The following is a 56545-nucleotide window of genomic DNA, read 5'->3' on the forward strand; positions in this document are numbered from 1 at the left end:
AAATATTTGGATTAGAAGGTGCTACCGCGATGGCTAAACGACCTAGTTTCCCTTTTGGAAAACCATTGTGGATCTTGTTCCAGGTTTTCCCTGCATCTGTCGATTTATAAAGTGCACTAGACTCTCCTCCCGATTCGAAAGACCAAGCGGTACGTCTAAATTCCCACATAGAAGCATAAAGCACATTTGGATTTGTTGGATCCATAGCCATATCGGCACAACCTGTTTTTTCATCTACATAAAGTACTTTTTTCCAAGAAACACCACCATCAGTAGTTTTATATACGCCACGGTCTTTGCTATCCGACCAAAGCGCGCCTAAAACAGCAACATATATTTCCTTAGAATTTTCAGGATTAACAATAATATTAGCTATACGCTCTGAGTTCTCAAAGCCTAATTTTGTCCAATTTGAGCCGCCATCATTAGATTTGTAAAGTCCATTGCCAACCGAAACACTATTACGCGGCCAAGTTTCGCCAGTTCCAACATAAATAACATTATCAGGATCATTTGGATCGAGTGCAATAGCACCTATGGATTGACAATAGTCATCAAAAATGGGATTAAAAGTAGTGCCGGCATCATTAGATTTCCAAACACCACCTCCGGATGTACCAGTATAAATAATACGTGGATTTGTTGGATGAACTTCCATATCATTAATACGGCCACTCATTAGTGCCGGACCAATATGTCGTGCACTTAGATCGCCAAACAGACCTTTTGCACTAATAGTTCCAGTCGTTTGTGCATTCGAGTTAAAAGGCAACAAACCGATACTCAAAATAATTGCAAAAAATAATTTCTTTATCATGGTTTTTATGATTTTGTTAATTAAAAAAAGACGTGAAAAGCCTCTCTAAATAATCATATTGAGCGCAGCCAAAATATCTAATTTCAAAGCGTAAAGATTCCTCAGCTTCGCTCGGTACGACTCTATTATCGAATTTTTACAGCCTATTTTATTTCCTCTACAGCAGTTTCAATAGCTTCTTCTTCAGGAAATTCAAAGTCTGCATCATCAATTTCAGGATTTAACTCTATACTATCAAAAGCAATAGTTGAACCTGGCTGACCTTTTAAGCCCTGAGTCATTGAAAATGGCAAATAAATATCACCCACTTCTTGATAATCACTCAACTTAGATTCAGACATTTGACCTTTCATTGGACCGGCTTTAATTTCAGTCTGAACAACAATAGGAACAAAGTTTTCAGTATCGAAGAAATAATAAGAAATATTTTCTTCTTCTTTTCCATCTATAATTACTGGAGTTTTAGTAAGCTTAAGCTTGAATGTTTCCGTACCATCAACTTCTTCTTTTCCTAATAATTCTACTGAGTATCCTTTTTCTTTATAGTTTAAGAATGGATCAGGAAAATCTTTCACCTGACGTTTCATATTATCAGTAGTTTCTTGATCCATTTTTTCAGCTTTCTGAGTCATAAAATTCATGCCCCAAAGTATTTCTCCATTAAAAACACCTTGTTTCATAACTTTACCCTGAAAGTTAATGATAGTCATTTGTTTACCACTTTTCAACCGAATAATTTCTATGGGAATCTCCATTCCTTGCTGATTCATTTTAGCAGTCATTTTCATTCCATCAATACTATTCCAAGCATCAATACCTCCGGTATTTTCAAAATAGTTAGCAATAATTTCATCAGCAGTTTGTGCATTTAATTGAGTGGAGAAACTAACAATCAAAGCAAGAAATAATAATTTTAATGTCTTCATAAGTAAATAATTTTTTTGTGATATTTTTTATTCGCAAGTATTTTACTTGCCCAATATAGTAATTACGATTTGAGAATTACTACTATACGACACACAAATGTGATAAATGTTACAGAATATTACACCTTTTTTAGATTTATTTAACAATAAAAATCTACTCGATTAGACATCTAGGTATTCTGATATGAAAATAATAAAAAATGCTAATATTTATATAGATAGCTGTTTAAATGTAAACAATTTTACTAAATTGCGTTAATTTTCCTGAAAAACGCAATGATATAGATTGATAAACAATCTGTTTTTTATAAACTAAACCCACTTAAAATGAGAAAAAATTATCTGCTTTTTATCTTGATTTTTATCACCTCTTTTGGTTTCTCTCAAAGCATTACTTGGAATGGTTATGAGATATCTTATATTGCTGAAACTAGTTTTGACACTGGCTTAGACGGTAAAGATGTAAACTCCAAATTACAAATTACAAATATCAGTAACACATCACCCCTGCCCCTTTATTTTCAGTTGTATATTGAGGGTCTATCATCTGAAGATCCTATTAGAGATACCCATGGTGATGGTGGCTTTGCTGTATTTCCTAATGGAGGCGGACTTCTTATAGAACAAGGTCAGACGGCATATACTCAAAGCTGGTTGAGTGGAATTTACGAAGGCCGATTTGGAAATATTCCACCTATAGTTGGTGAAACAAAACCTTATAATTTCCATTTTCTTTTTAGCGAATCTAGCGATGCATTAAATGCTGCGGGCTTTCCAAAAAATGAAACTACAGTTGCTGATTTACCCGTAGTTTTAGAGTTTACTAATCACGAGAATTCTGTAGATGTAAGCAATGGCGATCTAAGCATCACTGTTGAAGTTACAACCGATGATACTTTTCCTTTTAGGGTTGAAGTAGTTACGGAATTAAGAGGCTTTATAGGCACTGACCTATTCAATACCATTCGTGTACAAAATGGCAATGGAGGAACAACACCTTATATTTTCAAAGCGAATGTTGCAAACAGAGACGATTGGGTAGTTAGAATCGACAAACCAGATAAGAAAATAGAAATAATAAACGTTGATCCTAACGATCCTAATATTAGCATTACACTAACTCCGTCTATGCAAGGGATTTCTCCTTACGATTTCACTTTACTTAAATCAATAAATACGGCTACAGGTTTTTGGCGCGGTGCAGTATCGGAAAGTGAAGGCACATTCTTAGCTGTTCCTGGTCAAGAAAATTGGAGTTCATCAGGACCTTCTAAAGCAGATTCGAAAATTTACAAATATAGTTTTGATGGAACATTAATTTGGGATTTCGACTTTGAATGGGAAGCTTGGGGTGGAGATATGAGCGAAGACGGTAAAATAGTTATTGTAGCTAGCAACCGTCCTGAAAGCTCAGGAACTTACAACCCTTCCGGCGATGAATATATGCTTGTTATCGATGGCGAGACAGGAAATGTAATGGCTAATATTCCAGGTCTGGAAACCAAAAGTTTAAAAATATCGCGAGATGCTAAATACGTAGCTATTGGATCACAACACGGAACTTTCCATATTTACGATATTGTGAACCACTTAATGCATATGAATGTTGGCGGCTCTAATATTCACGGACAAGTACGAGAAATGTTATGGAGTAGCGACAATACTTCTCTTTACGTGAGTACAGGCGATGGTTATCTAAGAAAATACAGTCTAAACCTATCAGAAACAGTAAGTTCAATAAATACTTGGACAGCATATGCTGGTGGCTGGGCTTTTATAAACGGATTAAATCTAAGCGAAGACTTCAACTATATTACTGTTGGTTCAAAAGACAAAGGACAAACCGTTATAAGCACTACAGATGGAACTGTTCTTTGGGCTAAGCATACGGGGAATTTCGATTCGAAGATTTCTAAAGACGGTAGAAGGTTAGTTACTTTTGGAGGCAAAATATTTGATCTGCTTACAGGAGAATTAACAGGATTTTTAAACCGTACTGCCACAGCTCATTTCTTTAATACAAGCGACTTTATACTAGCTGCAGATAGAGTAACGATAAACGGAGATAATATCCAAAATGGTATTACTGTGCATTCGCTGGAAGGAATTCAGTTAAACAATACGCTTGGAAAAGACCGATTTTATGATACAAATGATTTAAGTTATACTGGAGGCGAGCAAGTGCAATGGTCTTACCTTTCTGATGATGATAGCCGACTTATTGTTTTAAGTCGAGATATGAATACCCTAAACGAAGTAGGCATTTCTATTTATTCTATTGCGAATAATGGAGAAGGACCTTTATCTGTTGAGGATAAACCTACGTTTTCTGATATGATTATGCTCTACCCTAACCCAGCAAATGAAAGACTCAACTTTTTACTTAGCAATAGTTTTATCGATGATATCACTTCTATCCAAATATTAGATATTAGTGGTCGGATAGTAAAAAATATTGAATCTATTCTTCCGCATTTAAGTGTTGATATTAACGATTTAGATACTGGAATTTACCTTGTTAGAGTTCAAACTCTAAACGGAAAATATTCTACTAAACTTGTGAAGAGATAAAATCCTTTAAAAACAATACTGTTGTTTTTTAAAACAAGCGAAATCTATCAAAAAAATATGATGAGTTTCGCTTGTTTAATTTTACACTATACTCCTTAAGGTATATTTAATAAACATAAAATTTATTACTTATTCTTATAAACTATCTTACCTCCAATTACCGTATAATTAATAAGTGTATTAGGAATAGCCGAATCTTCACATTCCATAATATCCTGATTTAAAACCACAAAGTCGGCAAATTTCCCCTTTTCAATACTACCTTTAAGCTGCTCTTCAAATGCTACCTTGGCAGCCCAAATAGTCATTCCTTTTAGAGTTTCTTCACGACTTAAAGCATTTTCTATCTGAAAACCATCGGCAGGATAGCCACTTATATCTTTTCTTACAACAGCTGCGTAAAAAGTTAAAAGAGGATCTATTTTCTCAATTGGGAAATCAGTTCCAAGAGGAATCCAATTATTTTGATTTAACAATTGTTTGTAAGCATATCCACCCTTTATCCTTTCCGAACCTACTCTCTCATCTGCCCAATACATATCTGATGTGGCATGAGTTGGTTGAACGGAAGGGATTATCGAGTACTTTCCAAAAAGATCAAAATCTTTCGGTGCGATTATCTGAGAATGTTCAATTCTCCAACGTTTATCGTTTTTAGACTGTAAAGCTTCGCCATAAATGCGCAATATAACTCTAACTCCTGAGTCTCCAATAGCGTGGGTTGCAAGCTGATAATTACTTTCTAAAGCTATTTTACTTATTTTGCGATAATAATCCTCTTTCTCTATCATTAAACCATAATTTCGGGGATCATCGGAATAAGGCTCTAACATACAAGCACCACGCGATCCAAGTGCTCCGTCGGCATATATTTTAATAGAACGTACCGTAAGCTTATCAGTAACATATGGACCTTTTGGTAAGAAATAATCAAAATTTTCTTGACTTGGATCTAACATTGCATTAACACGAATACTTAAATCGTTTGATTTTTGCAGACTATCAATTAGCTGTACAGCCTGTAGACTAAGCCCCGCATCTGTTACTCCGGTTAAACCCACAGCAAAACAATTTTCCTCTGCTGTTTTCAATGCTTTTATTTTTGCTGATAGACTAGGTTCCGGAATTAAAGAACGTACTAAATTCATAGCATTATCGATTAAAATCCCACTTGGTTCTCCATTTTTTAATACTACTTCTCCCCCATCAACAAATGTTTCTGAAGTTATTTTTGCCATTTCAAGTGCCTTGCTGTTAACCCAAGCGGCATGTCCGTCAATACGAACTAAATATACCGGAATTTCAGGAAATAGCTTATCCAATCCTTCTTTAGATGGGAATTTAAGTGTCGTCCAATCGTTTTGATCCCAGCCACGACCTAAAACCCAAGTGTTTTGTCGCTCTTTTTGAAAACTATCCAACAAGTTTAAGATTTCTTCTTCCGATTGAGTTTCAAATAGCTGCGCTTCGGTTTGAATTCCTTGTCCATAACCGGAGAAATGAGAATGAGCGTCAATAAATCCCGGATAAACATATTGTCCATCAAGATTAATAATTTCTTCTGCTTGATATTGAGAACATATTTCATCAGTCGTTCCAACAGCTACAAATTTTCCGTTTTTAACAGCAAATGCTTCAGCAATGTTAAAGTCTTGGTTTACAGTATAAACTTTAGCATTTTTTACAATTAAGTCTACTTCTTCCTTAGTGCTGCAAGCGGTTGTCATAGTTATTACGATAATTAATAAATAAAGATGTGTCTTTTTCATAATTATTAAATTTAGTGTTTTCTATAACGGTTAATATTTTGTCGATGGAAGCAAAAGCAGCAAATATTTCATTTTCTTTTTCTATAATAAATTCTCTTCTTTTACTGTCATAATAGGCTTTTAACGGCATAGATTGCTTTGTATTAGCACTAATACCTTTTCGGATTAAAGCTCTTTTTAGCCATTCAATTTCTATGGAGTTACCTTCAATATTTAAAACATCTACTGATTTTATATTCTGGATAAAATGCGCTGTCTTTAAATCAAAAGATAGTATATCGTTTGAAAAAGCCTTAGAAATAGCACCCTTTAAAACTAAATCTTCGGGGATTCCAGTTTGGACTTTATTCTTTTCGGGAAGAAGCCATATTAAATCGGCCATTTTCAATGCCAATTCTAAATCGTGAGTAGACAAAATAATACCAACATTTTTCTGATGAGCAATTTTACGAAGCTCCGCCAATATAGCCATCTTTGAAGGGAAATCAAGAAAAGCCGTTGGTTCATCTAATAAAATTAATGGAGTATCCTGAGCAAGAGCTTTAGCAATTAATACTTTTTGTTTTTCGCCATCACTCAACTCAATAAAATTACGATTAGCCAAACTCTGTAATGATAGTAGATTTATTGCTTCATCAACCTTCTCCCTATCCTTATTATTTATTTTTCCCCAAAAATTAGTATAAGGAAATCGTCCCATAGCTATCAACTCCTTAACGGTCATATTTGGAATATAAACACTCTCTGTTAAAACAATACTTAAGTTTTTTGATAGTTGTTGACTATCATAATTTTTAATAGAAGTCCCATCTAGTAGAATGTCTCCGCTCAAGCTGTTAAGCTCCGCACTAAAGCTTCGTAAAAGAGTAGATTTACCAACACCATTGGGTCCAATTAAACAGCAAAGCTCCCCTTTCTTTAGCTGTAAATTAAGGGATGACTGTATTTCTACCTGCTTATTTTTTTGGGTATAACCAATAGATAAATCCTTAGTTTCTAAAATATTTTTATCTGAGCTTATCAAAATCCTATTTGTTTTCGTTTAATAATTAAATAGATTACCAAAGGAGCTCCAAATAGCGAAGTGATTACATTTATTGGTAATACATCTTGGAAAAAAGGCATTCTTGCCAAAAGATTACAAGCAAGGGATGTTATAGTACCGAGCAATAAAACTGCCGGTATTAATTGCTTATGATCTGAAGATTTAAAAAGTAATCGAGCTAAATGAGGTGTAGCTAATCCAATAAAAGCGATGGGACCTGTAAAAGCGGTAATTATCGCTGTTAGATAACCCGAAAGAAGAATTAACTGCCACCGAACTCGCTTTAGATTTACACCTAAATTTTGTGCGTAAGACTCTCCCAAAAGCATTGCATTCATTGGTTTTATAAGTAATGATGATAAAAATAAAGCAGGAAAAACTAAGATAATAAATAGTACTAACTGACTATTCTGAACATTGGCAAAACTACCCAATCCCCAAATAACAAATGCGTGAACTTCTCCTTGCTGACCAACAAAATTTAATAGTCCGATTATAGATGAGACAGCATATCCTACCATTATTCCAATAATAAGCAGAGATGCATTATTTTTTACTTTTTTTGCTGCCAACAAAACAATAAACAAAACCAAGAAAGCTCCAATAAAAGCGGCTAAATGAACTCCAAGTTCATTCAATATATTTGAGCCTATAAAACCTGTTCCTATTCCGGAACCCAATGTTAACAAAGCTACACCAAGACTAGCACCAGAACTAATTCCTAAAATAGATGGTCCGGCTAAAGGATTACGAAAAAGTGTTTGCATTTGTAATCCGGCTAATCCCAAAGATGAACCTGCTAAAATAGCTGTAACAGCTTGCGGCATTCGTGATTCTAAAATTATGTGTCGCCAAACAATCTCATTTTCGGGGGTATTTGTATCAAAAAAATGAAGAAATACAGCAGAAGGAACCGATACTGAGCCAATAGCTAAGTTTAAGAATATCAACCCAAGCAAAAATATGCTTAGGATAATGTAAATAAAACGTATGCTTTGATTTCTATCACTCACTGTACAAAAGTGCAATTTTTTATCTGTTTTTCAAATGCTAGTTTTTTTTAATTTAGCCAAAAGACTTTATTATGATATTAATTGCCGATAGCGGTTCTACAAAAACAGATTGGATTTTAATAGATTTAAAATCCGGACGGCGTACTTATTTTGAAGGAATAGGACTAAATCCCTATCATTCAAATAGTAATAGCATTAATAAAGAGGTTCTGCAATTATTCAAATCTATAGATACATTAAAAGTTTCTCATATATATTTTTATGGTGCCGGTTGCTCAACAAAATCAACTAAACAAGTTATTATAGATGGTTTGATGAACCTTTTTTCTAATTCTAAAATTGAAGTGTACCATGATTTAGAAGGAGCAGCACGATCTTTATGCAAAAATACAGAAGGAATTGCCTGTATTTTAGGAACCGGATCAAACGCAACACATTTCGACGGTAAAAAAATAATAGATAGTGCGGTATCCTTAGGTTATCTTTTAGGTGATGAAGGATCAGGCAATGCTATGGGAAAAAAACTCATTCACTCTATTTACCTTAAAACAGCACCTGATTTAATTATTCAAGATTTCGAAAAAACATTTAATCTGACACTTGAAAAATTACTTATAGAAATTTATCAGAAGCCCTACCCTAACAGATTCTTAGCTTCGTTTACAAAATATATAAATCAAAATAAAAATAATCCGTTTATCTTAGAACTGATACATAAAACTTTTGAGGAATTTACTCAGTTGGTTATTCTTCCATTAAATCCCGATAAAAAGTTAACTGTTCATTTTACGGGTTCTATTGCTTGGTTCTTTAAAGATGAATTGGAATTTATTATTAATAAATCAGGATTTATTTTAGGCCGTATTACTCAAAAACCCATTGACGATTTAGCAGAATATCATTTACTCAATATTTAAAACAATATTTTTTATAAAAAAACATTATTAAGAAACAGCTGATATGACTCCACTTATGCAAACCACCTCTGAGCAAAATTTAAATTATAACAGATGAAACTATCGGTAATCATAGTTAATTATAATGTGGAGTTTTATCTTGAGCAATGCCTTTTATCTGTTCAAAAAGCTTTAAAAAATATTGAAAGCGAAATTTGGGTAGTTGACAATAATTCTGTTGATTATTCTATTAGAATGTTAAAAAGTAAATTTCCCGATGTTCATATAATAGAGAATAAAATAAATGCAGGCTTTTCTGTTGCCAATAATCAAGCCATACAGCAAGCTAATGGCGAATATATCGTTTTACTTAATCCCGATACTATTGTTGAAGAAGACACCTTTAGCAAAGCTTTAGATTATATGTGTAAAAACCCTAATGTAGGTGGCTTAGGTGTTAAAATGTTAGATGGGAAAGGTAATTTTTTAGCAGAGTCTAAACGTGGTTTACCAACCCCGCAAGTAGCTTTTTATAAGATATTTGGCTTATCAAAACTATTTCCTAAATCAAAAATTTTCGGACGTTATCATTTAGGTTTTCTCGACAAAGAAAAAATACACGAAGTTGATATTCTTGCAGGAGCATTTATGTTAATACCAAAAAAAGTTTTAGAAGAAATTGGTTTACTCGACGAGCGTTTTTTTATGTACGGTGAGGATATTGACCTATCCTACAGGATAACAAGCGCAGGATATAAAAATATTTATTTTCCTAAAACGAGTATTATTCATTTTAAAGGAGAAAGCACAAAAAAAGGTAGTATTAACTACGTATTTGTTTTTTACCGCGCCATGATTTTATTCGCTCAAAAGCATTTCTCCACTAGCCATGCCAAGCTTTTTAGTTTTCTTATCAATATCGCTATTTATGCTCGCGCATCTATTGCTCTTTTATTTCGCTTCTTTAGACGTATATATCTTCCTATTTTAGATATTATACTGCTTTTTGGGGGGATCTATTTTATTCAGGATTATTGGGAAAAAACCTACTTAACTGAAAATGCCTACCCTTGGTATTATATAACTTATGTTCTACCTGTATATATTATCATATGGACAATATCATCTTGGTTTAGTGGAGCTTACGACCGCCCATATAATACTTGGAAAAGCATTAAAGGTATGGGCTTTGGAACTATAATAATTTTAGTTTTTTATGCTCTTCTTCCGGAATCTCTTCGTTTTAGCAGAGCAATAATTTTATTTAGTACTATTTGGGGAATGTTTTCTTTTGCTTTATTACGTGGAGTTTTAAACTTATTAAAACTCAGCGATTTTACTCAAAATATTTCTAATGAAAAACGAGTTGCTATTTTGGGCGAGATAAGCGAAGCAAAACGTGTTGCAGAACTTCTAAGAACATCACCATATCCTCCGGGATTTATTGGTGTAGTAAATTCCAAAATATCAAACACATTTCACGAGGGAGTAATTGGCAATTTAAAGCAATTAGAAGATTTAATAACCATATACAGAATAAACGAATTAGTATTTTGCTCCGACAGTCTTAATGCTTCAGAAATTATAGAGCATATGACACACTTAGATTCAGCTAAGATTGCGTTTAAAATAGCACCTCACAAAAGCTCGGCAGTAATTGGGAGTAAGAGCATCTCTCAAGCTGAGAATCTGTATATGATTGACATTGACGGCATTCTGAAGCCAAACAATAAAAGAGCCAAAAGATTATTCGATATTATATCAGCTTTAAGCTTATTAATAATTAGTCCTGTTTGTGTCTGGTTTGTAAATCAAAAAGCTTCCTTTTTTTCAAATATATTAAAAGTACTGTTTGGGTTTAAAAGTTGGGTCGGTTACGACCTGTCGGCTTACTCTTCGCAAAAAGACCTTCCTCTAATAAAAAAGGGTATTTTGTTTCCAAAAGATGCATTTCCCGACAAGAAAATTTCTAATGATATTTCGGCAAAACTAAATTTGATGTATGCGCAAGATTATAAACTAAAAAATGATTTCCAAATTTTACGAAAAGCTTGTAAATATTTAGGACGTAAAATTTAATTATGTCTATGTTTGCTTGCCTCAAACATTAAAATACCACCCGCAACACTAACATTTAAAGATGCAATGCTTCCTGTCATAGGTATTCTCACAAACTCATCTAAAAGAGGAAGATAAATATCTGAAATTCCATCTTCTTCAGATCCCAACATCAAAGCTAAGGGCTCATTGTAAGTTTCTTCATAATAAGCTTTTTTGGCTTTTTCCGAAACCCCAACTATTTTTAAACCGCTTTCTTTTAAAAATTTCAAGTCGTCTTGAAGAAAACGTGCTCTACAGACAGGAATTTTATGTAATGCTCCGGCAGATGTTTTAATAGCATCAGCATTTATTGCTGCTGCTCCCCTAGCGGGAATTAAAATAGCATCTACTCCTGCACATTCGGCTGTACGCGCCAAAGCACCAAAATTACGAACATCAGTTATTCTATCTAAAACCAGTATAAAAGGAGTTTTTCCTTGCTCATAGAGCATAGGGATTAGCTGTTCAATATCTTGATACTGAATAGAGGAAATAAAAGCAACTACACCTTGATGATTCTTGCGAGTTAAACGATTAATTTTTTCAATCGGAACAAGAGAAAAAGGAATCCCTCGCTTTTTTACCAATTGATAAAGCTCATTATAAAGATCACCCTTTAAACCTTTCTGAATAAATACCTTATCAATTTCTTTTCCTTCATGAATTGCTTCTATAAGGCTTCTAATACCAAAAATCATAAGTTGTTTGTCCATGCGCTGCTTTTTTGGCAAAAATACGCTTTGTATTCAGCTTAAACAAGTGAAATAATATTACCGAAATTGAATAGTTTTCATCTTAACTCTTAACTAAATATCTGTTCTCCAATTTTCAACTATTCCCTGCCAGCTGGGCTCATAATGAGCTTGGCGAAATAGGCGAAAATCGTTATGAGTAAAAGGGTTATCCTCTCTAGTAAATTGAAAACGTAAACCGTTATAAAATGCATCCAAACCGTATTCCCAGACTTCTCTATCTTTAAATTTATAAACCTTATCAGGAGCACCATAAATCATAAAAATCATTCCCCTATCTGTTTTCCAACCTTCTTTATAGGAAGTAAAAAGCTCGTTAGCACGTTGTACACGACTATAATAAGTACGCATCATATCTTCACTCCTATCTTGCTTACGCGATTTAAAATACCAAAACTTTTCCACAGCCTTTTCCGGCTCCATACTCATCATATCCTCAAATTCCCATCGTGGATTTAAATAACGCAAAGTAAATAAACGCTGTGCATCAGTAGCAACATACGGAAACTCCTTAAAGAATTTGAATACAGCAAAACCTCTTTTTTCTTCAGCTTTTAAATGAAAAAGATAAATACCTAAATCTTTAAATGTCAATGGAGCTGATTTTCCATTAATAATTTCAATTTTGAAAGGATTAACATTTTCTAAGTTTTTTAATTCGTTAGGCTTTACCGGAGCAAAAGGAACTACTGCCGGCGAAAATTTTGGAGCATACCAACTGATATATAATTCTTTTATAGAAAGATCGTTGACTTTAATTTGTAGTTTTTCATTCTCTCTCACAAAATTATCCCAATGAATGCTACCGTCTTCATTTAAAAGCATAAAATTTTGCTCTGAATAAGGCACTCCTTTTTGAATATTACTTCTCGATGTAAAAGCTTTAGTCCCAGATTTATTTTCTATACCGGAGAACAAAACATACTCACCACTAGCTTGTGTGTGAAGTTTTATTTTAAAAGACTTATAATTTTCACTTTTATCAGGACTATCAGTTAAACTAATACGTCCTTGCTGAAGAACCTCTTTTTCTTTGTTTGCATCGATTAAACTATAATCAAAAATATAGTTTTTTAGCACCTCTGTCTTTGATTCACCACTTGCAACAGCTAAAGCATTTAGGTTTACCTGAACAAATAACTCCGAAATACTATCGTTTGCATTAAATACCTTTGATTGAAAAATATTTCCCGGATAATCCTGTTGATAAAGTTTAGCATAATTAAGTTGCGAATATTTATTGGTAGCACAGGAAGAAAAAATGGCTACCAAGCTTAATATAAAGAAAGTCTTTTTAAACATAGCTTGAAATTTTTAAAAGAAAATTCAATAATTATGCCAGATTACGATTTTATGTAAAGTAATTGAATTTTTTTTGAACTGCTTTTAATTTAGCTTTGCATTTAAAACCCAATAATGAAATTTATAGGACTACTTTCTGACACTCATTCCTATTATCATCCTAAGATAGAAAGCTTTTTTAAAGATGTTGATGAAATATGGCATGTTGGTGATATTGGTGACCCCGAAATTTACACTCGATTGAGCCAATTTAAGCCTATTAGAGCCGTTTATGGAAATATTGATGGTATTGAAATACGCTCAAAATTAAAAGAGATTGAGATTTTTTATTGTGAAAACGTAAAAATCTTTATGACTCATATTGGAGGCTACCCCGGTAGATATCAAGCAGGAATAAAAAAGAAACTTCAAAAAGAGCAAGTTCAGCTATTTATCAGCGGTCATTCGCACATCTTAAAAGTTATGAATGATAAATCTTTAAACCTTCTTCATATGAATCCTGGAGCTGCCGGTATGCAAGGAATACATAAACGCATAACATTTTTACGTTTTAAAATTGAAGGTGATAGAATTGAAGATTTAGAAGTCTTTGATGCCCCACGAAAATTAAGCTAACGTATTCTATCCATCGATTTTACAAGCTTATCGTCTTTCTTAACACCTCTGAATGCCAATACCAAAAACATTAAAATAAGGGCAGGAATAAAACTATTAAAATTATAAATCGCTCGGGTCATTAATTTATCTTCAAGTGTAGGAATATATCCAAAGAAAAATCCTCCTAAAACAAAAAGCGATATAAAAATATTTACCTTTATCCATAGCAGTTGAGTTTTTCGATTCTTATAAAGAAAAATAGATACCACAGCAAAAATTGTAATTAATACTAATCCTGCTACCAATGGCCAAGTAAAATAATCATCAAACGGACTTTTCTCCCCGGGAATAAGATTTTCTATATAAAGGCTATGGAAATGCAATGTAACAGTATCGCCATAAAATTTAGCCAAAGGCATTTTGTTAAATGGTATAAGCATAATGGTACTTACCAAAGCCGCTAATGCTAAATATACCGATTGAATTCTTTGAATCATTTTGTAATATTTTTTATAAAGCAAAGATAAGGGCAATTATTTTTATAGAAAATATCTTTTTTTACATTTTGTGTTTTATTTTTTGTACTTTCGCATTTCAATTATCCCAACTTATTTCGAGAAAAATTCAATTTACCAATTTCTGTAAATTATTTCAAAATACAATTAAAGAACATTTAAACAATTATCATGTACGATATTATCGAACTCAACGGGAAACTTGTTTCCGAGTTGAAAGAAATAGCAAAACAACTTAACGTCGCTAAATACGAAAAGTTTACTAAACAAGATTTGATATACAAAATCTTAGACCAACAAGCACTTAATCCTAGTACCGAGATTCTAGAAAAAGAAAAAAGCGAGGCAAAAAAGAATGTAAGAACAAAACGCCAACGTATTCAGAAAAAACCTGAAGGTTCTTCTATTCCTTCTAAAGTCCCTACAAAAAAGCCTAGAGATTTAAAAGAAAACAAGAATAACTCCGAATCAAAAGACACTAAACAATCTGAGCCGAAAGAACATACGAAAAATACTGTTAACAAAGAAGTTAAGCAAAAACAAGAGGCTGAGAAAAAAGAAGTAAAAGAAGACGTTTCAGAAACTAAGGTTAAAACAAAAGAAAATACGCCTTCAAAAATTAACAAGCCTAATCCACGACCAAGAGCACGTAAAAAGGTTGAACCCATTAATAAAGCATCAGAAGATACAAAGCCTAAAACGGAAGTAAAAGAAACTGCAAAAGAGACTTCTACTCCCGAAAAAGTAACTGATGAAAGCTATAGCGAAATCCAACAAGCTATTAGTATTTCTACGGATAAAAAAGAAACTGTTGAAAAAGCAGAAAATAATATTAAGCCTAAAGCTGAACGCCCTGAACGTAATTCTAAGCCTCAGGTTGAAAAACCAAAGTTTGCCCACGAATTTGACGGCATCATAAATAGCGAAGGTGTTTTAGAAATTATGCCCGATGGTTATGGTTTTTTAAGGTCTTCGGATTATAATTATCTTAATTCTCCCGACGACATCTACGTATCACAATCGCAAATCAAACTTTTCGGTCTAAAAACAGGAGATACTATTGAAGGAACTATCCGACCTCCAAAAGAAGGAGAAAAATATTTTCCCCTAATAAAAGTACAATATATCAATGGTAAACTGCCGGAAGATGCTCGCGATAGAATTCCTTTTGATTACCTCACTCCGCTTTTTCCATTTAAGAGATTTAATTTAACCGGACATGAAGAGGAAAATATTTCGACACGTTTAATTGATTTATTTTCTCCAATCGGAAAGGGTCAACGTGGTTTAATTGTAGCTCAGCCAAAAACCGGTAAAACAGTTCTTTTAAAAGATGTAGCTAATGCAATAGCAGCAAATCATCCGGAGGCATATTTAATGATCTTACTTATTGACGAACGCCCCGAAGAAGTTACCGATATGAAACGTAATGTTAATGCAGAGGTAATCGCATCTACTTTTGATGAACCGGCTGACAGGCATGTTAAAATTGCTAATATCGTTTTAGAGAAAGCCAAAAGAATGGTAGAATGTGGACACGATGTGGTTATTTTATTAGATTCTATCACTCGTTTAGCAAGAGCTTATAATACCGTTAGTCCTTCTTCCGGAAAAGTATTATCCGGTGGTGTTGAAGCTAATGCCTTACAAAAACCTAAGCGTTTCTTTGGTGCTGCACGACAAATTGAAAATGGAGGATCTTTAACTATTATTGCAACTGCTCTTACAGAAACAGGATCAAAAATGGACGAAGTAATTTTTGAAGAGTTTAAAGGAACAGGAAATATGGAACTTCAATTAGATAGAAAATTATCTAATAAACGAATCTATCCTGCTATTGACATTGTTGCCTCCAGTACTCGCCGCGACGATTTACTTGTTGAAAAAGAATTACTTCAACGTTTATGGATTTTAAGAAATCATTTAGCCGATATGAACCCTATAGAAGCTATGGAATTTATTAAAGAGAAAATCAAATTTACAAATAGTAATGAAGAATTTTTGATTTCTATGAATGGATAACTTGCTATAAATCAAGATATAACCGCTTTTCAATTAGATTAGCGGTTTTTTTTATTTAAAATAATTTATAATTCATTTCTTCTATAAAGTTGTATTATGAGATAAAGTCATAAATAACTTCAACTTAATCAGTTTTTTTATACTTTTATTAAAAAAATATATCGATGAAAATCAAATTGTTTCTTGTTCTTTTAATAAGTGTACTTCTATTCTCCTGTAATTCAATTCCCAAAACGGGACCTTTTGAAACCGAAAAAATTATTGTTGGTTTTGGACCCGAAGACATTGTTTTAGATAGTATTAGTTCGTTTAAGAATAATCGGTTATTGGTGAGCTGTAATACTAGAAGAAACAGTGATTCCATAACTACCGGTATATATTGGATTGATTTAAAAACAGATTCGGTATTTGAGTTTGAAAGACTATATGAGCCACCTAATTTGGTATTTCATCCGCATGGTTTTGATTTGGTTATGATTGATTCCGTTCCTCGTTTATTTATAATTTCTCATGATGACGAAAATAATGTACATCCAATAATTCGTTATAAAGTTTTAGACAAATCTTTAATCTTTGAAGCTGCCTATCAAAACCCTCTATTTATTTCGCCCAATGATATTTTTGCTTTAAATGATGGTTCTTTTTTCATTACCAACGATGCCGGAAAACGACATAGTTTAATGGAGCAAGTTTTCAAATTAAAACGCTCATCGGTAGTTTATTTTCCTAAAAATTTAAAGCCTTATTATATCGATAAGGAACTAAGCTATGCAAATGGAATTTATTTTGATAAGCCTAATTTATACGTAAGCACAGTTCTTCAGAACTCAATTTTTAAATTTACAATCAAAAATAACCAATCTACTGATAAAAAGAAACTTACAGAGATTATCGGAGGTGATAATATAACTAAATACAAAGATAAATTTATTGTTGCAGCTCACCTGAATTCGATAGCGTTTTTGCGTCATGCTAAAAATACAAAAAACCTCTCTCCTTCGGTAATTTATCAATTCGATCCAATAAATGGAGATAAGAAAGTATTATTTTCTGATGATGGAGAATTAATTAGCGCAGCCTCAACAGCTATCCGATACGGAGACTATCTTTATATTTCACAGGTCTTTGATAATTTTGTTTTGAAAGTGAAAATGAAATAACAGATAGACTTTTCTTAAGTACTGCTGATCAATATAATAGCAAGTGGGTGATGTTGCCTCACTCCCTACTCTGTACTGTTCAAAATATCTTCAGCTAAAGCTTTATAATTCATACCTCCAAAATTTCCCGAACTCATCAAAAGCAAGTTCATTTTAGACCATTCTTGGGTTAATAAAAATTCTTGAAGCTGAGAAGCATCTGTAAATACCATTAAATTGTCATTATCAAAAGCTTGCTTTACTTCATCTGCAGAAATTGAAGGTAGCTTTTTATGTTCCAAAGTATGTGGATTAAAATAAACTATAGGGATATCGGCTTTATCCATAGTGCCGGCATATTGCGAAAGAAAAGCTTTATTTAAACTGCTAAAAGTGTGCAATTCCATACAAGCCAATAATTTACAATCACCAAACTGTTCTTTTACAGCAGATGTAGTTGCCTTTAATTTAGATGGAGAATGAGCAAAATCTTTATAAATAACCGTATTCTTATTCTTTCCAATAAGCTCTAAGCGATTAGATGTGCCGGCAAAAGAAGTTATTGCATTAAAAAAATCAGTAGGATCTACTCCCAAAGCCTGACAAACATAACGTGCACCATTAATATTCTGTAAATTATGCTTTCCAAAGACCTGTAATTCATATCGCTTAGCCTCATAAATAATAAATGTTTTGCCTTCTTTTATAATTGAATCACATTCGTGATAAGCAAACGCATTTATATCTTTCCTCCTATTTTTTGCAAGTTCAACCACATTTTTATCGCTCGAAGAGAATACTAATGTTCCATCTTTTTCTATTAAACTTATAAATATTGCAAACTGTTCTTTATAATTCTCAAAAGTTGGAAAAACATTCATATGATCCCAAGCAATTCCACTCAACAATGCAATATTAGGCTTATAGAGATGAAATTTGGGCCTACGATCAATAGGCGAACTCAAATACTCATCTCCTTCTAACACCATTATCTTAGATTCATCAGACAACTTAACCATAACTTCAAAACCATCTAATTTAGAGCCAACCATATAATCGGGCGAATAGCCCAATTCTTCTAACACATGCAATACCATAGCAGTAATGGTAGTTTTTCCGTGACTGCCACCTATAACCACTCTAATTTTATTTTTTGATTGCTCATACAAATATTCAGGATAAGAATAAATAGGTAAGCTTAATTCTTTAGCCCTTAAAAGTTCAGGGTTATCTGCCCTTGCGTGCATCCCTAGAATTACGGCGTCTGTATTTACAGATAGTTTTTCAGGAAACCATCCAAATGATTTTGGCAATAAACCATATTTATCCAAACGAGATTTTGAAGGTTCAAAAATCTCATCATCGGAACCGGTAACTATATTTCCCTTTAAATGCAGAGCTATAGCTAAATTATGCATTGCCGCTCCACCTATGGCAATAAAATGAATTTGCATCAGACTTTGATTTTGTTTTAAGCGAAGTTATATAGATATAAAACCGTAAATTAGTAAAAAACCTAATTTTGTTAACAGGGAATTTTTAATTAAATCAAGCTTTAAAAAATTACAAAAAAAGTCCCATCTCGCAAATGCAAGATGGGACCCGTAGAATATTAATCGGAAAAAAGAATTACTTCTTCTTTTCTGATTTTTCCATTGCTGTTTTTAATGCACTTAATTCTCCTGCAATATCTCCAAGAGTTGTGCTCTCGTTGCTTTCGTTAACTTTTTTAACAGCTGAGCGCTTAGACTTGGTAGAAGATTTTCTGGAAGGAGTATCGGTTTTCTCAGTTTTTTCATCTTTCCAAGTGAAAGTATGAGAAAGAATGATTTTTTTATTCTCTTTCGAAAATTCGATAACTTTAAAATCAAGAACATCATCAACTTTTAAGTTGCTGTTATCTTCTTTCTTAGCGTGACGAGATGGAGCGAAGCCTTCAACACCGTATGGTAATGCAACTACAGCACCTTTATCATTAGCACTAATAACAGTACCTTTTTGAATAGAATTAATTTCGAATACAGTCTCAAATACATCCCAAGGGTTTTCTTCTAATTGCTTATGGCCTAAAGAAAGTCTTCTGTTTTCTTCGTCAACATCCATAACAACTACTTCTAAAGTTTCTCCAATCTTAGTAAATTCTGCAGGATGCTTAATTTTCTTCGACCAGCTTAAATCAGAAATATGAATTAAACCATCAACTCCTTCTTCTAATTCAACAAAGATTCCAAAGTTTGTGAAGTTACGTACTGTAGCTTTATGCTTAGAGTTAACAGGATATCTTTTCTTAATATCAGTCCAAGGATCAGGAATTAATTGTTTCATTCCTAAGGACATTTTACGCTCTTCGCGATCTAAAGTAATAATAACAGCTTCTACTTCATCATTAATTTTAACAAAGTCGTGAGCAGTTCTTAGATGCTGTGACCAACTCATTTCAGATACATGAATCAAACCCTCAACACCTGGTTGAATTTCAACAAATGCACCGTAATCGGCAATAACAACAACTTTACCTTTAATCTTATCACCAACTTTTAATTCTGTATCTAAAGCATCCCAAGGATGAGGAGTTAATTGTTTCAATCCTAATGCAATACGTTTCTTATTCTCATCGAAATCAAGAATAACAACATTAATCTTTTCATCTAATTTAACAACTTCTTCAGGATGATTAATTCTACCCCAGCTTAAGTCAGTAATATGAACTAAACCATCAACACCACCTAAATCGATGAATACACCGTAAGAAGTAATATTCTTAACGATACCTTCAAGTACTTGACCTTTTTCAAGTTTAGCAATAATTTCAGCTTTTTGTGCTTCTAATTCATCCTCGATAAGAGCTTTATGAGAAACAACAACATTTTTAAATTCGTGGTTGATTTTCACAACTTTGAATTCCATATTTTTACCTACGTAAATATCGTAATCACGAATAGGTTTAACATCGATTTGAGAACCAGGTAAGAAAGACTCTATTCCAAATACATCTGCAATTAAACCACCTTTTGTACGACTCTTAACAAAACCTGTAATGATTTCGTCATTATCGTAAGCTGCGTTTACTCTATCCCAAGAACGTAGTGTACGTGCTTTTTTGTGAGAAAGAATTAACTGTCCACTAAGGTCTTCCTGACTTTCAACATATACTTCTATAGTATCACCAACTTTTAAATCTGTTTTATATCTCAATTCAGATAAAGAAATAACACCATCAGATTTAAAGCCAATGTTAACAATTACTTCACGATTATTTTTACCAACAACAATACCATCAATTACCTCATGCTCATTTACTGATTTTAAAGTCTCAGTATAAGCACTTTCTAATTTTTCGCGTTCTGCTTTAGTATAAACTTCTTGTTTTTTTCCAAAAGAATCCCAGTCAAATTCTTCTTCAACTTTTTCTTCTTTTGTTTCAGAAACAACTTCCTCTTTAACTTCTGCTGCAACTTCTTCTTTAGTTTCGACTTTAACTTCTTCTTTAGTTTCAGCCTTAACTTCTTCTTTGGTTTCAGCCTTAACTTCTTCTGTAGCCTCAGTTGCTTCAGCTTTTGTTACTTCCTGATTTTCAGCAACATTCTCTGCTGTTTCTTCAACTTTTTTTTGTTCTTCACTCATATGTGATTTTATGTCTATCGACACACTGTGGTTAATGTCCTTGTCCCAATTACACAAACTCACCAACCGGGTTAATAATCAATTAATTAAACTTTTTTCTAATCGGGCTGCAAAAGTAAATATTTTTTATTGATTTAACAACCAATAATAAGTGTTTTTTGAAATTCCAAATCAATTGATTTTCAACGCAATTACAAAGTGAAAATTGAGATTTATATTAAAAATGATAATGTATTTATTTGATACGACTACACACTAACAATGTCTACTTTAAAAATCCACTTTTCACTAATTTTTTATCCCTCTAATAATTTAACTAATAATAAAATTAATGTACATTTGACCAAAAATTATAAGATGCTTGATTTTACTACAACCCTACGTGTACGCTATTCCGAAGTTGATCCATCGGGATTTGTATATAACGGACATTATGCTACTTTTTACGAAGTTGGAAGAACAGCTGCCATAAAACAAATGGGATTAAGCTATAAAGAAGTTGAAGAAAGAGGTGTTGTTATGCCATTGATTTATCAAAATATGCGCTTCTACTCCCCTGCTTTTTACGATGATTTACTAACTATTAAGGTGATTATCAAAGAAATGCCCAAAGCCAGAATCACATTTTTTTATGAAATATATAACGAAGCCGGGGAAAAAATAAATACCGGAGAAAACGCTTTAGCTTTTATAGATAAAGAAACGTATCGCCCATTACGTGCTCCCGCTTGGTTTGTTGAACTTTTTCAAAAGGAATTAGACAAAAGAGGCTAAGTCTGCTTTTCTGCAATATAAATCCCCACCCCCGATTTTGTTGATATTTTTTTTGCATTACCAAAATGCAATTCCAATTCTTTACAAAAGTTTTGCTTAAAGAATTTATAATCACTTCGTTCCATAAACTCCAAAAGGCGTACAAATAGTGGTGTTTCTCCAATAAAATCATGAATAACAATATGCTTACGCGATACTCTATACATTTCGCGCAACATATTAGCTCTCTTGTCTTCTTTTACACCATGCAGCACAAAAGATGCAGTAACAATATCGAAGGAATTGTCGGCAAATTGCTCTAAATTCTCGGCATCACCCTGAAGAAATTCCATATTTGGATAATTATTTTTTGCTTGATTTAACATTTTACCGGCAAAATCAACACCAACGACCTTAGATGCACCTCTACTTTTAAAATTAGCTGCCCAAGCTCCTGTTCCTGTACCAAGATCCATCACATCTTTTCCTTCGACAGAAATATAGTTTTCTAAAATATCAATAGAGCTTTCGAAATTGCGCTCCACAGAAGTACCCAACATACCATATATTGGAGCTATAAAATTAAAGATAAACCTTGCTCGTTTATCCGGATCACTTGAAAAGTAATGTTGTAATCCCATATAATTTTAAATTGAGTATTGATTATTTATCTCCGATTTATCATCGGCATTATCACTTCTTTCTATTTTAATCTGATACCCATCTACTATCCTAATATGCTGAGTTCCATCTACATGAATACTTTCAGCTTCCGGCCATTTTAATTTGGCTGATTTTCTGGCATCCTTCTCATTCTCAGCAACTACAAAAATCAATTGATGATCTTCCATCAGGTTCTCTTCTCTAATTTTACCACCTAACAAAACAGCATAAAGTTTTTTCATTATAAAATAATTAAAAAATATTAGCGACAAAAATAGACAAATTAATGAATTCATTATCAACATCAACAATACAAGCATTATTGAAATTTGAGTTTCACAGAAAAACCTCCTCTTGATATTTCATCACAAAAATTCCATCAATAACAACAAAAACAACTTCCTATTAACTTATTAACATCGTCCAAAGAATTATTCTTTTTATCTATTTTTGTCTACTCATTTAATCCAAAAAAACCTATGTTTTTAATTTTCGATACCGAAACTACAGGACTTCCCAAGAACTATAAAGCAAGTTATAAAGACACCGACAATTGGCCACGTATGGTACAAATATCCTGGCAATTACATGATGTTAGAGGGAAGCTTATCGAAGTTAAAAATTTCATTATTAAACCCGAAAATTACGAAATACCCTATGCTGTTGTAAAAGTTCATGGTATTACAACAGAGCGTGCAGAAAAGCAGGGTGTTGCTTTAGATTTTGTTTTAAAAGAGTTTAATAAAGCCCTTGAACAATGCATATATATAGTTGGACATAATGTAGATTTTGACATTAATGTTTTAGGTGCAGAATTTGTAAGAAAAAAAATAAATACAGAGCTTCACCGCAGGAAATCTCTTGATACAAAGGATGATTCAACAGAATATTGTGCTCTACCAGGTGGTCGTGGTGGTGGATTTAAGTGGCCAAAATTAGAAGAATTACACGAAAAACTCTTTGGAGATAAGTTTAGTGGGGCACACAATGCTGCCGCAGATGTAGAAGCAACAGCACGTTGTTTTCTGGAGCTAATTCGTTTGCAAGTTATTCCAAAAGAAAAAATTGGATTTGAAGATGAAGAGTTAAATACATTTAAAACACATAATCCAAAACCGATTAAAGCTATTGGCCTCAATACCAAGCCTTATAATCCCCAAGATCTTAAAGATAGTGATACTAAAACAAAACAAGAAGATAGTATTCCAAGAGAGAATCTGAGGAATTTTCAAAGCATAGAGCAGCCTCTCAATTACACTTTCACTCATTTACATGTACATACTCAGTATTCTATATTAGACGGTGCAACAAATATAGATTTACTAGCAAAAAAGGCCAAAGCCGATAATATGGAAGCAGTTGCAATAACTGACCATGGCAATATGTTCGGGGTTAAACAGTTTCACAAAACAATGACTAAAATAGGCATCAAACCCATTCTTGGGTGCGAAGCTTATGTTGCTCACAGAGGGAGAGCAAAAAAGGAAGGAAAACAAGATGCCTCAGGCTGGCATTTAATATTATTAGCTAAAAACGAAATTGGTTATCATAACCTGATGAAAATGGTTTCTCTAGCTTGGTTAGAAGGGCAATATTATAAGCCAAGAATTGATAAGGAGTTAATCGAAAAATATCATGAAGGAATAATTGCTACTTCTGCTTGTTTAGGTGGAGAAATTTCTCAAAAGCTTATGAATAGCAGCTTTGAAGAAGCTGAAAAAGCAGCTTTGTGGTATAAAAGTATTTTCGGTGATGATTTCTATCTTGAAATTATGCGACATAAGAGTAAGAATACCGAAATAAATGAGAAAGTTTATAATGACCAAGTATTTGTTAATCATAAAATTGTAGAAATAGGGCAAAAGAATAATATAAAAATTATTGCCACCAATGATGTTCACTTCCTAAATGAAGAAGATGCAGAAGCTCAAGACAGATTATTATGTATTAGCACGGGAAAATACCTGAGTGATAAAAATAGAATGAAATATACAGGGCAAGAATGGTTTAAAACTCAAGATGAAATGAAAGCCCTTTTCTCTGATTTCCCGGAAGCCTTAGCTAATACAAAGGAAATTGTTGACAAAGTAGAATATTACGATCTCAACAAAAAACCCATTATGCCCGATTTTAAATTACCGGATGATTTTAATGATGAAAATGAATATCTGCGACATATTGTTTATGAAGGAGCTTATTTACGTTGGGGAAAAGATTTAAAACCGGAAATAATTGAGCGTCTTGATTTTGAGTTAAGCACCATAAAAAAAATGGGATTCCCGGGTTACTTTTTAATTGTTTGGGATTTCCTAAAAGCTGCCAGAGATATGGGAGTAATAGTAGGTCCCGGACGTGGATCAGCAGCCGGATCAGCAGTAGCATATTCACTCAGAATTACAGAAATAGACCCTCTAAAATATAACCTTCTTTTCGAACGGTTTTTAAATCCTGATCGTATCTCTATGCCCGATATTGATATTGATTTTGATGATGAAGGACGATCAAAAATATTAAAATGGGTAGTTGATAAATATGGCGAAAAAAGAGTTGCCCATATTGTTACCATTGGTACTATGGCAGCCAAATCGTCTATACGAGATGTAGCAAGAGTTCAACAATACCCCCTATCAGAAACCGACAAAATAGCTAAACTTATTCCCGAACGACCGGGAGTAAATCTTAAAGATGCTTTTAAAGAAGTTAAAGAATTACGTACTATAAAAGAGTCGGAAACAGATGCTGCCAAAGTTCTAAAATATGCCGAAAAACTTGAAGGTTCTGTTCGGAATACAGGCACTCACGCTTGCGGTATAATTATTGGAAAAGATGATCTTGAAAACTACATTCCCATAAGTACCGCAAAAGATTCGGAACTAACATATGTAACGCAGTACGATGGAAAACATGTAGAAGATATTGGACTGTTGAAAATGGATTTTTTGGGATTAAAAACCTTATCCATTATTAAAAATGCAATCGAAAATATTAAACTGTCTAAAGGTATTGATGTAGATATCAATAATGTTGACTTAGAGGATACTAAAACCTACGAATTATATTCAAACGGAGAAACAACCGGCTTATTTCAGTTTGAATCTGACGGGATGAAAAAGCATTTAAAAGAACTCAAACCCAATAAGTTTGAAGACTTGATAGCTATGAATGCGCTTTACCGTCCCGGACCAATGGAATATATCCCACAATTTACAAAGAGGAAAAATGGTATAGAAGAAATAAAGTATGACTTGCCAATGATGCAAGAATATCTTGAAGAAACATACGGTATTACTGTTTATCAAGAACAGGTTATGCTTCTTTCCAGAAAATTAGCCGGTTTTACACGTGGTCAGTCCGACTCTTTAAGAAAAGCAATGGGAAAGAAAATAAAGTCGATGATGGATGAATTAAAAGTTCTATTTGTCGATGGTTGTAAGGCAAATCCCAAATTTGTAAAAGAATGTAAAGAGACTAACAAAGATATTGATACGGTAATTGAAAAAATATGGTCTGACTGGGAAGCATTTGCAAAATATGCTTTTAACAAATCACATGCTACCTGCTACTCTTATGTTTCTTTTCAAACTGCTTATCTTAAAGCCAATTACCCCGCTGAATTCCTTGCTGCTGTTTTAAGCAACAATATGAATAATATTGATAAGGTTACTTTTTTCATTAACGAATGTAACAGAATGGGGATTAAAGTTTTAGGACCAAGCATTAACGAATCGCGCACTAATTTTACAGTTAATAAACAAGGGAATATTCGCTTTGGATTGGCAGCTATTAAAGGTGTTGGCGAAGCTGCCGTATTAAGCTTGATTGAAGAACGTGAAAAAAATGGAAATCTAAATAATATCTTCGATTTTGTAAAGAGAATAAACCTTAGAGCTGTAAATAAAAAGAGCATAGAATCGATGGTATTGGCAGGAGCTTTCGATGATTTTGAAAATATTAATCGTGCTACTTTTTTCCATAGAGAATCGGATAATAATCTAAACTTCTTGGAACAAGTAATTAGCTTTGGTCATAAATATCAAGATGAACAAAACTCATCACAAGTTAGTCTGTTTGGCGATTTAGGTTCAGTTGAACTCCCCGATCCTAATATTCCTATAGTTCAAGAATGGCCTGAGTTAGAAAAACTTGCAAGAGAAAAAGATGTCGTTGGATTTTATTTAACAGGACATCCCTTAGATAATTTTCGGGAAGAAATCAATCACTTCACTAATCAAAAAATTGGATCCTTTGCTAATAACTTAAACAAGTTTAAAGAACAATCAATTACATTTGCCGGAGTTATTACTTCTCCTGCCGATAAAAACAAAATTACAAAAACAGGAAAACCATTTGGCTCTTTTCAAATAACAGACTATTCCGGAAGTACTAACATTACCCTCTTTGGTGAAGAATTTGAAAAACACAAAGACTTACTAGATAGAATGGGACAATTTTTATTAGTCAAGGCACAAGTTAAAAAGCCAAAGTGGAAAAAAGACACTGATGACTACGAATTAAAAATTATCCAATTAGAACTACTTGCTGATGTTTTTAATAAGTATGTAAGCAAAATAGACTTAGGTATTCCTCTTATATCTATTTCAGGCAAAATAGCTCAGGATATAAGTAGCTTTGCAATAAACAACCCAGGAAAAGCCAATGTATATTTTCATATTATTGATAATGAAGAACGGCTAACATTACGACCATCTAAATTAAAGGTTAATCCTAAAGAATTTCTAGTCGGAGTCCGCCAATTTAGTGATATTCAGGTAAAAATTAGTTAAGAATAATTATTACTCGGGTTCAGTATAAAGAAATGTCAATTACATAAAAAGCCATTCGCCGGTAGGCGAATGGCTTTTTTAACATTTGTTGAAAAGACTTATTCTTTTTCTACTGATTTTTTTACTGCCTTAGTTGTTTTTGATGCTGTAGTTTTCTTGGCAGGAGCTTTTTTAGCAACGGTTTTCTTAGTAGAGGTTTTTTTAGTAACTGCTTTCTTAGTCGTAACTTTTTTAGCAACCACTTCTTTAGCCGAAGCCTCTTCTTTTACAACTTTTGCTTTTTTAGTTTTTTTTGGTATAACTATAGCTTTTTCAGTTTTCCTAGGTCTTCTTACTCCATAAGAACCCATTATAATTTTTCCTCTTCTAGTTTTTTTATCTCCTTTTCCCATAGCATAGTTCGTTTAATATAAATACAAAAAGTAAAGGTAATTAGAAATAACGAATAGTCAAGTGTATTCACAATCAGAATCGTTAAAAGTCCATATTTTTCCCTTAAAAAATCTTAAATTATTTGCTAAACAATGTTTTTTCTACATTATCAGCTTCTTTAACAACAGCACGAGCCCAATCTAACTTTACATCCAAAATTTCCGATTCGCTTAATTTCCAATCAATATCTTCTGTTCGCATTTTATTGCTTAATTCCTGAAGACATAAAGCAGCCGAAACGCTAATATTATAACTTTCGGTAAACCCATACATAGGAATTTTTACAAATACATCTGCCTGTTCTTGAACAACTTTCGATAAACCCTTTAATTCTGTTCCGAAAAATAAAGCCGTTTTCTTATCCATATCTAAATCCGACAACATAATATCATCGGTATGCGGCAAAGTAGCAACAATTCTGTAACCCTCTGCTTTAAGCTTTTGTATAGCTTTTAATGTATTATTTTCAGATTCATTATAACGATGTAGTGTTAACCATTTTGATGCACCTAAAGCAACTTCAGGATTTATTATATACTCATTTCTATTTTCAATAATATGAACATCTTGTATACCAAAGCAATCTGCCGTTCTTAAAACAGCACTTGCATTTTGAGGCTGATAAATATCTTCCAAGACAACCGTCAAATAACGAGTACGGTATTGTATTATCTCATCGAATAATTGATTTTTATGATCTGATATAAAACCTAATAGCTTATTTAAAAGCTGTTTTTTTTGTTCTTTTGTTAAATCCATTTCTGCAAATTTAGAAAAAGTAAAGAAGCTGAATATTTAAAAAGGCGCACTTCTAATAAGAAATACGCCTTTTACAAAGTTCCAAATATATCTTATTCTTTAATGATATCAAGTAATTCAACATCAAACTTTAAGGGAGAATAAGGTTTAATCAAAGCTCCCGCTTGACGTTCGCCATAAGCAAGGCTTGAAGGTAAAATAAGCGTAGCTTTTCCTCCAACTTTCATCATTGCAATTCCTTCGTCCCATCCTTTAATCACTTTTCCTTGTCCAAGAACAAACTCAAAAGCTTGGCCTCTGTCAACAGAAGAATCAAATTTAGTTCCATCTAATAAAGTACCAGTATAATGTACTTTTACTTTATCTCCTGCAACGGCCTGTTCACCATCACCTTCAAGAGTAGAAATAAAGTACAATCCACTAGCTGTAGGCTCAACGGTAATTTCATTATCGGCAATATATTTTGCCAAAACAGAAGCTTCTTGTAAACGAGCAGCCTCAAGTTTTGCAGCTTCATTTTTACGTTTTGCTTCAAGTTCAGCCTCATGTTCTGCTTTTGTTTTAACATCTGTTAAACGAACAAAATAATGTAATGCGGTATATGGTTCAACCATCCCCGGACGTCCTTTTTCACCAAGAGCTAAAGAAGAAGGAATAAGAAGTTCAACCTCATCACCTTGTCGCATAGTTCCCAAAGCTTCCATTAAACCTTTGGTATCAAACCGTTTACCATATTCGTAAGAAGCCGGACGATTAGACTCAATAGAAGAATATGCAAGCTTTCCGTCTAAAAATCTAATTTCAAAATCGAAAGTTATAAACTCACCTTCTTTCACTCTACGACCTTTTCCTTTTTTAATCTTTTTAATCTCCAAGCCACTTTCTAAAGCTTTTCCCGTCCATTTTTGATCAGCTTTAAACTTCGAAACTTCTATCTGCTCTGCAATACGACGTGCATTAGCATAAGCGGCTTGCTCAGCTTCCATTTCTTCTTTGGTCTTAATATCCTTAAGATTTATAAAGAAATAAACTTCATTTTTTTCTTTAAAGATTTCAGGTACTTGAGGAGCACGTGTGGTTTTTAAGAAAAATGAATCGGCACGAATAATAAACTGAGCGCTATCTCCTTTACTTAGCAATGAAAGAGCTTCCCACACATCACCATCAAAAACTTTCTCGCGAAAAGGCATTTTCACAATTTTTTCACGACTCTGCACACTTTTGAAAATAACAGAATCGGCAGTACCATAATTCATATCCATAATATAAAACTTCCCACTGTCGGCTTTAATATCTTTTAATGAATCTACCCTGCTGATTATCTTATAATAAATACCACTATCAGTTTTTTTAAAATCAGGATGTGGATTGTTACATCCCACAAAAAAGGTTACAAGAAAGAGCAAAAATCCACTTGTTTTTAAAATTTTCCAGTTCATTTTAGTTTATTTTATTATTATTTTACATCAATTAATTCTACTTCAAACACTAATGGGGTATATGGCGGTATCTGGCCACGACCTTTACCATACCCTATATCAGAAGGGATAAGCAATAAAGCCTTTCCGCCTTTTCTCATTTTTAAAATACCTTGATCCCAGCCAGTGATTACATAACCTCTTCCCAATTCAAATTCAATGGGCTTACCTCGACTATAAGAAGAATCAAATACAGTACCGTCTAAAAATTTCCCTGTATAATGAACACTTACACGATGTCCTGCCATTGCTTGCTTTCCTGTTCCCCTACGAATAGGTACAAAATAAAGACCATTGATGTCGGGGTTAACAGAAATATTATTTTCCAAAATGTAAGTATTTATTGCTTCTTCTTCATTTTTCAAGCCTTCTATTCTAGCTAATTCTTTTTCCCTTTCTAACTCCTCTAAGGATTGTACATTATGCATACGTATATCAAAAATAATTCGGCTTTTATCATCAATAAAATCCGGTAATCGTGTTAAAAACGCATTCTTCAATAAGAAAGAATCAGCTCTAATAACAAAAGTTGCGCTATCACCCTTACTCATCATCGACAATGCTTCGTTAATATCACCTGCGAAAACAGGCTTTACTAATTCTATAGGTATTGTTTTACCATTTCCATCAAAAAGCAGGGAATCTTCGTTTGTTTTATAACGCATCTCAATGGTAATATAATCACCTACTTTGGCTTTTCTTCCATCGTTTTTCTCATGAAATTTATAGAGTAAACCCGAATCTGTTTTTTTAAAACCCGGATAATCACCAAAATAGCTACAGGATGATAATATTATGCTACTAAAAGCTAAAATTATCAGCAAAACTCTCCATTTTTTCCAAGCAATTGTATCCATTCTATTTTAAATCAATTAATTTAACTTCATATATTAAACTTGCCTTTGCGGGAATTAATTGTCCATCACCCTGCAAGCCATATGCAAGATGCGAAGGTAAGATAAATCGAGCTTTATCGCCTAATTTTAAAAATAAAATCCCTTCTTCCAAACCCGTTTCTACCCCTCCATGTCCAAGCTCAAAAATTTTAAGTCCTGTATTTTCAGAAGAATAAATTAGCTGACCAGAAAGTAAATATACTTTATATTCCAAACTAACTATTTTACCTATTTGAGCTTTTTCTCCATTCCCTTTCTCAATAATCATCCAACGTAATCCGGTTCCTGTTTCCTCCATTTTCCAAGCTTTACTTTCAATAAGCTTATTAATGCTTTCATCCTCAATAGCAACCAATTGAGTATTAACCTTCAGCATTTGCTCCTCAATTTCAGCTAAATTAACAGGCTGTTGTTTATTCTTAACAGTATCATCTTTACAAGCGACAAAAAATAACACAAACAAAGTATAGATAATTACCTTCGATAAATTATAACTGAACTGCATTTATTTCGGATTTGTACTGAGTAATAATTTTATTTAATTTTTCTATCGTTTCCTGCATAGAAAGAAAGCTATTACCACCTGCCGCATTTTTATGACCTCCACCCTCAAAATATTCATTTGCAATTTTATTAACTGCAAAACTTGATTTTGAGCGAAAGGAAAGACGGATCTTATCATCTTTTTCGGTTAATAATGCAGCAGCTACTATATTTTCAATTCCTAAAGCATAATTTACCAAGCCTTCAGTATCACCATTTTGGTGATCAAAACGGTTTAGATCTTCTTTTGTTAAAGAAATATAAGCAAAACGCAATTCATTATTTACAACTAATTTTTCACTTATTGCATAACCAGTCAAACGTAAGCGTCCTTCTGTAAAAGCACTATAAATACGTTGGTTAATTGCCTGAATATCTATACCTGTATTATATAAAAAGGCAGCTATAATGTATGGTTTATCACTATTTATAGAAAAGCTAAATGATCCTGTATCTGTAAGAAGTCCAACGTATAAGCTCTCTGCAAGCTCCTTATTTATCTTTTCTAATTGCCCCAAATCCTCAATAAAGCGGAAAATCAATTCAGCAGTTGAACTTGCCGAAGTATCTGAAATTTTCGCTTCAAAAATATCCGCCGGATTTGGATGATGATCTATCATAAATTTAACGGCAGATGCATTCTCCAATAGAGTACTCATACCTTCACCAGTACGATGAAAAGCATTATAATCGACGGCGAAAATAAACTCTGCTTCATCTATCTCTTGCTTGGCAATACCCGGATGAGTATCGTAAATTGTAATTTGCTCATAGCCAGAAATCCATTGTAGAAATTTAGGAGCCACATTTGGACTAATTATTTTAACTTGATGACCAAATTGAATTAAATAATGATAAAGCGCAAGACAAGAGCCTATTGTATCTCCATCGGGACTGGCATGTGCAGTTAAAACAATTTTTCGTTTTTCAATAAGCTGCTTATATATATTTTGATATTCGTTGTATTTCAAGCTTTTAAGTTATATTTAGATTAGTAAAACATAAAAGCAAAAATAAACTTTTTGAAGCAATTTGTTAGAAACATCTCCAGATAATGCTTACTTTTACGGCATAAATTAACAAAAATTAAGACAATGAGTACTGATATTACCCTAACTATGATTAAACCCACAGCTTTTAAAAATAATTGCACCGGGAAAATTCTATACAAAATAACCGAAGCCGGATTTAGAGTTGTTGCAATGAAGGTTACAAAACTTTCTAAGGAAGACGCTATGAAATTTTATGAAGTTCATGCGGGAAGACCATTTTACGATGAATTAGTTAATTTTATGTCATCGGGACCTATTGTTGCTGCTATTCTTGAAAAAGATGATGCCGTTAACGCTTATAGAGAGTTAATTGGAGCTACAAACCCTTCCGATGCCGCTGAAGGAACTATACGTAAAGAATGTGGAACAAATATTGGAGAGAATGCTGTACACGGCTCAGATAGTGACGAAAATGCTGCTATTGAGGCTTCTTTCTTCTTTTCTCAAATGGAAAGATTCTAATCGTATTTTTTGAAAATATACCAAACTGTCATTTAAATAGGGTTTAACCTGATTTTAAATGGCAGTTTTATTTTTGGGGATTATACACCCTAAAACTGCCATCATTAAACAAAACCATTATTTGCTCAATCTCAGCCTTGGTCGATGCTGAACTTACAATAGTTTCTTTTATATCCTTAGATAAAATATTAGTAGGATTCTCCAAATCATTAGATTCAAGCTCTTTTCTGACAGAGCTTTCGCTATCCTTATCAAATTCTATATTCCTTTCCTTATCCAAAGTAGAACTTTCTATTTCAATATTAAGCTGAGAGGGGACATTATGTACATTTTTATCTTCTATGTTAAACATTTCTCCCTTTCCTTTTATAAGCCATTCTAATGAAACAGCAGGAAAATGTTCACTTACCTTTAATATAAAATCTAAACTGGGTTTATTTCTGCCCGATAAAATATGAGAGATATTAGAACGCTGCACTCCCAATAAATCTGCGAATTGTGAAGCAGTTAAATTCTTAACTGAAATTAGACTTTTAATCCGTTTTATCATTATTTAGTTTTGTAAATTTCGTATATCATTTACAAAAGTAAACAAAATATTATTCAAAATCCACTTAAATTTCCCGTTTACATTTGTAACACAGACTATTGTCATTCAAATACTTAAAGCATAAAATAATATAAAATTTGTAAATAGTTCTATATTAGTGGTTTATGTGGTATTTTTCATAATTTAACCAGTAATCACTCTTCACTTTTAAATATTTAAATAAACACTTTATATAAACCACATTAAATACTGAATATCAATAATATATATTATATAATACAAATAGGCGAGGGATTTACCCAAAATGTTAGTATATTAAACAAAATACAGTACTTTTTTGATAAAAATACGACTGTATACATTTGTAACTTACATTGAATATTTACAACATTACAACAGACTAAATATTAATCTTTATCTTATACCTAAAAATCCTAAAGAACGCCTCCTACCCTATTAATTTTATTAGGTCAATAAAAAAAGAGCAATCAAAAATGACTGCTCCTTTTTCTTATGAGAGTTTGCTTTCCTCCTATCCAACTTAAAACTGGAGTTTATAAAAAAAAGGATGACCAAAAATTGATCATCCTTTTACGTTTAAAGAATTTCATCTAGTTTAACACGATACGTGTTCCACAATCAGGTTTACCTAAATCAGATGCTTGTGTAATTATACATCTTTTTCCTCCGTTTTCAATGAATTCTATGGCAGCTCTAACTTTAGGTGCCATACTACCCTCGGTAAAATGTCCTTCTGATAGATATTGTTTTGCTTCTTTTACTGTAACTCTGTCAAGTGCTTTTTGTTTTGGAGTATTAAAATTAACATACACCTTAGGAACATCTGTTAAAATATAAAACTCATCTGCACGAATTTGCGAAGCCAACATAGAGCTCGCTAAATCCTTATCTATAACGGCATCAATCCCTTCTAAACGCTTACCATCTATGTAATGCACAGGAATCCCTCCACCACCAACAGTAACTACTATTTGTCCATCGCGAGCAATTTTTTCTATCGTTTTTCTATTATTGATACGAACGGGTCTTGGCGATGCAACTACTTTTCTAAAACCTCGTCCGCGTGGATCTTCAGCAAATACATCACCTTTTTCTTTAGCTATCTTTTCTGCTTCCTCCTTAGAATAATAAGGACCAATTGGTTTTGTAGGATTCTTAAAGGCCTGATCTTCTTTATCTACCAAAACTTGAGTGATAATAGTAATAATATCACGTTCCATATCGGCTTTATAAAGCACATTACGTAACTGTTGTTCTATCATATATCCAATAGATCCTTGCGTTTCTGCCACACAAACATCTATAGGCAATTTAGGAATACCAAAAGTCTTCTCACCTGCTTCGTGCTGAAGCAATACATTTCCTACCTGAGGTCCATTACCGTGACCAATTACTATATCGTACCCTAAATTAATAAGATCGAGCAAATGTGTACAAGTCTCGTAAACATTAGCTTCTTGTTCATTAATTGTTCCTTTTTGATTGCTTTTAAGAAGTGCATTTCCTCCAAAAGCCACAACGGCTAACTTATTCATTTATGTAAATTTAATTCGTTATTATTCATTTTACTATAGCCTGCGAATATAAAAAATTAGCAGGTGCAAAAATCAATTTCACCTGAATTATAATCTACATTTAGTACTAAATAATCAATATCATCATTTTTCATTCTAATAATTTATAATAACTTAGCAGAAAACACTGCTTACATTATGCTTAAGTTTTTAAAAAGTAAGATTTTTTGGAGTTTTATAATCACCCCTCTCTTAAGTATATACTTAATCTTTTTTTCAGACTTAGTACCAGAAAATCCACTAATTGCCAAAACCTTAGGAATTGCTATTCTCATGGCATCGTGGTGGATAAGTGAAGCCGTTCCCTTAGCTATTACAGCAATAATACCCGTAGCTGCCTTTCCTCTATTAGGTATTATGAATGGAAAAGACGTCTCATCCACCTATTTCAACCATATTATCTTCCTGTTTATTGGTGGATTTCTAATGGCATTGGCCATGGAAAAATGGGAATTGCATAAACGTATTGCACTAAAAATTCTGCTATTAATTGGTGGAGGTCCGGCTCGCATTTTATTCGGATTTATGTTTGCAACAGCCTTTCTATCAATGTGGATATCGAATACGGCTACTGCAATGATGATGGTTCCTATTGTTCTCTCTGTTCTAATAAAACTTGAAGAAAAACTAGACAAAAAAGATGCGGCGAATTACTCTCTTGCATTATTGCTTGGGGTTGCATATAGTGCTTCTATTGGGGGAATAGCTACTTTAGTTGGCACTCCTCCCAATCTTTCTTTTGCAAGAATTTTTGCAATCATTTTCCCTGAAGCCCCTGAAATCAGCTTTTCCGACTGGTTTACCTTTGCATTACCTTTGAGCATGGTTTTATTTATTTTCATTTTCGGATGGTTATACTTTTTGTTTCATCCGAAAAATAAAGATGTAGAATTCGACGATGAAATTTTTAAACAAGAATATAAAGCTCTTGGAAAAGCCAGTTTTGAAGAAAAAATTATTTTTATTCTATTTATTATTTTAGCATTCCTTTGGGTTAGTAGATCAGGAATTTCTATTGGAAACTTTAATATAATTGGCTGGGATCACTTTTTTCCAAATAAATCATATATAAATGACGGGACTGTAGCTATTTTTGTAGCAATCGCTCTTTTTATAATACCTTCAAAAAATAAAAAAGGAGAAAAACTACTCGACCAAAAAATAATCCCAAAACTTCCTTGGCATATCGTTCTTCTTTTTGGTGGAGGCTTTGCTTTAGCCGGAGGATTTATTCATTCAGGATTAAGTTTATGGATAGGCAAACAATTAATATTCCTCGATCAATATCCTCCACTACTTATTTTGTTTGGAGTAGCATTAATTATGTCAGTATTAACAGAGTTAACATCAAATACCGCGACAACAGAAATGTTTTTACCAATATTAGCAGGTATAGCTGTGAGCATAAAAGTAAATCCTCTTTTATTAATGCTACCTGCAACTTTTGCCGCATCTTTAGCGTTTATGCTACCTGTTGCAACACCGCCAAATGCTATCGTATTTGGAACTAATCGAATAAGCGTAATGCAAATGATAAAAGCAGGATTTGTATTAAATATTGTAGCTGTAATACTTCTTAGCCTATTTGTATTCTATTACGGTCAGATAGTTTTCGATATCGATATAAATCAAATTCCAGATTGGGCATTACAAATAACCAAGCCCAAATAGAACTAATCTATCTTAGCTATTTTCTCAGTTTGTGTTTGAATACCATTGCTTAGACGCAAAAAATAAATTCCACTTTTATAATCTCCAAGAGAAAGACGATAAAAACTACTGCTTTTATCAAGCTTGTCACTATAAATAACACGGCCCTGGATATCAAGTAATTCTATAGTTTTAAAATCATTATTACTTTGATCCCAACGGACTATAGAGATATTTGAAACGGGATTTGGGCTTATTGTAATTGAATTTTTTGATAATAATTGTTCAGATATTCCCAAAAGAATACGAGCATTATTAAAATCGGGAATTCCGTACCCATATCTATTATCGGGTGTTGAATATTGCGAAGCACTTTTCTCAACAGCTTGAATAATATCCATATTATTAGCGTCGGGAATAGCTTGCCATAAACAAGCCATCATTCCTGCAATTAATGGAGAAGAAAAAGAAGTCCCATTTCCTGTCCTTAATACGTCGGCATCAACATTTGCTAAAACAGTACCTCCTCCTTGTGCTACAATATTTGGTTTTACTCGTGAATCTGACTCAAATCCGTATGAACTAAAATTTGTAATTAATCCATCAGCATCAACAGCACCAATAGTAAAAACACTGTCACCATCGGCTGGAGCAATTAAATATTTCCAAGAATCATCACCTGAATTTCCTGCAGAATTTACAACAATAATTCCTTTAGATGCAGCTAAATCAGCAGCTTTGGTTACTTCAATAGTATTTCCATCAAAATCATCATAAGAATGATCATAAACAGCATCATCGAATTCATTATATCCCAAAGAAGAATTAATAACATCTGCTCCCACACTATCGGCAAAGGCAGCACCTGCAATCCAATTATATTCTTCAATTAAAAATTCGGAGCCAGTTTCTTCTGTAAGCAGTAGCCAATAATCAGCTTCGGGAGCAGTTCCTAAAAAAGTATCGGGTAAATAGCCTCCCATTACAGATAAAACCATAGTTCCGTGGGTGTTATATCTATAAACATCCTCAGCAGGATTAACAAAATTATAAGAACCCAAAATCTGATTATTGTCCCATAGTGAACTGAAAATTGTTCGAACATTAGCGTTTATAAAACCTGCATCCAAAACAGCTATCACCATTCCGTCACCTTTAAAACCACTTTCGTGTAAAGGAATTCCGTTAACCATATCAATCTGGTTAAAAGCATCGCCATATACAGGATCATTTTCAGTTTGAATCAACTTTAAAGGAATCGTTTCTTCCTCTGCAAATTTATCAACCAATTTAGATTTATATGTAGATGATCGTTTATTAATTCCTTCAGCAGAATATACATACGACAAGGCATTTACTGCATCCAAAACCGTTTGTGATTCCACTTCTATGATAATGGCATTAATCCACTTTACCTGAATAATAAGCTTTGCACCAGTCGCTATAACACCCTGAATATAAACAGGATCGATAGGAATATCAGTAATATCCACTTCTAATCCCTGCTTATTACGGCGATCTATAGCACGCTGCGTTAAAAACTCACCGGGCTGAGATAAACTGTAAGGCGATTGATCTTTGTCGGTAAACCTCACTAAATATTTGTTTGGCGAGATTTGGGCAAACACCTGAGCAGTAATCGTAAAAAATAATACTATGATAAGCTTACGCATAATCTATTGAATTTATTGTTTAATCAACTTCTCTTGATATTTCCCTTCCTTTGTAATTATTTCATAAATATATAATCCTGATTTTAAGGATGAAATATCTATGCTCTCCTGCACTTGTTGGTCTTTCCAATTTCCAGACAAGACCTCTTTACCTTGCAAAGAAAATATCTTCCATTCTATAACTTTAATAGAATTTGAAGGTACAATATATAAAAGATTTTCTGCCGGATTTGGGAATAATTGAAAATTATCATCAGAAATTATTGGATTATTAATTCCTGTCCCTAAGTCTTCTTCAGTTATTTCAGAATCCGAATAGAGTCTGTATTCTCCGGCATTTAGAGAAATAGTCATATTTACATCTGTTACTTCCAAGCTTGTACCATTAAAATAATCATACCAAGTTCCTGTATGTTGGAAGCTTCCAACTATATTTCCTGATACAACATCAAAATTTCCTAGAGCAACTACATTAAGTTCAGTACTGTTAAGCTTTACTCTTTTTAATGCATTATAGACATCCAAATTATAATTTGTTGTTTCAAAAACATCCAATTTAGTTTTTAAATTAGCTATTGAGCTTACAAATGTTTTTAATGCGAATCTGTCAGCATCAAATTGATAGTCCCATTTTGGAGGTTTATTACCTACACGACCATTGTAATCGATAGATATATCAAATCCTAATTCTTCAAATTGCCATATCATTTTTGGTCCCGGTATTATAAAGTCAAATAAGAAACCTAATTTCATTCGTTCCAAACCAATGGATTTTACCTTAATATCGTAGCTTCCACCATCGTTATTTCCCCATGTATCGGTATAAACCATTTGGCGCTCTTCATCGTGACTTTCCATATAAATAACGGCATTAGGATTATTCCATCCGCGTTTTTGGTACGATGCCCAGTCAATATTAGACTTTCCGCTATCTGTATAACCCATATGAGCCTCCTTAAAAGAGCCATTCATATTACCCCAAATCATCATGCCATAATCAGCCAATTCTTTCTCTTCATAATTATCAGTAAAATGCTCAAGTATAACGTAAGTTTCAGGATTATTTTCCCAAACTTTATCAGCCATTCGCTTGAGAATTGCTATTCTACTTGCATCATAAGCCCAGCCACTTCCTGAAGTATTGGTAAATCCTTTTGTAAAATCATATCGAAAGCCATCCACTTTAAATTCATCAATCCAGTAGTTGTTAACACGATCGATAAATGCTTTTGTATCATAACTTTCATGATTAAAATCATAGCCCCAACTATAATCTGTATTGGGAGACTCTATATTGAACCAAGGATTATTTGCGGCGGGTCTATCATTTACATTATCCCAATACATATGAACCATAGGATTTGAGCCATAGGAATGGTTAAGCACCAAATCAATAATTACAGCAATACCATTTTGATGACAAACATCGATAAATGCCTTTAAATCGTCTTTGGTACCATAATATTTATCGGGAGCAAAATAAAATGCAGGGTTATATCCCCAGCTTTCATTACCTTCAAATTCATTAATAGGCATTAACTCTATAGCATTGATACCAAGATTTTTAAAATAGCTAATAGTATCTATCAACGACTGATATGAATGCTGAATAGTAATATCACGCACTAAAGTTTCATAGATAACTAAATCTGTAATTTTTGGCTTTTGAAAATTATTTATTTGCCAATTATAATCTGTTTGAGCAGTTGTAAATACAGAAGCAATACCGGAAGTTTTCCCTTCCGGATAAGCAGGCAAACCCGAATAAGTCTCATCTCCTATCCACTTATCGTTCCATGGATCGCTTACTTGATCGCAGTAAATATCTGCAAACCTATCTGTTCCATCAATAAGATATTGATAAATGTAAGATCGACCTGCTATAAGATTATCAATCTGAATCCAATAACGTAAACCATCGGGAGTTTTTTTCATATACAACTCTTCGTTTAGTTCCCAATCAGAAAAATCGCCAATTGCAAAAACATCTGTTTTGAAAGGAGCATATAAACAAAGAATTACGGTATTATCATCTATATAATTTATTCCATCTTGAATACCTGTGGGCAATGCCTCCACCACTTGTGTTGGGCGAACAAAGTAATAAAATGAATCCTGTTCCATATTCATTGCATTATTTGCATAAGCGATAGCTTTTACCCAAGATTTTCCACTTTGAGAAGCAGTAATTGTAGCGTCTAAAACATCCTCGTTTTTAACAGAAGTATACCATACATCATTAACATAAAGGGCTACACTATCAGCGCTTGTAGAATTTGCTTTAACAACAATTTCATCATTTAATTCAACCAGTAAAGCATCAGAGGTTGGAAGTTCAAAACTTACATTTAAGCCTTCTTCATACACAGCCACATAAATATCTCCTCCACTTTCAGTCTTGCCTTCTTTTGAGCCATCGGCATTACGAAAAACAAATGCCATCTGAAGAATAGTTTCGCCATCGGGAACACCATAAAATTCACGTATAGAAGGACTTATTGTTAGTTGATAAAGGCCACTACCTATCGGTGTCAGCTTTGCTTTAGTAGTATTTTCAGTCCAACCGGCAATTACATATTTCCAATCACTTGGAGAAGTGCTAAGGTTGGTAATTACTCCTGTATGAGCATATATATCACCCGTAAAACCATCTAAGCCTTTATTTCCTTCAGCAGTATTATAGGTAATAACAACAGCATCTCCAGCAATTGGAAAATCAGGATTGGAAACTATGATTTGGGCATTTGCGCTAATGTTAATTGCTAATACAAGCAATAACAAGCTAGTATAAAACTTCATTTATTAAATTTTTTAGGTTATGGGTACAAAAATAGAATAAAAAATGATTCTATATTCCCTAAAAATTTAAATGAGAGAACTAAAATATTAATATCCTTATTGCTTTACAAATGAATTCTCGTCAGAAATATCATTTGTAAGTGCATTTATTTTTTCAATAACCTTGAAAAAGACATCAATTTCTTCTTTACCAAAATTATCAAAAATAAAATTATTGTAAGCCAAAACTATCCTTTTAGAAACTTTTTGATATTCTAATCCTTTTTCTGTTAGAAATAAATTAACCACCCTCCTATCAACAGTATCTTTTTTTCTGTATATCAAGCCCTTCTCTTCCATAGTATTTAACAAACGGCTTAGGCTTGTTGGTTCAATACCCATTTGCGGAGCAATTTTAGTTACAGGAACGCCACCTTTTTTTACATTGATAAGAACATAACCTATGGCTTGAGAATATCCGTGTTGAATAGTTAATCTGTTATACATCTTGGCAATAGATTGCCAAGTAGTTTTAATTTGATATCCGACAGTATCTTGCGCTTTCATGGGTATTTTTTATATTTTTTATTATGCAAACATAGCAAATTAACAAATTGTTAGCACTATAAAATTTGGGTATATTTATTTAAAAATATAACTTAGTGCAAATTTTTCCCAAATCAATAAATTATGCGCTTCAATTACATAAAGTATATATTCACTGATACGCCTGAAAAAGCGTTTAGCGAAAAACACATATTTAATTTTTTTATTTTTATAACCAGTATTTTATTCTTTCTTGCGACAGTATTTAATTATATGGCCGACTTCGGAACTGTTACTACAATTTCTTTCGCTGGAGGGATATCATTAGGAGTTATATACTTTATAAGCAGATTTTATGCTTACAATCAAAAAGTAGTAATTATATTCATTATTTCTTCGTTTTTATTCTTAAACGGACTTTTCTTTACAAATTTTGGATATAAAGGACCTATTGTATATAATTTCCTCACATTTGGGATGGCTATTATGTTTTTTCTAAACAAAAAAAATCAAATCATTTTCTTATTATTACTATTGTTGAATTTTGTAGTTCTTGCTGTTATCGAATATGTACATCCTTCTTATTTTGGTTATTACAATAGTGATTCTATGAGAATTATAGATCATGTTGTAAACTTAACATTTAGTCTTTTAATACTCGCTTTTCTATTTTATTTAATGATTGGTTATATTAAAACTCAAAAATTTAAGGCTGAAGAATCAGATAGACTTAAATCATCTTTCTTGGCAAATATGAGTCACGAAATACGAACACCATTAAATGGAATTGTAGGGTTTAGTCATTTGCTCAATGAGGCAAATATTACCAAAGAAGAAAAAGAGCATTTTACAAAAATTATTCAATCCAATTCAAGTCATTTGGAAGGATTAATTAATGATTTGATAGACATCTCGATTATTGAAGCCAAAGCCTTAAGTCTTTCTTACTCTCCCATAAACCTAAATTCGTTTATGAATCAAAATTTAAAGAAATTTAAAACTATAATATTTGCAAAACAAAAAAATATAGAAATATACCTTAGTCAGGGGTTCCCTTTTGATGATAGCACTGTATATATTGATAAAGTACGCTTAAATCAAATCATCAATAATTTGGTATCAAATGCAATAAGCTATTCAGAAAGTGATAGTATTCATTTTGGATATATGCTGGAAACAAACGGTAAATACATACGATTTTTCGTGAAAGACCAAGGAATTGGTATTAATACAGAAGATCAAAAATTAATATTCAAACCTTTTATAAAAGCAAAAAATGCCAAATTCGTTTCCAGAGGGGGTACCGGAATTGGATTAACAATAGCTAAAGAATTAATTGAGCTTATGGGCGGACAAATATGGTTAGTATCCTCTGAAAATAAGGGAAGCAATTTTTATTTTACCATACCTTATTATAAAAGTCCTACAGAAATACCCTCAGATATAACACTTTAAAGAGTCTTACTTATTCTTTTTCACTCTTTTTCTTTCGTGTTCTTTTAATAAAATTTTTCGTATACGTAAGCTTTTAGGTGTTACTTCCAAATATTCGTCAACCCTAATATATTCCATTGCTTCTTCTAAAGAAAAGCGAATTGGAGGAGTAAGCAAAACTTTATCATCAGCTCCTGACGAACGCATATTAGATAGCTTTTTTGTTTTAGTAACATTAACAACTAAATCATCTTGCCTAATATGTTCACCTATTACCATACCTTCGTAAACAGCTTCATTTGATAAAATGAAAAACGATCCCCTATCTTGTAATTTATCAATAGAAAATGGGATGGCAGTTCCTGTTTCCATAGCAATTAGAGCTCCATTTTTTGTGGTTGCAACAGAACCTTTAAGAGGTTGATAATTAAGAAAGCGATGTGCAATTACAGCCTCGCCTTGAGTGGCTGTTAGCATACTATTACGTAAACCTATAATTCCACGAGAAGGAATCTCAAATTCCATATGAGTACGATCCATTTTGGATTCAATATTCTTAATCTCTCCTTTTCTTAAAGTAACCATTTCTATCACCTTTCCCGAAAGATTATCAGGAGTGTGAACAGTTAGTAATTCTATAGGCTCATTTTTAACACCATCTATTTCTTTAATAATCACTTGCGGCTGACCTAATTGAAACTCATAACCTTCTCGGCGCATCGTTTCAACCAAAATAGATAAATGTAAAATTCCTCTTCCAAAAACAATGTAAGAATCCGGCGAATCTGTTTCTTCTACACGTAATGCAAGATTCTTTTCAATCTCCTTAAATAAACGTTCGCGCAAATGACGAGAAGTGACATATTTTCCTTCCCTACCAAAAAATGGAGAGTTATTGATGGTAAACAACATACTCATTGTTGGTTCATCAATGGCAACAGGGGGAAGTCCTTCGGGGTTTTCAAAATCGGCTATAGTGTCACCAATATCAAAATTTTCAATTCCTAATAAAGCAACTATCTCTCCTGCCGTAACAATATCTTTCTTTTTTTCTTTTCCAAGACCTTCAAAAACATATAATTCTTTGATTTTAGATTTAAATATACTTCCATCTCTTTTCACTAAAGAAACATTGCCGCCCCACTGAAGAGTTCCTCGAGTTAGTTTTCCTACAGCTATTCTTCCTACATAACTGGAATAATCTAAAGAAGATATTCGCATTTGTGTTGTTCCTTCATAAACTTTAGCAAGAGGTATATTCTCTATAATTACATCTAACAAATAAGAAACATCAGTAGTAGGTTTAGTAAAATCTTCGCTCATCCAGCCTTCTTTAGAAGAACCATAAACCACAGGAAAATCTAACTGATCTTCTGAAGCACCAAGACTAAACATCAAATCAAAAACTTTCTCAACAGTATCTTCAGGATCACAATTTGGCTTATCTACCTTATTTACAACAACTATTGGTTTTAAATTCAACTCAATTGCTTTTTCTAACACAAATCGGGTTTGAGGCATTGGACCTTCAAAAGCATCAACTACCAATAAAACGCCATCAGCCATATTTAAAACACGCTCTACCTCACCACCAAAATCCGAGTGTCCGGGAGTATCAATAATATTAATCTTTGTTTCTTTATATCTAACAGAAACATTCTTAGACAAAATTGTAATACCTCTTTCACGCTCTAAATCGTTACTATCAAGAATTAAGTCGGCAACTTCCTCATTCTGTCTAAAAAGTTTAACTTGATGTAAAATACGGTCAACCAATGTTGTTTTACCATGATCTACGTGTGCAATAATTGCAATATTTCTTATTTCAAACATCTTCAAAATTTTGGACTGCAAAAGTAGTATAAATTTTGTCGCAAATACAATTATTATTAGTTCATCTAATAAATTAATATTCAGCTTATTTTAAGCTTAAAATAGAGCGATTAAAAAAAGTTTTCAAGTGCAAACGATTGAAATCATTATACATCAAAAAAAGACTACTTTCTTTACTTAATGTTCGTATTTTTGACCTCTAATTTGAGGTATTAACCAAGAGGATTATATAAAATTATGCCTGATAATCATGCAATAAATCGCTTATATAACAGTTTTAACGAACTTTATTCCGGCAACTCTCTTAATCTTTTAAATAAGTTTATTGAGCAATTAGATAATTTAAAATCAAAGCTTTCTCATATAGATTCGCCTTCGGATTGGTATAAAGATGTTACCGTCTATTCTCTTTATGTTGATTTATTCAATAAAGATTTTAGTGGACTTAGTGAAAAATTGGATTACCTGCAAAACCTAGGCGTAAATTGTTTATGGTTATTACCTATTCTGGATTCCCCAATGAAAGATGCTGGCTTCGATATCAAAAATTACAAGCGTATTCGCAAAAATTTGTTTCGTCTTCCAGATAATGCGTCTACAGAAGAAGAAAAAGTTTTATTTAAACGATTTGTTGATAAAGCACACGATAAAGGAATGCGTGTAATCTTCGACATTGCTATGAACCATACTTCAGTGGAGCATCCTTGGTTTCAAGAATCTAGAAAAAACAAAAACAATCCATATCGTAATTATTATATTTGGAATAAAGACACAGATAAATACAAAGATGCTCGCCTTTTATTTAAAGGAATGTGCCCTAGCAATTGGGAAAAAGATGGCGATTGCTATTTTTTCCATCGCTTTTTTGAGTTCCAACCCGATTTGAATTACCGTAATCCCGAAGTTTTATTGGCAATGTCTCAAAACCTATTGTTCTGGTTAGAGCAAGGTGTTGATGGTTTTCGAGCCGATGCTATTCCCTATATCTGGAAAGAAGAAGGGACAAACTGCGAAAATTTACCCAAAACACATAGCGTTGTTAAGTTTTTTAGAGCTGCTCTCGATTATGTAAAACCAGGAACACTATTGCTTGCTGAAGCTTGCCAAAAACCTGCCGATGTTGTAGATTACATAAAAACAGGTGATGAATGCCATGCGGCCTACCACTTCCCATTGATGCCTCAAATGTTCAAAGCCATTGCAAAAGAAAGCGCCGAGCCTATATTAAATACTTTAAGTCCTCAAGTTACACCAACAATTCCTATTGATTCACAATGGTTTACATTTTTGCGTTGCCACGACGAATTAAGTCTTGAATTAGTTTATGTAAATGAAGAAGATCGAGCTTATATCCACAAAAATTATTGTCATCAACCCGAATGGGACTTCCGTGTCGGAGAAGGTATTTCAGCTCGTCTATCCGAACTTTTCAAATTCGATGTCGATAAAATAAGCCTTGCTTATTCTCTGATGCTTAGTCTGCCCGGAACACCTGTAATTTATTATGGCGATGAATTTGGCAAAGCAAACGATGATACTTATTACCGCGAAATGATTCAAATGACAGGGAAAAATGATACTCGCTTTCTTGTTCGTGGAAAAATTGACTGGGAAAAAGTAGAAACTCTTTTAAACGATGAAAAATCTTTCAATGCTATAATATTTAAACGTTTAAAGAAACTAATAAATACCAGAAAACAATACAAAGCTTTTGGAAGGGGTTCTATTGAATGGTTAAATACCAAAGAAGAAACAGATAATCCAATATTAGCTTTTAAAAGAAAATACAAAAAAGAAGAGCTACTGATAATACACAATTTAAGTAAAAAAGAGCAATACCTTGAAATTCAACTAAATACTTCCGTAGATTTACTTGACCAAACTCTTAAATCAGAAAATGGAAGATTAATTATCCCTGCCGGATCATTTTATTGGTTAAGCAAGGATCAATGGATTGATTAATTAGAAATAACAGAAACAATGTCAAAGCTTAATTTCAAAGCCGTTATATTTGATTTAGATGGAGTAATAACCAAAACAGCTTTAGTTCATGCTGCTGCGTGGAAAAAAATGTTTGATGACTATCTAAAATCACGCGAAGAACGTTTTAACGAAACATTTAAACCTTTCACTCATACCAACGATTATTTACCTTATGTCGATGGGAAACCTCGTTATAAAGGCGTTGCCGACTTTCTAAGTTCACGTAATATCGAGCTTCCATATGGCAACCCAAGCGATGCTCCTGAGAAAGAAACCATATGTGGCTTAGGAAATAAAAAAAATGATGCTTTTAACGAAGTATTAGATAAAGAAGGTGTTGAAGTTTATCAGAGCACTGTTGATTTTATGCATTTTCTTAAAGAAAATGGGATAGGTATTGGTGTTGCTTCATCAAGTAAAAACTGCCGTAAAGTACTGATAAAAGCGGGTTTGATGGATTTGGTTGAAACCGTTGTGGATGGTACAGATTCCGTTAAACTCAACCTTAAAGGAAAACCTGAAGCCGATATTTTTACAACAGCTGCCGATAATTTAGGCATTGCCTATCACGAAAGTATTGTTTTTGAAGATGCCGTATCTGGTGTTCAGGCCGGAAAAGCAGGAAACTTTGGTTTGGTTTTAGGACTTGCCCGAGAAAAAAATATCCAAGAACTTAAAGCTGCCGGAGCAGATATTGTTGTTGAAGATTTTGATGATTTAAAAGTTGAAGGTCTTATAGAATGGTTTGAGAACGGCCTTGATCAAGAAGCTTGGTCAATTGCTTATCACGAATACGATATCGGCAAGGAAAAAAGTCGCGAATCTCTTTTAACTGTTGGAAATGGTTATTTCGGAACGCGTGGAGCCATGGAAGAAGTTTCGGCTGATGAAAAACATTATCCGGGAACTTATATCGCCGGATTGTATAATCGACTAAAATCTCCCGTTGGCGACCGAGAAGTAGAAAATGAAGATTTTGTGAATATTCCCAACTGGACAAGCATCCAATTTAAAATTGATGATGGTGACTGGTGGAATTATAAAACAGCAAAGTTTTCGGAATATACAAAGAAACTTAATCTGAAGACAGGCGTTTTCTCAAAAGAATTAATTGTTGATTTATCTGATGGCAAAAAAATCAAAATAGAATCATCACGATTTGCCAGTATGGATAATCCGCATTTAGGAGCGATTAAATACAGTATCACACCGCTAAACTTTAGTGGAAAAATCACCTTTAGAAGTGGCATCGACGGAGCGATTGAGAATCGCGGAGTAAATCGCTATAATTCTCTTAATCAGAAACATATAAAGCCTGTTAGTCAACAATCTTCCGATGGATTTGTACAAGTAATCTCCAAAACAGTTCAATCAAATATTGAAATTGTTTTAAGCCAAAAGCAAGCCATTTCTATCAATAACGAAGCTGCATCAACTCAAATAGAATCAATTACCTTTGAAGGGCAAGCTTTTAATGAGTTTAGTGTTCTTGCAAAAGAAAATGATACAGTTACTCACGAAAAAATTACAAGCATATATACCTCAAAAGATAATGGAGTTATAAATGCAAAAAAATCTTCTGAAACAGAATTAGACAGCACATCTACCTATAATCAACTTTTTGAATCTCATTCCATAGCTTGGGAAAGCCTTTGGAAAACTTATGATATTCAAATTGATGGAGACCGTTTAAGTCAAAAACTTATTCGTTTGCACACCTATCATATGCTCGCCTCGGCATCTCCACACAATACTAATATTGACGCGAGTGTAACTGCTCGCGGTTTACACGGCGAAGCTTATCGCGGACATATTTTTTGGGACGAGCTATTTATACTCCCATTCTATAGTTTACGATCGCCAGAAATAGCAAAAAGTTTATTGATGTATCGTTACAGAAGACTGAATGAGGCAAAAAAATACGCAAAAGAATTTGGGTATAAAGGTGCTATGTTCCCTTGGCAAAGCGGTAGCAATGGTCGAGAAGAAACTCAAACAGTACATTTAAATCCATTAACCGGCAAGTGGGGAGACGACTACAGCTCTTTACAACGCCATGTTTCATTGGCAATAGCATACAATATTTGGGAATATTTCAATAGTACAAACGACACTGCATTTATGGAAGAAGCAGGAGCTGAAATGTTTCTCGAAATCTGTCGCTTCTGGGTTTCCAAATCAAAGAAGAATACGAATACCGGTCGTTACAGTATAGACGAAGTTATGGGACCTGATGAATTTCACGAGCATGCCAAAAATAGTTCAAAAGGTGGATTGAAAGATAATGCCTATACCAATATTATGGTTTCGTGGATGCTTGAAAAAAGCAAAACTATTCTATTGAGCATTGCCTGTGAAATTGAAGATAGTTTATTAGAGAAACTCGGTATTCAATATCAAGAATTATTGCTTTGGGATGATATTTCCAAGAAATTAAATCTTGTAATTTCTGAGGATGGAATTATTGCTCAATTTGATGGCTATTTTGAGTTAAAAGAACTCGATTGGGATGCTTATCGCGAAAAGTATAAAAATATATACCGTATGGATCGCATTTTAAAATCAGAAGGCAAATCAGCCGATGATTATAAAGTAGCCAAGCAAGCCGATACTTTAATGACTTTTTATAACCTTTCGGAAGGCGAAGTAAATAAAATCCTGAGCCGTTTAGGCTATTCTCTCCCCAAAGATTATTTAAGTCGGAATTTGCATTATTATTTGAAACGTACTTCACACGGTTCATCACTTTCTCGTGTTGTTCATGGTCAGCTTGCTCAATTAATTAATGACGAAACGCTTAGCTGGCAACTTTATAAAGAAGCTTTAGGAAGCGATTTTGTGGATATTCAAGGAGGGACAACAGGCGAAGGCGTTCACACAGGCGTTATGGCAAGTACAGTAATGTTAGCTATTACTACCTATGCCGGAATTAATTTACACGGCGATATCCTCGAAATTAATCCACGTCTTCCAAAGCATTGGAATAAAATTACTTTTAGTATAAAATTCAAAGAAGTTAAATATAAATTTACCATTTCTAATAACTCTACTCACATAGAGACTGATAAAGAAGTGACCGTCAAGCTAAATGGTAAAGATAAAATCATAGGAAAATAAAACGTTGAAATAAATTATAGTATTTTTATCAAAGATAAATTTTAAAATTATGTTAGGTGACGTATTAATAATTACAGAAAAGCATTTGAAAGCAGCCGAAGGAATTATAAAGGAAATCTTAGCCAAAAAGAAAGATAAATTTATTATTGGAATATCAGGCGAAAGTGGAAGTGGGAAATCGGAATTAGCACATACTGTTGCCAAAGGTTTACGAAAACACGGTATTATTGCCAAACCCTTGCATATCGACAATTACTATAATATTCTTCCTCTTGAGAGAACCCAATGGAGAACAGAGAATGGAATAGAAAAAGTTGTTGGATATAACGAATACGACTGGGATACTATTTATCGTAATATTAAAGAGTTTAAGGAAGGAAAAAGTTCAACCGGACCTTGTGTTGATTTAGTTACCGAGCAAGTTGATCAATTAACAACAGATTATAGCCAAGTAGATATGCTAATTATTGATGGCCTGTATTCCATTAAAACTGAAGGTGTTGATCTTGCCATTTTTATCGAACTCACCTATCACGAAACAAAAAAAGCTCAAGTTGTTCGAGGAAAAGAACCACAAAACGAATACAGAGCTAGAGTTTTAGAACAAGAGCACAAAATGGTTCAAGCTCTAAAACCAAGAGCTGATCTATTAATAAATATGGACTATCAGCTTGTAAAAGCTTAATTTCTACATTTTGTCAAAGTTTGCCATTTATCAAGTTCTAATACGAAGTTTTGGGAATTCAAATACTCAACCAATAGTTAATGGAACTATTGAAGAGAATGGCTGTGGAAAGTTAAATGATTTTACAAATAATGCCCTCAAAAGCATTAAAGAACTTGGCGTTACACATATTTGGTATACCGGAATTATTCGGCATTCAACCACAACTGTTTATCCGGAAATTCCTTCAAACAATCCAAGTATAGTAAAAGGAAAAGCAGGCTCGCCTTATGCCATAACAGACTATTACGATGTGCATCCTGATTTGGCAGAGAATGTTTCCAATCGAATGCTCGAATTTGAGGAATTGCTCGAGCGAACGCATAAACAAGGTCTGAAAGCCATTATCGACTTTGTTCCCAACCATTTAGCGCGAGATTACAAAAGTATTATGCACCCAAATGGAACTGAGGATTTTGGTGAAACAGATAATCCTAATATAGGTTTCCATACTCAAAACAACTTTTATTATTTGCCAAATGAATCGCTAAAACTACCTTTTCCCTCAAACTATAAAGAAAACCCGGCAAAAGTTAGTGGCAACGATGTTTTCAATGCTTTTCCACAAAAGCACGATTGGTATGAAACCATCAAATTAAATTACGGAATTGATTACCAGGGAGGAAATACAAAACACTTCCATCCTACTCCAAAAACTTGGACAATGATGTGCGATGTGCTTTTGTACTGGGCTGCAAAAGGCATTGATGGTTTTAGATGCGATATGGCGGAAATGGTTCCGGTTGAATTTTGGAAATGGGTAATACCGCAAGTAAAAGAAGTAAATCCAAACGTAATTTTCATCGCAGAAATCTATAATCCAAGCCTTTACAAAAGCTATACCCAAATTGGAGGCTTTGATTACTTATACGATAAAGTTAGTTTATACGATAGTTTACGTTCGATAATTGAAGGCAAAAACTCTGCTGAGATATTAAGTTCCGTTTGGCAAAAGTTAGATGGTCTCGATAATAAAATGCTCCGCTTTTTGGAAAACCACGATGAACAACGTATTGCTAGTCGATTTTTTGCAGAAAATCCCACGAAAGCAATTCCTGCATTTTTCCTAACAGCAACAATGCATCAAAACCCTTTTCTGATTTATTTTGGTCAAGAATTTGGTGAGTCAGCAAAGGGAGAAAGCGGCTTTAGTGGCGATGACGGTAGAACTAGCCTTTTTGATTACTGGCCAGTTCCAAGCATTCAAAAATGGATATTCGATGCAAAATTTGAAATTAAAAAGCTTTCTATAGAAACACAGAAATTATTTCAGCACTATAAAACCATTACTGAGTTTAGTCTTAGCGAAGAAGCAATAATTAATGGTAATTTTTACGATTTAATGTGGTATAATAAAGATAATCCCAATTTTAACTCTAAATCGATATTTGCTTTTTTAAGAACGACTAAAAACCAAAAACTTATTTGCCTATGTAATTTCTCTGCTGAAAAACAATCAATAAAACTTAAGATTCCGCAACATGCTTTCGAATTTTGTGATATTAAAGAGGCTAAGCTTTTAAATTTTGTTTTCTCCGATTATTTTACAGATATCACCTTAAATACTAACGGATTAGAAATAATTGAAAAAGGAGTAAATTTAGAATTGTCAGCTTATTCGTATAACGCTTATCAATTCTAAAAATTTATGCTTAATTTTAAAATCAAAATCTATAAGAGATAAAATAGTTTCAATGTCAAAATCGGAAATACCAAAATTAACAATTATCGAACAAGACCCTTGGTTAGAGCCTGTTCAAGAAGACATTTATGCTCGTTATCAACGCTTTATTGATAAAGGAAAAAGCATCATAAAACAATCGGGCAGCTTACAAAAATTTGCTTCTGCTTATACCTATTTTGGTATTCATTTTGATAAAAAAGAAAATGCTTGGATTTATAGAGAATGGGCTCCGGCTGCTAAAGGATTGTTTTTAATTGGAGATTTTAATAATTGGGAATATTTTACGCACCCTTTACAAAATATCGGGAATGGAATTTGGGAAATAAAATTATCTAACAAAAAGTATAAAGAAACTTTTGTACATCAAAGTAAAATAAAAGTAGTTGTACAAACAGAGGAAAATACTCTTCCACGAATTCCCGCCTATATTACTCGAGTTATTCAAAATGAAAACACAAAAGATTTTGCCGGACAACTTTGGTTTCCAGAAAAAGAATATCAATGGAAATCTAAATCGTTTTCATCAGTAAATAAGAATAACTTATTTATTTATGAATGCCATATAGGGATGGCCCAAGAAAAAGAAGCTGTTGGAAGCTATAAAGAATTTACAGAAAATATTCTACCTCTAATAAAAGAAAAAGGCTATAATGCTATCCAGATAATGGCCTTGGCAGAGCATCCTTATTACGGCTCTTTTGGTTATCACGTAAGTAATTTCTTTGCACCTTCATCTCGGTTTGGGACTCCTGAAGATTTAAAAGAACTCATTGATGAAGCCCATCTGCTTGGGATTACTGTAATTATGGATATCGTTCATTCTCATACAGTTAAAAATACAAACGAAGGGATTAACAACTTTGACGGAAGCGGACATCAATATTTTCATGAGGGAGAAAGGGGGAATCATCCCCTTTGGGATTCTAAGCTTTTTGATTATGGAAAAACCGAAGTCTTACAATTCCTTTTGTCAAATATCTCCTACTGGATGAATGAATTTAAAGTGGATGGTTTTAGATTTGACGGTGTAACTTCAATGTTATATTTTCATCACGGAATAGGTGTCGACTTTGGCGATAGAGATGGTTATTTTACTAAAGGAGTAGAATATGATGCTCTCACCTATTTACAATTAGCAAACAAACTGATAAAAGAGATAAACCCAAATGCGATTAGTATAGCTGAAGATGTGAGTGGAATGCCTGGTCTATGCAATCCTATTGAAGATGGAGGTATAGGTTTTGATTATCGCCTTGGAATGGGAATTCCGGATTATTGGATTAAGCTTCTGAAAGAGAAGAAAGACCAAGACTGGAGTATGTGGGAGCTTTGGGATCAAATGACCAATCGCAATTGGCAAAGCAAAACTATTGCATATGCTGAGTCGCACGACCAAGCACTTGTCGGTGATAAAACCTTAGCTTTTAGACTTATGGATAAAGAAATGTATTTCTCTATGAGCAAAAATATCGATAATCCAATTATTGATAGAGGAATCGCTTTACTTAAACTAATTAGGATGTTTACATTAAGTTTGGGTGGTGAAGCCTATCTGAATTTTATGGGCAATGAGTTTGGGCATCCGGAATGGATAGATTTTCCACGCGAAGGGAATAACTGGAGTTATAAACATGCTCAACGTTTGTGGAGTTTAAGCAAAAGAGATGATTTAAAATACTCATTTCTAAACAATTTTGATAAAGCTATGCTCGAATTTAGCTCTCAAAACAATATTATGTGTGCACTTCCTCCTCAGCAGCTTTGGGTTGATGAGTGGCATAAAATTATTGTTTTTGAGCGCAACAATCTTATTTTCATATTTAATTTCCACATAGATTTATCTCCCATAGATTATGCCATACCTATCACTTATGAAGGAGCTTACGAATTAATATTTAATTCAGATAATTCTGAGTACGGAGGCTTTTCCAGAATAGAGAGAAACACTACTTTTTATGCTAAAAGAAAAAAAGAAAAAATTTTACTTAGGTATTATTCGCCCAATAGAAGTATGCAGGTTTTAAAACGACAAAACTAAAAATAATCAATTGGAATACTAATTATCACTTGTGTTCCTATGGCTTCATTTTTCTCACCTTTTAAATCAATAATATTGTAAGAAATTATATCCTTGGAATATTTGTTTAGTGCCAATAATCTATCATTTACTATTTCTGTAGATAGTGATTTAGAAGCAAAAATATTGCCCTTATTCATTTTAGAAGAAGCCTCACGTCCTATTCCATTATCACGTAATTCAATCATTAAATGATTTTCTTCTTTTACAAATTTAATATTTAGCTCTCCTTTTTTTTCGAGATGCTGAATACCATGCTCAATAGAATTTTCGATAAACGGTTGAGCCAGCATCGGAGGAATTTTTATTCTTTCTATATCTAAAGCAGGATCTATCTCAAAAGAGAAAACAAAATTATCAGAGAAACGCATTTTCTGAATTTCCAAATAATAATTTAAAATATCGATTTCGCTTTTAAGTGAAATATAATCGTGACGAGAGCTTTCCAATATAAGACGGATTAAACGAGCAAAACTATTTAAGTATTGCGAAGCCATAGCTGCATCATTCCTAATAACAAAACTTTGGATAGAAGTTAACGAATTAAATATAAAATGAGGGTTCATCTGAGAGCGCAACACTCTCTGTTTCAAGTTATCAATTCTTTCCTCTGCAATACGTCGTTCTGTAATATCTTGCACAAACTCCGAAACATAATCAACGTTGCCGGCAGGATTAATATTTGGATACATAGAAACCAAATTATTATTATTTCCTATCATTTCCAGTTCAATAAGAGGTTTTTTCTCAAGTACCACTTTATCAAACATTCGAATACGCTTTTTACGTACGGCTTTTGGGATAATATCAAAATAACTGGCTCCTATTAAATCCTTATTTCTTAAACCTAATCTACTTTCAGCAGTTTTATTTAAGGCCTTTATCTTTCCATTTCTTTGAATAAAGAGAATAGACTCTGTTACTGAATTTATTAATGTTTGGAGTTCTTGCTTTTGTTCTTGCTCTCTTCCAATATTTATAACCTCCTGAGTAACATCAATTAAAGTAACTAATACATTATCATCATCTTCCTTAAAAACTAAAGGGGCACAACTAATGTCCAGCCAATGAAGGCTTTTTTTATTAATTAATTGAACTTTAAATCCATTTACGGCTTTATTTTCCATAAATACATTCAATAGAGCTTCCTCTACACTTATTTTATTTTCACCTTCAAAAAAATCAGCAAATGGAATACATAAAAATTGAGACTCATCACGACTGTCAAGTAATTCTTTACTTTTTCTGTTAGCGTATTGAATAGTACCGTTTTTATCAAGGACAAGAATTCCCGTCACGCTATACTCAAATACAGCTTGAAATTTATGTCGTTCCTTATCACTAATACTTAATTTTTCCTCAATATTAATTGTTTTGTTTACTAACTTTAAATATGAAAATTTATTTTTACGATATAAATAAATCAGATATGCTCCGCTAGACAGAAGTAATACTAATATCAAAATAAAGATAAATAAACGAATTTTAGCTTTTCTATTTTCAAGCTCTCTTTCCAGTAAAACATTTTTTTGTTGAATCTCAAAACTCGTATTTAATTTAGCTAAAACGGATTGATGTCGCTTATTAGTCATTCTTTTACTCAGTTCAATCTCTTTCTGAGAAAAGAGATAAGCAGTCTTATAATCCTTGATAAACTCATAATACCTTTCCCTGCCTTTATAGTATGTCAAAAGCATATTAGGATCTTTAATTCTCAATACTATTGACTCCGCCTTATCAAGGTATTGGTTTGCCTTTATTACTTCGTTCTTAGCCAAATAATCTCCTGATAAATTAAGATAAGAATTTGCTATCATCTTACCATTACCCGATTGTTTTCTTAAATCAAGAGCTAGGTTATTATACAAAATAGTAGAATCAATATTATTCTCCAAAGAATAAATATGTGCCATCAGAGTATAAACATTGCTGACTCTAATTTTGCCCTCAGTACATTTTAATAAAAACTCTTTAACAGCTGATTTAGCTAA

Annotated in this window: 41 protein-coding genes; 16 read left to right on the forward strand and 25 right to left on the reverse strand. The window is 33.1% G+C overall.

The window, feature by feature from the left end:
* Both J7K39_03685 and J7K39_03690 read right to left on the reverse strand, forming a co-directional pair.
* Positions 1-817: hypothetical protein (locus J7K39_03685; protein MCD6178984.1), on the reverse strand; the 817-nt coding region annotated here is incomplete at its 3' end.
* Between the two features lie 143 nt (positions 818-960).
* Positions 961-1743, reverse strand: a complete 783-nt coding sequence (locus J7K39_03690) for a hypothetical protein (GenBank protein MCD6178985.1) — start codon at positions 1741-1743, stop codon at positions 961-963.
* Positions 1744-2070: 327 nt separating this feature from the next.
* Between J7K39_03690 and J7K39_03695 the strand changes: the two genes are divergently transcribed.
* Positions 2071-4314 (forward strand): T9SS type A sorting domain-containing protein, encoded by a 2244-nt coding sequence (locus tag J7K39_03695; GenBank protein MCD6178986.1) that lies wholly within the window; start codon positions 2071-2073, stop codon positions 4312-4314.
* A 125-nt stretch (positions 4315-4439) separates the two neighbouring features.
* Here J7K39_03695 and J7K39_03700 read toward each other — a convergent pair whose 3' ends face one another.
* From J7K39_03700 to J7K39_03710, 3 genes are read right to left on the reverse strand one after another with little or no spacing between them, the layout of a single operon-like run.
* Positions 4440-6083 (reverse strand): amidohydrolase, encoded by a 1644-nt coding sequence (locus J7K39_03700; GenBank protein MCD6178987.1) that lies wholly within the window; start codon positions 6081-6083, stop codon positions 4440-4442.
* On the reverse strand, positions 6019-7107 hold the full coding sequence (locus J7K39_03705; protein ID MCD6178988.1) for an ABC transporter ATP-binding protein: 1089 nt from the start codon (positions 7105-7107) through the stop codon (positions 6019-6021). Before J7K39_03705 ends, J7K39_03700 begins: the two co-directional genes overlap by 65 nt.
* The gene (locus J7K39_03710; protein ID MCD6178989.1) at positions 7104-8120 is read right to left on the reverse strand and encodes an iron ABC transporter permease; all 1017 of its coding nucleotides are present in this window, start codon (positions 8118-8120) and stop codon (positions 7104-7106) included. Before J7K39_03710 ends, J7K39_03705 begins: the two co-directional genes overlap by 4 nt.
* A 92-nt stretch (positions 8121-8212) precedes the next feature.
* Here J7K39_03710 and J7K39_03715 point away from each other — a divergent pair, with 92 nt between their 5' ends.
* Entirely contained in the window at positions 8213-9058 is an 846-nt protein-coding gene (locus J7K39_03715) for an ATPase (GenBank protein ID MCD6178990.1), read from the forward strand.
* 93 nt (positions 9059-9151) lie between these two features.
* Positions 9152-11116 (forward strand): glycosyltransferase, encoded by a 1965-nt coding sequence (locus J7K39_03720; protein ID MCD6178991.1) that lies wholly within the window; start codon positions 9152-9154, stop codon positions 11114-11116.
* Here J7K39_03720 and rlmB read toward each other — a convergent pair.
* Positions 11113-11850 (reverse strand): 23S rRNA (guanosine(2251)-2'-O)-methyltransferase RlmB, encoded by a 738-nt coding sequence (gene rlmB / locus J7K39_03725; GenBank protein ID MCD6178992.1) that lies wholly within the window; start codon positions 11848-11850, stop codon positions 11113-11115. The genes J7K39_03720 and rlmB overlap by 4 nt on opposite strands.
* Positions 11851-11943: 93 nt before the next feature.
* Complete coding sequence (locus J7K39_03730; GenBank protein ID MCD6178993.1) at positions 11944-13191, reverse strand: GWxTD domain-containing protein; 1248 nt, start codon at positions 13189-13191, stop codon at positions 11944-11946.
* Between the two features lie 114 nt (positions 13192-13305).
* Here J7K39_03730 and J7K39_03735 point away from each other — a divergent pair, with 114 nt between their 5' ends.
* On the forward strand, positions 13306-13806 hold the full coding sequence (locus J7K39_03735; protein ID MCD6178994.1) for a metallophosphoesterase family protein: 501 nt from the start codon (positions 13306-13308) through the stop codon (positions 13804-13806).
* Here J7K39_03735 and J7K39_03740 read toward each other — a convergent pair.
* On the reverse strand, positions 13803-14285 hold the full coding sequence (locus J7K39_03740; GenBank protein MCD6178995.1) for a DUF4293 domain-containing protein: 483 nt from the start codon (positions 14283-14285) through the stop codon (positions 13803-13805). The two genes, J7K39_03735 and J7K39_03740, sit on opposite strands and share 4 nt — an antisense overlap.
* Before the next feature lie 189 nt (positions 14286-14474).
* Here J7K39_03740 and rho point away from each other — a divergent pair, with 189 nt between their 5' ends.
* Both rho and J7K39_03750 read left to right on the forward strand, forming a co-directional pair.
* Positions 14475-16325, forward strand: coding sequence for a transcription termination factor Rho (gene rho / locus J7K39_03745; protein MCD6178996.1), 1851 nt, complete (start codon positions 14475-14477; stop codon positions 16323-16325).
* Positions 16326-16489: 164 nt separating this feature from the next.
* Positions 16490-17485: a hypothetical protein gene (locus J7K39_03750; protein ID MCD6178997.1), complete on the forward strand. Its 996-nt coding sequence runs from the start codon at positions 16490-16492 to the stop codon at positions 17483-17485.
* A gap of 65 nt (positions 17486-17550) precedes the next feature.
* On the opposite strand, the gene J7K39_03755 is transcribed toward J7K39_03750, so the two are convergent.
* Together J7K39_03755 and rpsA are read right to left on the reverse strand one after the other, a co-directional pair.
* Positions 17551-18918 (reverse strand): peptidoglycan synthetase, encoded by a 1368-nt coding sequence (locus tag J7K39_03755; GenBank protein MCD6178998.1) that lies wholly within the window; start codon positions 18916-18918, stop codon positions 17551-17553.
* A gap of 175 nt (positions 18919-19093) precedes the next feature.
* On the reverse strand, positions 19094-21088 hold the full coding sequence (gene rpsA / locus J7K39_03760; GenBank protein MCD6178999.1) for a 30S ribosomal protein S1: 1995 nt from the start codon (positions 21086-21088) through the stop codon (positions 19094-19096).
* Positions 21089-21445: 357 nt separating this feature from the next.
* Between rpsA and J7K39_03765 the strand changes: the two genes are divergently transcribed.
* Positions 21446-21862 carry an acyl-CoA thioesterase gene (locus tag J7K39_03765; GenBank protein MCD6179000.1) on the forward strand — a complete coding sequence of 139 codons (417 nt, stop codon included), beginning with the start codon at positions 21446-21448 and terminating at the stop codon, positions 21860-21862.
* Here J7K39_03765 and J7K39_03770 read toward each other — a convergent pair.
* Entirely contained in the window at positions 21859-22482 is a 624-nt protein-coding gene (locus J7K39_03770) for a class I SAM-dependent methyltransferase (GenBank protein MCD6179001.1), read from the reverse strand. The two genes, J7K39_03765 and J7K39_03770, sit on opposite strands and share 4 nt — an antisense overlap.
* A 6-nt stretch (positions 22483-22488) precedes the next feature.
* A complete protein-coding gene (locus J7K39_03775; GenBank protein MCD6179002.1) occupies positions 22489-22746 on the reverse strand; it encodes a DUF1543 domain-containing protein in 258 nt (85 codons plus the stop codon).
* 237 nt (positions 22747-22983) lie between these two features.
* Between J7K39_03775 and dnaE the strand changes: the two genes are divergently transcribed.
* On the forward strand, positions 22984-27288 hold the full coding sequence (gene dnaE / locus J7K39_03780; GenBank protein MCD6179003.1) for a DNA polymerase III subunit alpha: 4305 nt from the start codon (positions 22984-22986) through the stop codon (positions 27286-27288).
* Between the two features lie 98 nt (positions 27289-27386).
* Here dnaE and J7K39_03785 read toward each other — a convergent pair whose 3' ends face one another.
* The 6 genes from J7K39_03785 to J7K39_03810 all read right to left on the reverse strand — a co-directional run bounded on the left by J7K39_03785 (position 27387) and on the right by J7K39_03810 (position 32367).
* The gene (locus tag J7K39_03785; GenBank protein MCD6179004.1) at positions 27387-27680 is read right to left on the reverse strand and encodes a 30S ribosomal protein THX; all 294 of its coding nucleotides are present in this window, start codon (positions 27678-27680) and stop codon (positions 27387-27389) included.
* Between the two features lie 118 nt (positions 27681-27798).
* Complete coding sequence (locus J7K39_03790; GenBank protein MCD6179005.1) at positions 27799-28479, reverse strand: RNA methyltransferase; 681 nt, start codon at positions 28477-28479, stop codon at positions 27799-27801.
* A gap of 92 nt (positions 28480-28571) precedes the next feature.
* Positions 28572-29165 carry an FKBP-type peptidyl-prolyl cis-trans isomerase gene (locus J7K39_03795; GenBank protein ID MCD6179006.1) on the reverse strand — a complete coding sequence of 198 codons (594 nt, stop codon included), beginning with the start codon at positions 29163-29165 and terminating at the stop codon, positions 28572-28574.
* 770 nt (positions 29166-29935) lie between these two features.
* On the reverse strand, positions 29936-30814 hold the full coding sequence (locus J7K39_03800; protein ID MCD6179007.1) for an FKBP-type peptidyl-prolyl cis-trans isomerase: 879 nt from the start codon (positions 30812-30814) through the stop codon (positions 29936-29938).
* Position 30815: 1 nt separating this feature from the next.
* Positions 30816-31358 (reverse strand): FKBP-type peptidyl-prolyl cis-trans isomerase, encoded by a 543-nt coding sequence (locus J7K39_03805; GenBank protein MCD6179008.1) that lies wholly within the window; start codon positions 31356-31358, stop codon positions 30816-30818.
* Entirely contained in the window at positions 31342-32367 is a 1026-nt protein-coding gene (locus tag J7K39_03810; GenBank protein MCD6179009.1) for a DHH family phosphoesterase, read from the reverse strand. The genes J7K39_03805 and J7K39_03810 overlap by 17 nt, the downstream gene beginning before the upstream one ends.
* Positions 32368-32490: 123 nt before the next feature.
* Here J7K39_03810 and ndk point away from each other — a divergent pair, with 123 nt between their 5' ends.
* Positions 32491-32910 carry a nucleoside-diphosphate kinase gene (ndk, locus tag J7K39_03815; GenBank protein ID MCD6179010.1) on the forward strand — a complete coding sequence of 140 codons (420 nt, stop codon included), beginning with the start codon at positions 32491-32493 and terminating at the stop codon, positions 32908-32910.
* Between the two features lie 67 nt (positions 32911-32977).
* Here ndk and J7K39_03820 read toward each other — a convergent pair whose 3' ends face one another.
* Positions 32978-33460: a helix-turn-helix transcriptional regulator gene (locus J7K39_03820; GenBank protein ID MCD6179011.1), complete on the reverse strand. Its 483-nt coding sequence runs from the start codon at positions 33458-33460 to the stop codon at positions 32978-32980.
* Positions 33461-34071: 611 nt separating this feature from the next.
* Positions 34072-35016, reverse strand: a complete 945-nt coding sequence (gene arcC / locus J7K39_03825; GenBank protein MCD6179012.1) for a carbamate kinase — start codon at positions 35014-35016, stop codon at positions 34072-34074.
* A gap of 177 nt (positions 35017-35193) precedes the next feature.
* On the opposite strand from arcC, the gene J7K39_03830 reads away from it, so the two are divergent.
* Positions 35194-36726: an SLC13/DASS family transporter gene (locus J7K39_03830; GenBank protein ID MCD6179013.1), complete on the forward strand. Its 1533-nt coding sequence runs from the start codon at positions 35194-35196 to the stop codon at positions 36724-36726.
* Between the two features lie 2 nt (positions 36727-36728).
* On the opposite strand, the gene J7K39_03835 is transcribed toward J7K39_03830, so the two are convergent.
* The 3 genes from J7K39_03835 to J7K39_03845 all read right to left on the reverse strand — a co-directional run bounded on the left by J7K39_03835 (position 36729) and on the right by J7K39_03845 (position 41723).
* On the reverse strand, positions 36729-38378 hold the full coding sequence (locus J7K39_03835; GenBank protein ID MCD6179014.1) for a S8 family serine peptidase: 1650 nt from the start codon (positions 38376-38378) through the stop codon (positions 36729-36731).
* A gap of 12 nt (positions 38379-38390) precedes the next feature.
* Entirely contained in the window at positions 38391-41177 is a 2787-nt protein-coding gene (locus tag J7K39_03840) for a T9SS type A sorting domain-containing protein (GenBank protein MCD6179015.1), read from the reverse strand.
* Positions 41178-41273: 96 nt separating this feature from the next.
* Positions 41274-41723, reverse strand: a complete 450-nt coding sequence (locus J7K39_03845; GenBank protein ID MCD6179016.1) for a winged helix-turn-helix transcriptional regulator — start codon at positions 41721-41723, stop codon at positions 41274-41276.
* Positions 41724-41975: 252 nt separating this feature from the next.
* On the opposite strand from J7K39_03845, the gene J7K39_03850 reads away from it, so the two are divergent.
* On the forward strand, positions 41976-43157 hold the full coding sequence (locus J7K39_03850; protein ID MCD6179017.1) for a HAMP domain-containing histidine kinase: 1182 nt from the start codon (positions 41976-41978) through the stop codon (positions 43155-43157).
* A 6-nt stretch (positions 43158-43163) separates the two neighbouring features.
* Here the strand turns inward: J7K39_03850 and typA are convergent, their stop codons facing one another.
* Positions 43164-44969: a translational GTPase TypA gene (gene typA / locus J7K39_03855; protein ID MCD6179018.1), complete on the reverse strand. Its 1806-nt coding sequence runs from the start codon at positions 44967-44969 to the stop codon at positions 43164-43166.
* Between the two features lie 237 nt (positions 44970-45206).
* Here typA and J7K39_03860 point away from each other — a divergent pair, with 237 nt between their 5' ends.
* The 5 genes from J7K39_03860 (at position 45207) to J7K39_03880 (ending at position 54515) form a co-directional block, all read left to right on the forward strand.
* Entirely contained in the window at positions 45207-46931 is a 1725-nt protein-coding gene (locus J7K39_03860; protein MCD6179019.1) for a trehalose synthase, read from the forward strand.
* 18 nt (positions 46932-46949) lie between these two features.
* The gene (locus tag J7K39_03865) at positions 46950-50069 is read left to right on the forward strand and encodes a beta-phosphoglucomutase family hydrolase (GenBank protein ID MCD6179020.1); all 3120 of its coding nucleotides are present in this window, start codon (positions 46950-46952) and stop codon (positions 50067-50069) included.
* A 49-nt stretch (positions 50070-50118) separates the two neighbouring features.
* Positions 50119-50754 carry a hypothetical protein gene (locus tag J7K39_03870; GenBank protein ID MCD6179021.1) on the forward strand — a complete coding sequence of 212 codons (636 nt, stop codon included), beginning with the start codon at positions 50119-50121 and terminating at the stop codon, positions 50752-50754.
* 25 nt (positions 50755-50779) lie between these two features.
* On the forward strand, positions 50780-52435 hold the full coding sequence (locus J7K39_03875; protein MCD6179022.1) for an alpha-amylase: 1656 nt from the start codon (positions 50780-50782) through the stop codon (positions 52433-52435).
* 67 nt (positions 52436-52502) lie between these two features.
* On the forward strand, positions 52503-54515 hold the full coding sequence (locus tag J7K39_03880; GenBank protein MCD6179023.1) for an alpha amylase C-terminal domain-containing protein: 2013 nt from the start codon (positions 52503-52505) through the stop codon (positions 54513-54515).
* Here J7K39_03880 and J7K39_03885 read toward each other — a convergent pair.
* Positions 54512-56545 (reverse strand): histidine kinase (locus J7K39_03885; protein ID MCD6179024.1); only part of this gene is annotated, 2034 nt, incomplete at its 5' end. The two genes, J7K39_03880 and J7K39_03885, sit on opposite strands and share 4 nt — an antisense overlap.

The sequence above is a fragment of the Bacteroidales bacterium genome, assembly GCA_021157585.1.
In the GTDB taxonomy this organism is placed as follows: domain Bacteria; phylum Bacteroidota; class Bacteroidia; order Bacteroidales; family UBA12170; genus UBA12170.

Excerpts from the sequence above, each read along its gene's own strand:
- J7K39_03800 (MCD6179007.1), bottom strand. The coding sequence starts at position 30,814 with ATGGATACAATTGCTTGGAAAAAATGGAGAGTTTTGCTGATAATTTTA.
- J7K39_03740 (MCD6178995.1), bottom strand. The coding sequence starts at position 14,285 with ATGATTCAAAGAATTCAATCGGTATATTTAGCATTAGCGGCTTTGGTA.
- typA (MCD6179018.1), bottom strand. The coding sequence starts at position 44,969 with ATGTTTGAAATAAGAAATATTGCAATTATTGCACACGTAGATCATGGT.
- J7K39_03805 (MCD6179008.1), bottom strand. The coding sequence starts at position 31,358 with ATGCAGTTCAGTTATAATTTATCGAAGGTAATTATCTATACTTTGTTT.
- J7K39_03785 (MCD6179004.1), bottom strand. The coding sequence starts at position 27,680 with ATGGGAAAAGGAGATAAAAAAACTAGAAGAGGAAAAATTATAATGGGT.
- ndk (MCD6179010.1), top strand. The coding sequence starts at position 32,491 with ATGAGTACTGATATTACCCTAACTATGATTAAACCCACAGCTTTTAAA.
- J7K39_03695 (MCD6178986.1), top strand. The coding sequence starts at position 2,071 with ATGAGAAAAAATTATCTGCTTTTTATCTTGATTTTTATCACCTCTTTT.
- J7K39_03790 (MCD6179005.1), bottom strand. The coding sequence starts at position 28,479 with ATGGATTTAACAAAAGAACAAAAAAAACAGCTTTTAAATAAGCTATTA.
- J7K39_03720 (MCD6178991.1), top strand. The coding sequence starts at position 9,152 with ATGAAACTATCGGTAATCATAGTTAATTATAATGTGGAGTTTTATCTT.
- J7K39_03715 (MCD6178990.1), top strand. The coding sequence starts at position 8,213 with ATGATATTAATTGCCGATAGCGGTTCTACAAAAACAGATTGGATTTTA.
- J7K39_03730 (MCD6178993.1), bottom strand. The coding sequence starts at position 13,191 with ATGTTTAAAAAGACTTTCTTTATATTAAGCTTGGTAGCCATTTTTTCT.
- J7K39_03840 (MCD6179015.1), bottom strand. The coding sequence starts at position 41,177 with ATGAAGTTTTATACTAGCTTGTTATTGCTTGTATTAGCAATTAACATT.
- J7K39_03700 (MCD6178987.1), bottom strand. The coding sequence starts at position 6,083 with ATGAAAAAGACACATCTTTATTTATTAATTATCGTAATAACTATGACA.
- J7K39_03755 (MCD6178998.1), bottom strand. The coding sequence starts at position 18,918 with ATGCAAATTCATTTTATTGCCATAGGTGGAGCGGCAATGCATAATTTA.
- J7K39_03850 (MCD6179017.1), top strand. The coding sequence starts at position 41,976 with ATGGCCGACTTCGGAACTGTTACTACAATTTCTTTCGCTGGAGGGATA.
- J7K39_03775 (MCD6179002.1), bottom strand. The coding sequence starts at position 22,746 with ATGAAAAAACTTTATGCTGTTTTGTTAGGTGGTAAAATTAGAGAAGAG.
- J7K39_03820 (MCD6179011.1), bottom strand. The coding sequence starts at position 33,460 with ATGATAAAACGGATTAAAAGTCTAATTTCAGTTAAGAATTTAACTGCT.
- J7K39_03750 (MCD6178997.1), top strand. The coding sequence starts at position 16,490 with ATGAAAATCAAATTGTTTCTTGTTCTTTTAATAAGTGTACTTCTATTC.
- J7K39_03830 (MCD6179013.1), top strand. The coding sequence starts at position 35,194 with ATGCTTAAGTTTTTAAAAAGTAAGATTTTTTGGAGTTTTATAATCACC.
- rlmB (MCD6178992.1), bottom strand. The coding sequence starts at position 11,850 with ATGGACAAACAACTTATGATTTTTGGTATTAGAAGCCTTATAGAAGCA.
- rho (MCD6178996.1), top strand. The coding sequence starts at position 14,475 with ATGTACGATATTATCGAACTCAACGGGAAACTTGTTTCCGAGTTGAAA.
- J7K39_03690 (MCD6178985.1), bottom strand. The coding sequence starts at position 1,743 with ATGAAGACATTAAAATTATTATTTCTTGCTTTGATTGTTAGTTTCTCC.
- J7K39_03865 (MCD6179020.1), top strand. The coding sequence starts at position 46,950 with ATGTCAAAGCTTAATTTCAAAGCCGTTATATTTGATTTAGATGGAGTA.
- J7K39_03860 (MCD6179019.1), top strand. The coding sequence starts at position 45,207 with ATGCCTGATAATCATGCAATAAATCGCTTATATAACAGTTTTAACGAA.
- J7K39_03765 (MCD6179000.1), top strand. The coding sequence starts at position 21,446 with ATGCTTGATTTTACTACAACCCTACGTGTACGCTATTCCGAAGTTGAT.
- J7K39_03870 (MCD6179021.1), top strand. The coding sequence starts at position 50,119 with ATGTTAGGTGACGTATTAATAATTACAGAAAAGCATTTGAAAGCAGCC.
- J7K39_03770 (MCD6179001.1), bottom strand. The coding sequence starts at position 22,482 with ATGGGATTACAACATTACTTTTCAAGTGATCCGGATAAACGAGCAAGG.
- J7K39_03845 (MCD6179016.1), bottom strand. The coding sequence starts at position 41,723 with ATGAAAGCGCAAGATACTGTCGGATATCAAATTAAAACTACTTGGCAA.
- dnaE (MCD6179003.1), top strand. The coding sequence starts at position 22,984 with ATGTTTTTAATTTTCGATACCGAAACTACAGGACTTCCCAAGAACTAT.
- J7K39_03795 (MCD6179006.1), bottom strand. The coding sequence starts at position 29,165 with ATGCGACAAGGTGATGAGGTTGAACTTCTTATTCCTTCTTCTTTAGCT.
- J7K39_03735 (MCD6178994.1), top strand. The coding sequence starts at position 13,306 with ATGAAATTTATAGGACTACTTTCTGACACTCATTCCTATTATCATCCT.
- J7K39_03835 (MCD6179014.1), bottom strand. The coding sequence starts at position 38,378 with ATGCGTAAGCTTATCATAGTATTATTTTTTACGATTACTGCTCAGGTG.
- arcC (MCD6179012.1), bottom strand. The coding sequence starts at position 35,016 with ATGAATAAGTTAGCCGTTGTGGCTTTTGGAGGAAATGCACTTCTTAAA.
- rpsA (MCD6178999.1), bottom strand. The coding sequence starts at position 21,088 with ATGAGTGAAGAACAAAAAAAAGTTGAAGAAACAGCAGAGAATGTTGCT.